46 protein-coding genes and 2 pseudogenes are annotated in these 56,987 nt (G+C 38.6%); 30 read left to right on the forward strand and 18 right to left on the reverse strand.

The window, feature by feature from the left end; translation table 11 throughout:
• Positions 1-407: 407 nt before the first annotated feature.
• Positions 408-2,282: a hypothetical protein gene (locus tag FXW07_RS17870; RefSeq protein ID WP_229396910.1), complete on the forward strand. Its 1,875-nt coding sequence runs from the start codon at positions 408-410 to the stop codon at positions 2,280-2,282.
• A gap of 668 nt (positions 2,283-2,950) precedes the next feature.
• On the opposite strand, the gene FXW07_RS17875 is transcribed toward FXW07_RS17870, so the two are convergent.
• Complete coding sequence (locus tag FXW07_RS17875; RefSeq protein WP_229396912.1) at positions 2,951-3,658, reverse strand: hypothetical protein; 708 nt, start codon at positions 3,656-3,658, stop codon at positions 2,951-2,953.
• A 641-nt stretch (positions 3,659-4,299) separates the two neighbouring features.
• Between FXW07_RS17875 and FXW07_RS17880 the strand changes: the two genes are divergently transcribed.
• Complete coding sequence (locus FXW07_RS17880) at positions 4,300-4,596, forward strand: nucleotidyltransferase family protein (protein WP_229396913.1); 297 nt, start codon at positions 4,300-4,302, stop codon at positions 4,594-4,596.
• 134 nt (positions 4,597-4,730) lie between these two features.
• Here the strand turns inward: FXW07_RS17880 and FXW07_RS17885 are convergent, their stop codons facing one another.
• Genes FXW07_RS17885 through FXW07_RS17895 form a run of 3 tightly spaced genes read right to left on the reverse strand, consistent with a single transcriptional unit; the run spans position 4,731 to position 5,391 of the window.
• On the reverse strand, positions 4,731-4,958 hold the full coding sequence (locus FXW07_RS17885) for a DUF86 domain-containing protein (protein WP_229396915.1): 228 nt from the start codon (positions 4,956-4,958) through the stop codon (positions 4,731-4,733).
• A complete protein-coding gene (locus FXW07_RS17890; protein WP_229396992.1) occupies positions 4,901-5,086 on the reverse strand; it encodes a hypothetical protein in 186 nt (61 codons plus the stop codon). The genes FXW07_RS17885 and FXW07_RS17890 overlap by 58 nt, the downstream gene beginning before the upstream one ends.
• Positions 5,083-5,391 carry a nucleotidyltransferase gene (locus FXW07_RS17895; protein ID WP_048122730.1) on the reverse strand — a complete coding sequence of 103 codons (309 nt, stop codon included), beginning with the start codon at positions 5,389-5,391 and terminating at the stop codon, positions 5,083-5,085. Before FXW07_RS17895 ends, FXW07_RS17890 begins: the two co-directional genes overlap by 4 nt.
• A gap of 483 nt (positions 5,392-5,874) precedes the next feature.
• Here FXW07_RS17895 and FXW07_RS19425 point away from each other — a divergent pair, with 483 nt between their 5' ends.
• Complete coding sequence (locus FXW07_RS19425; protein ID WP_255679150.1) at positions 5,875-5,997, forward strand: hypothetical protein; 123 nt, start codon at positions 5,875-5,877, stop codon at positions 5,995-5,997.
• A 1,292-nt stretch (positions 5,998-7,289) separates the two neighbouring features.
• Here FXW07_RS19425 and FXW07_RS17900 read toward each other — a convergent pair.
• Both FXW07_RS17900 and FXW07_RS17905 read right to left on the reverse strand, forming a co-directional pair.
• Entirely contained in the window at positions 7,290-9,044 is a 1,755-nt protein-coding gene (locus FXW07_RS17900; RefSeq protein WP_229396918.1) for a PKD domain-containing protein, read from the reverse strand.
• 874 nt (positions 9,045-9,918) lie between these two features.
• Positions 9,919-13,110, reverse strand: coding sequence for a PKD domain-containing protein (locus tag FXW07_RS17905; RefSeq protein WP_229396920.1), 3,192 nt, complete (start codon positions 13,108-13,110; stop codon positions 9,919-9,921).
• 569 nt (positions 13,111-13,679) lie between these two features.
• Between FXW07_RS17905 and FXW07_RS17910 the strand changes: the two genes are divergently transcribed.
• The 5 genes from FXW07_RS17910 to FXW07_RS17930 all read left to right on the forward strand — a co-directional run bounded on the left by FXW07_RS17910 (position 13,680) and on the right by FXW07_RS17930 (position 17,942).
• The gene (locus tag FXW07_RS17910; RefSeq protein ID WP_229396990.1) at positions 13,680-14,147 is read left to right on the forward strand and encodes a spore germination protein GerW family protein; all 468 of its coding nucleotides are present in this window, start codon (positions 13,680-13,682) and stop codon (positions 14,145-14,147) included.
• Between the two features lie 149 nt (positions 14,148-14,296).
• Complete coding sequence (locus FXW07_RS17915) at positions 14,297-15,232, forward strand: DUF2953 domain-containing protein (protein ID WP_229396922.1); 936 nt, start codon at positions 14,297-14,299, stop codon at positions 15,230-15,232.
• 56 nt (positions 15,233-15,288) lie between these two features.
• A complete protein-coding gene (locus tag FXW07_RS17920; RefSeq protein WP_229396924.1) occupies positions 15,289-16,254 on the forward strand; it encodes a beta-ribofuranosylaminobenzene 5'-phosphate synthase in 966 nt (321 codons plus the stop codon).
• On the forward strand, positions 16,251-17,261 hold the full coding sequence (locus tag FXW07_RS17925; protein WP_229396926.1) for an NOP5/NOP56 family protein: 1,011 nt from the start codon (positions 16,251-16,253) through the stop codon (positions 17,259-17,261). The genes FXW07_RS17920 and FXW07_RS17925 overlap by 4 nt, the downstream gene beginning before the upstream one ends.
• Complete coding sequence (locus FXW07_RS17930; protein ID WP_229396928.1) at positions 17,262-17,942, forward strand: fibrillarin-like rRNA/tRNA 2'-O-methyltransferase; 681 nt, start codon at positions 17,262-17,264, stop codon at positions 17,940-17,942.
• A 160-nt stretch (positions 17,943-18,102) separates the two neighbouring features.
• Here the strand turns inward: FXW07_RS17930 and FXW07_RS17935 are convergent, their stop codons facing one another.
• Positions 18,103-18,648: a helix-turn-helix domain-containing protein gene (locus FXW07_RS17935; RefSeq protein ID WP_048122718.1), complete on the reverse strand. Its 546-nt coding sequence runs from the start codon at positions 18,646-18,648 to the stop codon at positions 18,103-18,105.
• A 601-nt stretch (positions 18,649-19,249) separates the two neighbouring features.
• Between FXW07_RS17935 and FXW07_RS17940 the strand changes: the two genes are divergently transcribed.
• From FXW07_RS17940 to FXW07_RS17965, 6 genes and pseudogenes are all read left to right on the forward strand, one after another.
• The gene (locus tag FXW07_RS17940; RefSeq protein ID WP_229396929.1) at positions 19,250-19,942 is read left to right on the forward strand and encodes a DUF2162 family putative transporter; all 693 of its coding nucleotides are present in this window, start codon (positions 19,250-19,252) and stop codon (positions 19,940-19,942) included.
• The gene (locus FXW07_RS17945; RefSeq protein ID WP_229396932.1) at positions 19,939-20,562 is read left to right on the forward strand and encodes a MotA/TolQ/ExbB proton channel family protein; all 624 of its coding nucleotides are present in this window, start codon (positions 19,939-19,941) and stop codon (positions 20,560-20,562) included. Before FXW07_RS17940 ends, FXW07_RS17945 begins: the two co-directional genes overlap by 4 nt.
• A gap of 33 nt (positions 20,563-20,595) precedes the next feature.
• Positions 20,596-20,940: pseudogene (locus FXW07_RS17950) on the forward strand (DUF2149 domain-containing protein); the annotation flags it as partial.
• Between the two features lie 725 nt (positions 20,941-21,665).
• Positions 21,666-22,460 (forward strand): DUF1638 domain-containing protein, encoded by a 795-nt coding sequence (locus tag FXW07_RS17955; RefSeq protein ID WP_229396934.1) that lies wholly within the window; start codon positions 21,666-21,668, stop codon positions 22,458-22,460.
• Between the two features lie 422 nt (positions 22,461-22,882).
• Positions 22,883-23,092, forward strand: coding sequence for a hypothetical protein (locus FXW07_RS17960; RefSeq protein WP_229396936.1), 210 nt, complete (start codon positions 22,883-22,885; stop codon positions 23,090-23,092).
• Positions 23,093-23,879: 787 nt separating this feature from the next.
• Positions 23,880-28,232 (forward strand): cobaltochelatase subunit CobN, encoded by a 4,353-nt coding sequence (locus FXW07_RS17965; RefSeq protein ID WP_229396938.1) that lies wholly within the window; start codon positions 23,880-23,882, stop codon positions 28,230-28,232.
• A 180-nt stretch (positions 28,233-28,412) separates the two neighbouring features.
• On the opposite strand, the gene tsaA is transcribed toward FXW07_RS17965, so the two are convergent.
• Together tsaA and FXW07_RS17975 are read right to left on the reverse strand one after the other, a co-directional pair.
• On the reverse strand, positions 28,413-28,847 hold the full coding sequence (gene tsaA, locus FXW07_RS17970) for a tRNA (N6-threonylcarbamoyladenosine(37)-N6)-methyltransferase TrmO (RefSeq protein ID WP_229396940.1): 435 nt from the start codon (positions 28,845-28,847) through the stop codon (positions 28,413-28,415).
• The gene (locus tag FXW07_RS17975) at positions 28,840-29,424 is read right to left on the reverse strand and encodes an FmdE family protein (protein WP_229396942.1); all 585 of its coding nucleotides are present in this window, start codon (positions 29,422-29,424) and stop codon (positions 28,840-28,842) included. Before FXW07_RS17975 ends, tsaA begins: the two co-directional genes overlap by 8 nt.
• Before the next feature lie 1,268 nt (positions 29,425-30,692).
• On the opposite strand from FXW07_RS17975, the gene FXW07_RS17980 reads away from it, so the two are divergent.
• From FXW07_RS17980 to dinB, 6 genes are all read left to right on the forward strand, one after another.
• Complete coding sequence (locus FXW07_RS17980; RefSeq protein ID WP_229396944.1) at positions 30,693-31,484, forward strand: winged helix-turn-helix domain-containing protein; 792 nt, start codon at positions 30,693-30,695, stop codon at positions 31,482-31,484.
• 78 nt (positions 31,485-31,562) lie between these two features.
• Complete coding sequence (locus FXW07_RS17985; protein ID WP_229396946.1) at positions 31,563-32,486, forward strand: ribose 1,5-bisphosphate isomerase; 924 nt, start codon at positions 31,563-31,565, stop codon at positions 32,484-32,486.
• Between the two features lie 833 nt (positions 32,487-33,319).
• Entirely contained in the window at positions 33,320-34,552 is a 1,233-nt protein-coding gene (locus FXW07_RS17990; protein WP_229396948.1) for an ABC transporter substrate-binding protein, read from the forward strand.
• Positions 34,549-35,244, forward strand: coding sequence for a GTP-binding protein (locus tag FXW07_RS17995; protein WP_048122698.1), 696 nt, complete (start codon positions 34,549-34,551; stop codon positions 35,242-35,244). Before FXW07_RS17990 ends, FXW07_RS17995 begins: the two co-directional genes overlap by 4 nt.
• Before the next feature lie 162 nt (positions 35,245-35,406).
• Positions 35,407-36,420, forward strand: coding sequence for an ABC transporter ATP-binding protein (locus FXW07_RS18000; protein ID WP_229396950.1), 1,014 nt, complete (start codon positions 35,407-35,409; stop codon positions 36,418-36,420).
• A gap of 904 nt (positions 36,421-37,324) precedes the next feature.
• Positions 37,325-38,422 (forward strand): DNA polymerase IV, encoded by a 1,098-nt coding sequence (gene dinB, locus FXW07_RS18005; RefSeq protein ID WP_229396952.1) that lies wholly within the window; start codon positions 37,325-37,327, stop codon positions 38,420-38,422.
• A gap of 131 nt (positions 38,423-38,553) precedes the next feature.
• Here dinB and FXW07_RS18010 read toward each other — a convergent pair whose 3' ends face one another.
• On the reverse strand, positions 38,554-40,458 hold the full coding sequence (locus FXW07_RS18010; protein WP_229396955.1) for a phosphoadenosine phosphosulfate reductase family protein: 1,905 nt from the start codon (positions 40,456-40,458) through the stop codon (positions 38,554-38,556).
• Between the two features lie 3 nt (positions 40,459-40,461).
• Between FXW07_RS18010 and FXW07_RS18015 the strand changes: the two genes are divergently transcribed.
• Positions 40,462-40,710 carry a hypothetical protein gene (locus FXW07_RS18015; RefSeq protein WP_229396957.1) on the forward strand — a complete coding sequence of 83 codons (249 nt, stop codon included), beginning with the start codon at positions 40,462-40,464 and terminating at the stop codon, positions 40,708-40,710.
• A gap of 127 nt (positions 40,711-40,837) precedes the next feature.
• On the opposite strand, the gene FXW07_RS18020 is transcribed toward FXW07_RS18015, so the two are convergent.
• The gene (locus tag FXW07_RS18020; protein ID WP_229396959.1) at positions 40,838-41,530 is read right to left on the reverse strand and encodes an HAD family hydrolase; all 693 of its coding nucleotides are present in this window, start codon (positions 41,528-41,530) and stop codon (positions 40,838-40,840) included.
• A 387-nt stretch (positions 41,531-41,917) separates the two neighbouring features.
• Positions 41,918-42,355 (reverse strand): GNAT family N-acetyltransferase, encoded by a 438-nt coding sequence (locus tag FXW07_RS18025; protein WP_229396961.1) that lies wholly within the window; start codon positions 42,353-42,355, stop codon positions 41,918-41,920.
• A gap of 493 nt (positions 42,356-42,848) precedes the next feature.
• Between FXW07_RS18025 and FXW07_RS18030 the strand changes: the two genes are divergently transcribed.
• Positions 42,849-43,136: a hypothetical protein gene (locus FXW07_RS18030; RefSeq protein WP_229396963.1), complete on the forward strand. Its 288-nt coding sequence runs from the start codon at positions 42,849-42,851 to the stop codon at positions 43,134-43,136.
• Positions 43,137-43,282: 146 nt separating this feature from the next.
• Here the strand turns inward: FXW07_RS18030 and FXW07_RS18035 are convergent, their stop codons facing one another.
• The 3 genes from FXW07_RS18035 to FXW07_RS18045 form a co-directional block, all read right to left on the reverse strand.
• Positions 43,283-44,620: a YncE family protein gene (locus FXW07_RS18035; protein ID WP_229396964.1), complete on the reverse strand. Its 1,338-nt coding sequence runs from the start codon at positions 44,618-44,620 to the stop codon at positions 43,283-43,285.
• A 200-nt stretch (positions 44,621-44,820) separates the two neighbouring features.
• Positions 44,821-46,029, reverse strand: coding sequence for a C39 family peptidase (locus FXW07_RS18040; protein ID WP_229396966.1), 1,209 nt, complete (start codon positions 46,027-46,029; stop codon positions 44,821-44,823).
• 697 nt (positions 46,030-46,726) lie between these two features.
• A complete protein-coding gene (locus tag FXW07_RS18045; protein ID WP_229396969.1) occupies positions 46,727-47,545 on the reverse strand; it encodes a Dna2/Cas4 domain-containing protein in 819 nt (272 codons plus the stop codon).
• Positions 47,546-47,684: 139 nt separating this feature from the next.
• Between FXW07_RS18045 and FXW07_RS18050 the strand changes: the two genes are divergently transcribed.
• The 7 genes from FXW07_RS18050 (at position 47,685) to FXW07_RS18080 (ending at position 53,529) form a co-directional block, all read left to right on the forward strand.
• Positions 47,685-48,425: a helix-turn-helix domain-containing protein gene (locus FXW07_RS18050; RefSeq protein WP_229396971.1), complete on the forward strand. Its 741-nt coding sequence runs from the start codon at positions 47,685-47,687 to the stop codon at positions 48,423-48,425.
• 46 nt (positions 48,426-48,471) lie between these two features.
• Entirely contained in the window at positions 48,472-49,521 is a 1,050-nt protein-coding gene (locus FXW07_RS18055; RefSeq protein ID WP_229396973.1) for a hydroxymethylglutaryl-CoA synthase, read from the forward strand.
• 16 nt (positions 49,522-49,537) lie between these two features.
• Positions 49,538-50,710 (forward strand): thiolase domain-containing protein, encoded by a 1,173-nt coding sequence (locus FXW07_RS18060; RefSeq protein ID WP_229396975.1) that lies wholly within the window; start codon positions 49,538-49,540, stop codon positions 50,708-50,710.
• Between the two features lie 6 nt (positions 50,711-50,716).
• A complete protein-coding gene (locus FXW07_RS18065) occupies positions 50,717-51,115 on the forward strand; it encodes a Zn-ribbon domain-containing OB-fold protein (protein ID WP_229396977.1) in 399 nt (132 codons plus the stop codon).
• Between the two features lie 282 nt (positions 51,116-51,397).
• Positions 51,398-51,967: a hypothetical protein gene (locus FXW07_RS18070; protein ID WP_229396979.1), complete on the forward strand. Its 570-nt coding sequence runs from the start codon at positions 51,398-51,400 to the stop codon at positions 51,965-51,967.
• Positions 51,968-52,197: 230 nt separating this feature from the next.
• Positions 52,198-52,731: a class IV adenylate cyclase gene (gene cyaB / locus FXW07_RS18075; RefSeq protein ID WP_229396981.1), complete on the forward strand. Its 534-nt coding sequence runs from the start codon at positions 52,198-52,200 to the stop codon at positions 52,729-52,731.
• Positions 52,732-52,917: 186 nt separating this feature from the next.
• Positions 52,918-53,529, forward strand: a complete 612-nt coding sequence (locus tag FXW07_RS18080) for an orotate phosphoribosyltransferase-like protein (protein WP_229396983.1) — start codon at positions 52,918-52,920, stop codon at positions 53,527-53,529.
• A gap of 112 nt (positions 53,530-53,641) precedes the next feature.
• Here the strand turns inward: FXW07_RS18080 and FXW07_RS18085 are convergent, their stop codons facing one another.
• The 3 genes from FXW07_RS18085 to FXW07_RS18095 are packed head-to-tail and all read right to left on the reverse strand — an operon-like array spanning position 53,642 to position 55,834.
• Positions 53,642-54,325 (reverse strand): hypothetical protein, encoded by a 684-nt coding sequence (locus tag FXW07_RS18085; RefSeq protein ID WP_229396985.1) that lies wholly within the window; start codon positions 54,323-54,325, stop codon positions 53,642-53,644.
• A 54-nt stretch (positions 54,326-54,379) separates the two neighbouring features.
• Positions 54,380-55,099: a hypothetical protein gene (locus tag FXW07_RS18090; RefSeq protein WP_229396986.1), complete on the reverse strand. Its 720-nt coding sequence runs from the start codon at positions 55,097-55,099 to the stop codon at positions 54,380-54,382.
• 54 nt (positions 55,100-55,153) lie between these two features.
• The gene (locus FXW07_RS18095; protein WP_229396988.1) at positions 55,154-55,834 is read right to left on the reverse strand and encodes a hypothetical protein; all 681 of its coding nucleotides are present in this window, start codon (positions 55,832-55,834) and stop codon (positions 55,154-55,156) included.
• Positions 55,835-56,226: 392 nt separating this feature from the next.
• Between FXW07_RS18095 and FXW07_RS18100 the strand changes: the two are divergent.
• Positions 56,227-56,987: pseudogene (locus tag FXW07_RS18100) on the forward strand (ISNCY family transposase); the annotation flags it as partial.

Consider the following 56,987-nt stretch of genomic DNA (forward strand, 5'->3'; position numbering starts at 1 on the left):
GATTAAATTTGCTCAAGAAACCACAAAAGTCATTTCTGGAATTGTTCAGATTATTTACTCCATTTAAGCTTTAGTAAAAGATATTTTTGAGAGCTGAGTTAAGGATTAAGTAGCGGAGCGTATCGATTTTAGTCAAAAAATTCAGTGAAACAATTAACGGAGTAAAATAATTCTTTGGCATTCCTGCCAAAGAAATCATTTCTCAAGGATTATTACAGTTTATTTGAGCAGTTAGCAGAGAAAAGTGAAGTTTTAAGGACGGAAAAAATGAGAAATCACTAAATTATGAAACTGAGTCGTCCATTACTTAACTTTTAGTAAAGGTGTGTGTTATGGTGCTTTCAATTCAAGATCGTAATAATGTTAAAAGTACCTTTGAGTCAATACTTAGATCTGATTATATTTCATTGGAAAATATTGAACAGTTAGAAAACTTAGAAAAATATTATGTAGATTTTTATAATAATCTCGGAAGCTTATTGCAGAAACAAGATAATTTTATATTAGGTAGAAGAGGTACTGGAAAAACTACTTTATTATATAGAGGATACTACGAATGTTTAAAAACGATTTCTCCAAAAATAAACGCCGATAGTGATTTTTTTAGCAATAAGAAAGTTTTACCTATTTTTATTGATTTAACTACTTGTAATGATCTATTTGTTTCTGATAAAGATGTTAATTTAATGAATATGCATTTCATTAGACATATTATACATTCCCTCAAAAAACAATTTGAAATAATGTTTGACGAAAGGGTCTTAGGTGTTTTCAGAAAAGAAAATCCTACTCTAGACGATTTAGATTATATTGAAAAGGTACTTGTTGAGGGGATTTCTTCAATTCGGGACAGAAGGATTGACGTTGAAAGAAAAGTAGAGTCAAAACAGGGCGCATCGATGTCAACTAAATTAAATTCTATTAATGCGTCATTGAAATCAAAAATTTCTGCAAATTATGGATCCGAAGAACTTTATAAATATAGTGAAATAAAAATTATAAATGTACAAGATTTCTTAGATAAACTTAATGACATTAGAAAAAAGGCTGGAATTGATAGTATTTATATTTTTTTGGATGAATTTTCGGATCTAAATGATGAATCTCAAATAAGTTTATCAAATCTTCTGAAGAATTTTCTCGGTTCTAAAATTGATTTATATTTCAAAATTGGTGCCATAACTGATCGATATAATTTTGGGGACAAAATAATTATCGGTAGAGATATATTTATGATTTCACTGGATTTAAATGAACATGTTGAAATATTTGGTGGAATTGTCCCAGCAACAAAACAATTAGAAAAGTTTCTTGACGTATTACTTACGAAAAGATTAGATACTTTTTGTTCAAATCTGAATTATAATCATATATTCAAAATAAAAAAAGAAGACTTATTGTATCGAGTAACTAGAGAATCATTAGGAGTTCCAAGAACAATTGGTTTAATATTACAAAAAGCTTGGATTCAATGTTCAGCTTCTGGTCATATTGATAATAAAATTGGATTGAATGAAGTTAATTATGGTATTAGAAATGCAAGGAAAAATTACTTTAAGCAGTTTCAAGGCAGCGTAAAAAGTGGTTTAATTCCTGGATATCATATGGACATGTGGAATACTATTTTGGAGAGAGCAATAAAAGAGAAGTCTCGCCGTAAAGATAGACCTGCCAGTCACTTTATGATAGATCCTATAAGAAGCGAATACTTAAAGAAATTATGTGAAAATTTTTTAATTCATTTTCTTGAAGATAGCAGAACATCTAAGTACGGAGGAAAATACTCTCTTTATAGTATCGATTATGATGTTTGTTTAGAGAACAAGATAAAATACGCTGAAAGTAAAGATCAGTTTACGTCAGCTAGATTCATTTATGACGACGTACTTATTAATTATGATCCTTATTTTATAAAGGAAAGAATTAAAAGTTATCAGTGTCCACAATGCGGTACGATTTACGAGGAAAAAGAAGTCGCAAAAGCAAAAGTTAAAAGATGCTTTGAAGATGATTGCATATTAGTTGAGATAATTCATAAAGAAGCTCCTACAACCCAAGGAAATTATACGGAAGTAGAATCAAAAATATTAGGTATGATAACCTCATTAGAAAGTGAGGATGAAGCGATGAGTGCACAAGAAATCGCAGATGCGGTCGGATGCAGTAGGCAAAAAGTTTCATCTTGGAGCTCAAGAGTCTTAGCTAAAAAAGGGATAATAAATATTGTAAAAGTAGATAACAAGAATTATTACTATTCTAATGATTGCCTTATTGATTTATAAGTATGACTTACGCAGTTGAACTGAAAAATCAATAGCATTGGACTGCTAACTGTCTTAAAGTTGATCTTAATCCACAGTCTTTGCCGTAATTGATTTTATTCCTCAACTGCGTAAGTTCTAATTTACATTTCGACCCCCTCCATAAAAACACAACTTAATTTTTTTATTCACATAGTTTATTACTAATTTTGCTCTTACTTCTGTATTAATCACGTATTGTTCACTATGTATCTTTATATATGCCTAAATTTTTAATTTGCTTTCTAAATTTAAACTGGATTTTTTTGAACATTGTGGGATTCAAGTTAAAATCATTGATTTTGTTGAGCATGTGCCCACATCTAATTCAATAAGTTTGTTCAGTTGTTGCAAAAATCACCTTATTTTTGAGGGGGTCGAAATGTAAAATTAAAGATGTTTCTGCCTATATATGTGAAAACCGCGGAGAAGCGTATTTATACTCAAGAAGTTTCAAGGAATATATATATAATTATAAAAAAATTTTATGAGTTCAAACTGCTCTTGCATCCAGTAGCTGCCGGAGAACTAAGTTTTGGTGAAATTTTAGCGTGATTTTGTACGTTTACACAAACTAAATCCTTGTATCCTTTCTTCTTGCCACCTATCGGAGCGCGATCGTAGCTGATGAATTAAAAATTAGTTAGTGTCTATTTTAAAGTCAAAACCCTATCTCGTATAAAATTCAAATATTCTTTTATCTCGTTTTCGGAATATTTCTCAAATTTATCATTATGTGCCGCAGCAGTTCCAATTCCATAATTAGCTCTAAGACTGTTTTCAAAAGGTTGTAGAATAATCCCGCTCTTTTTTAAATTAATAATAAGCTGATCAAATTTTAAACTATAATCAGAATCAGGTAGTTTTACTTTCGTATATTCTCTAACAGCTGTTTCCAAAACAATTCTCCCATAAACAGCAGCAGCATATTTTAAATGAATATCTAAGAACGTATAAGCTTGTTTTAACATATCACTAAAGACGACTAACTCTCTCTCATAAAACAAATCATCTGTCAATCCATTTTCTAGGGCATTCAGTATAGATTCTAGAATTCCAATTTGTGAATGAATCATATATTGCTTATTATGATAGGTATCTGTAATATTGTCTAGCTTTGTAAAATTAGAAGCTTTCATAAAATATTTATAATAAAGGGATTCAGTTCCAAATCTGTTGATCAATAGATTTTCGGCTGAAAGCTGGAAATTTTTTAAATCTTTGTTAAAGAGAGCGTAATTGTTATAAGTATCTCCAGGACTATAGTGTTCGATAGTTAAGCCGCTTATTCGTGAGCCTTGTTTTATTAATCTTAACAGTTCAGCTTTCACTTTATAATCAATATTATTAGAAGACATGAAACACACCATTCAAATATCTTCTTAATACACTTTTACTTTTCTGTTTTTATCGAAACGCTATTCAACGTCGGCTTAATTAACACCACATCAATAGCATGAGGTAGTGTACAGATTTTTTTGTGAATTTGCTTTCAAGTTTATCCATAAGTATCGTGGTAAAACCTTTTTACGTAAAGAGTAAACATTTTAGACTAAATGTTTTTAGCTAAAAAATCCAAAATATAGGTCATCACTATTAGTTAGTTGATGTTATTTTTAAAAGACGTTTAGTGGCGCATCATACCTTTTTACAATTCAGTAAGGTTAATCGCATGCTTGATGCACGAAACATAATACATTTCTAGCACTGGAAAATTAATCACGAAAACATCAACCGCATAATGATGAACGACCAAAATATATCATATTTAATTAAATTCATTTTGCTCCTTATTGCATTTGTTCTTAGTGACTGTCACAAAATAAATTACACAGACTATATATAAAATTCGTCTTTCAATTAATGATATAAATTTCGAAAAATCAAAAAATTTAATCGAGGTCTGTGTATACTTTGTTCTTTGACGACTCCTAAGACAAAAAAGTGGCTCTCTTTCATCAAGATATGTTTAAATTGTAACAAACGAAATTATGCTGATATGGAGAGTGCTTCCCAAAATAAAGAGTTATTCGAAAAAATATCTTCGTTCCTCAAGAAAGAAGGAGCAACAAAAGTAGCTATTTTTGGCTCTTATGCAAGAGGAGAAGAAAGACCGGAAAGTGATATCGATGTTCTTGTAGAGTTTTCCGAAACGAAAGGTCTGCTCACTATGGTTAGAATTGAGAGAGAACTATCGGAGTTTCTTGGAATAAAAGTCGATTTACTAACCGAAGGGTCGATAAGCCCATACCTTATTGAAGGAATTAAAAAAGAAGCAAAAGTAATCTCTGCATGAGGAAAAATGACTCGATTTATCTTCGCCATATCCTCGATTTTTATTTCTGAAATAAGATGAGTAAAACATAAACAGCTTTTACAAACGTAAATTCTAAAAAAGAGTCCTATTGTACCCCATATTAAGAAATTAACTTAATCCTTTTCCGTTTCGTCTAGAATTTTTGTTATTAAAGGCTTTAAAGAAGGAGTGTCTTCAATTGCCGTATCCCAAACAACCTCAAGATCAACACCAAAATAACCATGTACTACTTTGTCTCGAAATCCGGCCACATATCTCCAAGGAACTTCAGGATACTTAATTTTTAGTGAATCCGGCAAATTTTTTGTTGCTTCCCCAATGATCTCAAGAGCTCGTACCACTGCATATATTGTTTTTCATCCTTAGAAAAATCTTCAAAATCAAATCCTTCAATAAAATTTTCTATATTTTCAATTGACTCAAGTATGTCCACTAAAAAATCTATAGGATCTCTTTTCTCTGCTTTCATAGAGTTTTTACCTCATTTAGGATTCGCTTTCCAATATTAGGTTTAAGTGCACTTTTCATTACTAAATCAACTTTTATCCCTAAGAGATCACTTAGATAGTTTTCTAGTTCAATATATTTTAAAAGTCCCGGTTTCTTATCAAATTGTACTAGCACATCAAGGTCGCTATCTTTGGTCTGCTCTCCACGAATATAAGATCCAAAGATCCCAAGATAACTCACACTATATTTTTCTTTTAATTCAGGCAGATGTTGCCTTAATACCTTGATAAAGTACTCTGAATCTCTTAGCTCTTGAGAAAGCATTGTCTATTGAGTCCTCCAAATATTTTACACACAAATAATTGCAAAGCAGTGAATTTGCAATTAAAGAGGATATGCATAGTATATATTTGTCATTTTCTCTAATCGATAGTATACCTACCTTCTTTAAAATAATTTTATTAATATTGTAATAAAAATGTTACTAAGAACTATCGATCAAGATCAGGGAAAGAACATGGTAGTTTTTAGGAAAATCACTTCATTTTCTTGCCTGCTCTCTGTTAGTTCTTGATTTAGTTTTCTACAAGATTGTTCTGCGTACAGAAGTAGTAGTTTGTCAAGCTGATCTGACCTGCCTTAGTAAATTTCCCTCTACCAGGGCCTATGCCACACAGACCAGATGCTCGCCTGCCTTCTTTTGTGATTGGGAAAAACGAAAGAATTATCCTAGTATATCGATTCTCAAATATATACATAACATGAAAATAAATACAGTTTATAACGCAAATATTATTTTAAAGTCACATGGAATTTTGTAACACGGAAAACGCAGTCGGTCACATAGTGATTCGATCTGGATATTACAACCACGGAAAGCACGGAAGAAACACGCCTTTACTACTGATTTCCGTGTCTTCCGTGCTTTAACTACAGACATTATACTAATGTCAAAGCCGGTGAACAATTCCCCATTTTAGCCGGATTAAAATTCTCCAATTTCCAATCCTCAAGAAAGCTTGAGGATTATAAATAATGCTGAAAATGGAGAGTAGTGCCGGTTCAAGAAAAATGCAGTCGTTTTCCCGGAAAACCACTGAAGTTTAGCATATTTCGTCGCCTTCTGTTGTATCATTCACTGGACTTTCGAATGGTTTTGAATCTGCGAAGTCGTTTTGAGATAAACAAAGGGATTTAAACAGCGAAATAATTTTGGGAGAAAACAATGTCAGATTAGAAGCATAGATGTAATAAAGAAAATGAAAAAATTGAAAGAATTAAAGGTGGACATAACCAACTATAAAAACTAAAAGCGGTGTTTATTTCTTCCTTATACTTTATTATACTTTATTAGTTTCATAAATTTGTTAACTTTATTATAGTTTGAGTATCTCCAGGCAAAAAGCTTACAGCTGAAGAACAAAGTTGCTACACAGATAGACATAAACAACAATGCACATACTGAGGTTTGTATTTCAATTGGTGACGTCTTAGTTGCTCCTATTTGCCTTCATATGATATTAAAAACACGTTTATGTAACATCCTTTTTAACATTTTCGGTACGTTTCGATCTTTAAGAATTTTGGACCTATTTTAGTACCTGTACCACCGTTTTAGGCAGTTCGGAAAAAAATGATTCCAAATTCCAATGAGAATGGCTTCCGCTCTCGAATATTCTAATTTTCCTGATTATTTCGGCTCTTAGTTATTTTCTATGGATAAGATGATTTTCAATCCAAGACCGTATTGTTTTTAATGAGTACATTACAAGAATATCCACACAAAACAACGAAGAGCCATTCTTTCTTTCTCTCTGGAAGGGTTGAAGTTTCTGCAGATAATCATTTGCTAGGGGATTTCAACCTCGATTTTCTCCTCTTTTGTTAGCGGGCTATGATGAATGTAATGCCTTTATCTGTAGTAAACCGCAGCGCTGGCTAATCGGGCGCGAGTTCAAAAAATCCCTATTCCTTCTACTCAAGTTTCTCCATGATCTACTCTTCTCCGAATCCTTCACATGTCAAGGCGGGTGAATGATTTCTCATTTTCAATGCAATAGGAATTTCTGTATTTTTGTCATTAAATTATACCGTTAATAGCGATTTTCCAGAGGTTAGAGTTGCAGAGAATTCAGCAACTGGTTTTGTTACAACTATTATACACTTTTCATATACTTTTTATGTAATTTTTATATACTTTTTATATACTTTTTATATACTTTTTATGTAATTTTTATATATCCTGTTTTTGTTACCGTGCTACGTCCTGCAGCATTCTTTACTGTTAAGCTAACAGTATAGGCCCCTGCCTTTGAATACTTATGAGTAGGATTCTGTACGTATGACTTTGATCCATCTCCAAAGTTCCATATCCATCCAGCAGGTATTCCTGTGCTTTTGTCAGTAAATTTAACGTTTAATGGTGCTTTTCCGGATGTAGGAGACCCCGAGAATGAAGCAACTGGTTTTGATATCACTTTTATATATCCTGTTTTTGTTACCGAGCCACGTCCTACAGAATTCTTTACTATTAAGCTAACAGTATAGGTCCCTGCCTTCGAATACTTATGAACCGGATTCTGTATGTATGACTTTGATCCATCTCCAAAGTTCCAGTACCAGAAAGCAGGTATTCCTGTGCTTTTGTCAGTAAATTTAACGTTTAATGGCGCTTTTCCGGAGGTAGGAGATGCAGAGAATGCAGCAACTGGTTTTGATATCACTTTTATATATCCTGTTTTTGTTACCGTGCTACGTCCTGCAGCATTCTTTACTATTAAGCTAACAGTATAGGCTCCTGCTTTCGAATACTTATGAGTCGGATTCTGTATGTATGACTTTGATCCATCTCCAAAGTTCCAGTACCAGTAAGTAGGTGTTCCTGTGCTTTTGTCAGTAAATTTAACGTTTAATGGTGCTTTTCCTGATGTTGGATTAGCAGAAAAGTTTGCCTTAGGGGCTGTCTCCGGTGGTAAGACCTTTTCCATTCCAGGCTTCATATTGCCATCTTTGTCCCATACCCCCCAGTGAGCACCCTGGGGGCCTTCATGAACGCTTTTCCACGTTTCGTCAAATGCTTCAAAGTAAAAATACTGAATGTTATTCTTACGTGCCCATGAGACAGAATCATTAAAGTATCTGGCAGAATTTTCAGGTGATGGCACAGCATTTCCAATCGTGTTTCCTGCGCTGGGCCATCCGGTTTCTGAGACTATTACTGGTTTATTCTTTGCATTCTTAACTAAATTCTTATAGCGACTATCCTGAACTTCCATTGCTTTATCAACGCTGATACCATCCCAGTAGGGGTAACTATTATACATGATAACATCGCACTCATCCATTACCTTAGGGTGATTCAGAAGTTCGCTATATGTATCAGCTGTTGTAACATTAATACCGGCGGGCACTGACTGTTTAACACGCTGGATATATTTAATAAGCTGATCTTCTGAAAGATCATTTCTTAACAGCGTTTCACTACCCACTATAGCTAGATCAACATTACCGGCCTTAGCTTCATCGATCAGGTTACTTATCTGTCTCTCATTGGCCTCAGTATCTCCACTAAGCCATGCGCCAATTGCAGTCTTGAGCCCCATCTCATGAGCCACTGGGCCAGAATACTCCAGACCGTTTTCCGTCCCATAAGTTCGTATCCACTTAGTATATGGTGCTATTATTTTCATACGATTCGTGATTTGATTTTTATCTATCTGAGACCCATAATCTGGACTTTGTCCATCCATATAGGGGCTAAAATTTATTCCATATACCTTATTGATATTCTGTGCTGATCCCAAAAATTGAGTTGAAGATTCAGACTGAGTGTCGTTGCTTTGTTCCTCTGTAAAAGTAAATTGTTCTTCTTCTAATTTCTCGGCAGCTGCCGATACCGTAGAAGAAAAGAGAATTAATACTAAAATTAGAATTGCTGAGACTAAGGCTACTGAGTTCAGTTTTTTGTTAGCTTTCATTTATCCTGTATCTCCATCTTTCATTTATTTTTCATATGAATTATGTTACTAATCTGAACTCTTTGTCAATTTTTAAAATTTTCTCTTTCAATTATTACTTTGTAATAATTTTTAAGTAACACGACTTGATCTAAGAAAGAGTCTGAATGAAGCAAATCAGCGTAGAAACACAGGTATTTCAACACAAAAACGTCAAGCTAAGACAGTGGAAATATCGCATTAGCTAAAATGAGTTAAGAAATAGTGTATCTATTCCAAAGTATGTCAGAAATGAATTTTCTGGAAAACCGTGAAAAATATGTATTTGAGAATCGATGCACTAGTACTGCGATGCCGAGATAGGTTCATAAAATTTGACTTTTGCATAGAGATGAATATTAGAGATGAATATTAGAGATGAATATTAGAGATGAATATTAGAGATGAATATTAGAGATGAATATTAGAGATGAATATTAGAGATGAATATTAGAGATGAAGATTAGAGATGAAGATCATGGATTTTCCAGGAAATAAGGATAGGACTTACGCATTTGAGAAATAGAATCAATTACGTCAAAGACTATGGATTAAAGTCCCGTTTTAAACAGTTAACGGCTTGCTGCGGTTGATTTTTCAGTTCAACCGCGTAAGTCCTAAAGGATTCGATTTTGAAATCGAATCCTAGGATATTCCAGACGAGTATATCCTCTCGCAAGGTTCGATAAATAAGCCCCCACTCCTCTTTACCTTCAGGCATTTTTATCTACTTTTAGATTTCAAGCTCATTTTTAGATACTTGACATCCATACATGACTTTTGTGCTACTGCTTTTTGCATCTTTACCTGAGACTGAAGAGCCACAGGAGATTTACAATCGTTTTCAAAGTTGTGGTCACTTTGCTACTTTTATATAATTTGATTTAGTTTTTGTATCACTTCCTGCTGCATTTGTTGCCGTAAGTTTAACCATGTAAGTTCCTGCAGCTGAATATGTGTGTGTTGGATTCTGTTCTGTTGAAGATGTCCCATCTCCAAAATCCCATTCCCAGGAAGTTGGAGATCCTGTGCTTGTATCCGTAAACGTTGCATCTAGTGGTGCTGCTCCTGAGAGTGGAGATGCCCAGAAATCTGCAACAGGCATTTGTGAAGTTTCGGTCAACGTCTGTGAAGTTTCGGTTAGCGTTTGCGAAGTTTCGGTCAGCGTTTGTGAAGCTCCTGTTACTGTAATGTAATTTGATTTGGTTTTTGTACTATTTCCTGCTTCATTTGTTGCTGTAAGTTTAACCGTGTAAGTTCCWGCAKCTGAATATGTRTGTGTTGGACTCTGTTCTGTTGAATATGTCCCATCTCCAAAATCCCATTCCCATGAMGTTGGAGAYCCTGTGCTTGTATCCGTAAACGTTGCATCTAGTGGTGCWTTTCCTGARAGTTGAGATGCCCAGAAATCTGCAACGGGCATTTGTGAAGTTTCGGTCAACGTCTGTGAAGTTTCGGTCAGCGTTTGTGAAGTTCCTGTTACTGTAATGTAATTTGATTTGGTTTTTGTACTATTTCCTGCTTCATTTGTTGCTGTAAGTTTAACCGTGTAAGTTCCAGCATCTGAATATGTGTGTGTTGGACTCTGTTCTGTTGAATATGTCCCATCTCCAAAATCCCATTCCCATGACGTTGGAGACCCTGTGCTTGTATCCGTAAACGTTGCATCTAGTGGTGCTTTTCCTGAGAGTTGAGATGCCCAGAAATCTGCAACAGGCGTTTGCGAAGTTTCGGTCAGCGTTTGCGAAGTTTCTGGTAGTGTTTGTGAAGTTCCTGTTACTGTAATGTAATTTGATTTGGTTTTCGTACTATTTCCTGCTTCATTTGTTGCTGTAAGTTTAACCGTGTAAGTTCCCGCAGCTGAATATGTGTGTGTTGGACTCTGTTCTGTTGAAGATATACCATCTCCAAAATCCCATTTCCAGGAAGTTGGTGAGCCTGTGCTTGTATCTGTAAACGTTGTATCTAGTGGTGTATTTCCTGAAAGTTGAGATGCCCAGAAATCTGCAATGGGCGTTTGTGACGTTGCTGTTAGTGCTTGTGAAGTTTCTGTCAGCGTTTGTGAAGCTCCTGTTACTGTAATGTAATTTGATTTGGTTTTTGTATTATTTCCTGCTGCATTTGTTGCCGTAAGTTTAACCGTATAAGTTCCTGCAGCTGAATATGTGTGTGTCGGACTCTGTTCTGTTGAATATGTCCCATCTCCAAAATCCCATTCCCATGAAGTTGGAGATCCTGTGCTTGTATCCGTAAATGTTACATTTAGTGGTGCTTTTCCTGAGAGTTGAGATGCCCAGAAATCTGCAACAGGTGTTTGCGAAGTTTCTGTCAGCGTTTGTGACGTTGCTGTTACTGTAATATAATCTGGTTTTGTTACAGTGTTACTTCCTGCTGTATTTGTTGCTGTAAGTTTAACCGTGTAAGTTCCTGCAGCTGAATATGTATGTGTCGGACTCTGTTCTGTTGAATATGTCCCATCTCCAAAATCCCATTTCCAGGAAGTTGGTGAGCCTGTACTATTATCAGTAAAGTCAACGGTTAGTGGGGTCTTTCCTGAAGTTGGAGATGCAGAAAGTGCAGCAGTAGGAGTTGAAGATGCAAAAAGTGCAGCCGTCGAAGTTTGCGAAGTTCCTGTCACTTTTATATATCCTGTTTTTGTTACCGTGCTACGTCCTGCAGCATTCTTTGCTATTAAGCTAACAGTATAGGTCCCTGCCTTCGAATACTTATGAACCGGATTCTGGAGGTATGACTTTGATCCATCTCCAAAGTTCCAGTACCATGAAGCAGGTATTCCTGTGCTTTTGTCCGTAAATTTAACGTTTAATGGCGCTTTTCCGGAGGTAGGAGATCCAGAGAATGCAGCAACTGGTTTTGATATCACTTTTATATATCCTGTTTTTGTTACCGTGCTACGTCCTGCCGCATTCTTTACTATTAAGCTAACATTATAGGCCCCTGCCTTCGAATATTTATGAGTCGGATTCTGGAGGTATGATTTTGATCCATCTCCAAAGTTCCAGTACCAGAAAGTTGGGGAGCCAGTGCTTTTGTCAGTAAATTTAACGTTTAATGGTGCTTTTTCGGATGTAGGAGATGCAGAAAATGCAGCAACCGGCTTTGTCGACTTGGGCTTATAGACAACTAGAGGAAGATTGTCAGAATATATGCTGCCTGCTATGTTTTTATATGCAGAATCGGAAATTCCATCTCTATCGTTATCTACTGCAGTATTGGAAAATCCTGTACCATTGGGTTTTCCCCAGAAGTTGCCTCCTATGTAAGGGCCGCCCACAATATTAGTACCTGCGGTTTTTTTAGTGTTATAGGAATTTCCGATTCCGTTTTTAATAGTCATATTGGTGTCATTGAAATAATTGTTGTAGATCTTGTTTGTGTCACTTTTGCCACAGATATAAAACCCATAAATATTGTTGTTTTGAACGGTGTTGCCTGAGAGTGTGTTACCGTCAGAGTTGCCAATATGAATGCCACGACCATTATTAAGGGCCGTATTTCCTGAAATGGTATTGTCTGTAGCAGTCCCAAGTACAATTCCATATTGTAGATTATTTGTAGCCGTGTTCTTTGACAGCTTGTCCCCTTTAGAACGCAGGAGATAGATTCCATAACAATTGCTCAAAAGTTTGTTATTCTCGATTACGCAGTTACTGCATGAAGATAGACAGATTCCTGAATAGCCGGATCGGGTTGCTCCTACAGCCTTAAGTCCAGATATCTTTATGTTGTCTCCCTGCAGGAGGAACACATTAGCCCCTGAACTTTTGGCTTTAATCATTGTGTTATCAGGATTTCCTGATTTTGACCGGATTGTAAGATCATTTTTAGTTACTATGATATTTTCAATATAAGTTCCGGGATTTATAGTAATTATATCGCCCGAAGACGAACTATTTACAGCAGTTTGAATAGAATCCCCTGGCTGCACTATAATCTCAGTCGCAGCTCCAAGACTTGATATTAATGCTAATATGAAAATAGCTACTAACAAAGTGTTTAATTTTTTTATTTTAATTCCTCCGTCCATTAAAAGAAGCTTAGGGTGAAACTTTCATTGTAAATAAGTGGAGTTTACACTGAATACCTACATAAATGCGCGAATGAAAAAGTGTTTTCTTATTCAAAGAATTTGTTCATCTTTTATAAGACTCCTTATGTAAATTCCATTAATTGAGCTGGAATTCAAATAATAGAATATAAATATACTGTATTTATGTTAAATTGAATAAATCAAAAATTTAAAAATATTGCCTATGTAATTTATATGTATTGGGATAATCCATGTCACTTAACTTAATAGAATATCTTATTTTATATTGACTTATTTTCATTAATCAAAAAATAAAGATCAAGTATTCATTACATTCAAAAAAGGGATGATTAAACTTAAGTTGCCCACGTAAAAGAACAATAGCCTTTGAAAACGATAAAAATAAGTTGGTCCCTGAAATTAAAACGGGGTTTTAATTCTCAGGTGCAGAATTACTCAAATATGATTAAGCCCAAATTTAATGTATCTAAAATTAGATTAAATATAAAAAATGAAAAACTTTATCATCGCAATATATGAAACGATATACAAAAGGGGATGAAAAATTGGGTGTAGAAGCCACTATTAAAGAAATTGCAGGTGAACTTGAAAGAATTGCGACTACAAAAACCGTAGTGGGAGACCCGATTACTGCTGCTGGGAAAACAATTATTCCAATTTCAAGGATTGTAATGGGTTTTGGAGCAGGTGGAGGAGAAGGCAAGAAAGACACTGAGTCGGGATATGGCGGAGGTGGAGGGGCAGGCGCAAAGATAGAGCCTGTGGCATTTATTATGCTTTCTGAAGAAGAAGCTAGAATCTTCCGGCTCTCTGAGCGAAGCGATGCAGGGTCAATCCTTAGCTCAATTCCTGATCTTGTGCCTGAGATTATGGACAAGCTCAAAGGCATGAGAGGCAAGAACAAAAAAGAAGAAAAATTACAGGAACAGGAAGTTAAAGGAACAGAAACTCCGGAAAAGGAAACTGTAGAAAGAACCGAAGTCAAGATTGAAGAAGAGGGATGTTCCCACTAAAGTTTCCATCGAATTTCTGGAACTAAAACCTATATCAGGGACCTTCCAGGGAATGGAATAAGTATGGTTTTTCAGGATAGTCAGGACTATCCTCTTCTCCATAACCTATCAATATGCTGGTAATCACTGTTCTTCTGCTGGTTTTTCTGTTGATTTTATTTGTACTTTTTACAGCAATAGGTCTCACTTTCAAGCTTAAGGTCCTGAGTCTCGAAGAAAAGAAAGAACTTAGAGGCGTATTCACTGTAAAATGGCTGCTATTTTCCCATACCTTCTCCATAGAGGAACCTGGAGAAAGTGAAAGTTTTCCTGAAGAACCGAAGAAATCGGATGAAGACAAAACAGTAAAAGGGAAACAAAGTGAGATCGATCTGAGTAACACAGAAAAAGTACGAGTCACTATAGAACCACAGGATAAGGCTGAAGTGAAGAAAAAAAGGGAGGTTGAAGAAAAAGAGGTCGAAGAGAAGAGAATAGAAATAGATGAGGGTGAAGAAAAAAGAATAGAAGATAGTGAGGGAAGAGAAAAACTCTCAGAAGTAGGGAAGAGAAAGGAAAAACTCTCAGAAGTAGGGGAGAGAAAAGAAAAACTAACAGAAGGGAGCGAGAAGAAAGAAAAATGGGGTATAATTTCAAAGATAAGAGGGAAGAAGAAGCCCGAGATTGAAGAAGCTCCAGAAGAAATGACCCCCAGAGAAATGCTTCACTGGGGCCTGGAAGCATTCAGATCTCTCAGAAAACCTCTATTTCGTCTATTTTCCGATTTGCTTAATGGGATAAAAATTAAACGTCTGGAATCTAATGTGACATTTGGCCTTTCCGATCCAGCAGACACTGGCATGCTCTGTGGGCTTTTACATTCTGTTGCGGGACTGGCCTACAGCCGATGCAGGCACTGCAGTTTTTCCATTAACCCTGTGTTCATGAATCCGATGATGGATTTCAGGGGGGATGTTGAAATCCGTGTAAGGGTATATTCCCTGATTTTTCCAATGCTTAAATTCATGTTTAACAGGAAAACTTTATCTTTTACTTATTCGATTATTAAGGAAAAACTTTGGGGGAAACGAAAGTTTAGCTCCTGAGCTAACGGAAGTTTAATTCCTAAGCTTTATGAATAGGTAACGAGGTACATATAGACATGATTAAAGTAGTGACTCCATCCCGACTTCATCTTACCCTGATAGACCTCAATGCAGAGATAGGCAGGGTCGATGGGGGAGCGGGAATCACCCTGGAATATCCCGGCCTGGAAATTTCTGCAAGTGAAGCTGAGAATATAGAGATCATCGGCAATCCTCTTCTAGCAAGTAAAATGCAAAAAGCTGTACAGGCCCTTCTTCCAACAGGAGAAGGAATAAAGCTACATATTAAAGATAGTCTTCCTGATCATGTGGGGCTTGGTTCCGGGACACAGGCCGCCCTGTCGGCAGCAGTAGCCGTAAACAAAATTTATGGATTGGGAAAAAGCGTTAGGGAACTTGCAGTCGTGGTCGGCAGGGGGGGCACATCCGGGATAGGAGTTGCTGCTTTTGAAAATGGTGGCTTTATTCTGGATGGAGGACATAAGTTCAAGGATAAAGGTGCATTTTCTCCTTCTTCAGCCAGCCATGTACCTCCTGGTCCTGTCCTTTTCAGAAGAGACTTTCCTGACTGGTCCATAGTCCTTGCAATTCCTGAAGGTAAAGGGGCTCACGATGCCGAAGAAGTGGATATTTTCAAGAAGTATTGTCCAGTTCCCCTTGCCGAAGTTCAGGAAATTTCCCACGTAATCCTCATGCAGATGCTTCCTGCACTTGTCGAGGAAGACCTGGAAAGTTTTGGCAAGGCAATTAACCACATCCAGACTGTAGGTTTTAAGAAAAGGGAAGTCGGACTTCAGTCACAGCCTGTTCTGGATATCATGAATTACATGCGTGACAACGGCGCAAGTGGATCAGGTATCAGTTCTTTCGGGCCGGTAGTTTACGGCATTGTCGGAAGCGTCGAGGAAGGCAAAAGACTCCAGCAAGAAACCCAGCGCATGCTTGACGAGTCCCTTGGTGGAAGAGTTTTACTCACAAAGGGAAGAAACAGGGGCGCGGACATCTCAGAGGGTCCGGATTGAAAATCAATACCTGGTTTGGAACTATTGAAACCGACAGAGATGGAGAAATTCTGGGGTCTAGACTTCTTTCAAAAGACATCCGGGAGCTTGCCCTCCATTCTCTAGATCTAAGAAACAGCAGGTCAGATCTTCCTCCTGAAGGCTTTGACCTCAAAGCTGCAGCTATCAGGTCCGGGTTTGCAGAATCCACTGCCGAATATTACTCCCTTTTACATGAAGTTACTCTGGAGGCGGCAAAACTTCAGGTCTCAGGTGCTCTTACTCCTGACCAGCGGATTATTCAGGCTGTAGAGGCTCTGGACGATATAAATGAAACCACAAATGCCCTGTCTGAAAGGCTTTCTGAATGGTACGGAGGTTATTTCCCGGAAAGCGGGTTAGGTGGAGAAGACCTTGCACTTTTTATTGTAAAATATGGTTCCCGTAAAAATGTCGGCTCTGAAGACCCGCTTTATTCGAAAGCCATAAACTCAATGGGTGCAAAACTTGAACCTGCGGATGAAGCACTCCTTAGAGGTTTTGCAGAAAACGTGTGCAGTCTCTATGAACAGCGGAGACAGATCGAGGTTTACATTGAGAACAGCATGGAACTGGTTGCACCCAACCTGAAGCTTATTGCAGGCCCAATGCTTGGAGCAAGGTTAATAAGTCTTGCAGGAAACCTCGAAAAACTTGCTGAGTTTCCCTCCAGCACCATTCAGGTTATAGGAGCCAGCAAGGCGCTTTTCAAACATCTTAGGGCTCGGGCTCCGTCTCCAAAGCATGGGATCATCTACAGTCACCCTCTGATAAATACTGCGCCCTGGTGGGTAAGGGGAAAGGTAGCAAGAGCTGTTGCATCAAAGCTTTCCCTTGCTGTGCGCATTGATTTTTATTCAGGAGAAAAAGATCCCTCTCTTATGGAAAAACTTGAAGCGAAAGTCCTACAGATCAGGACTTTGAACCCCAGGCCTCCGCAAAAAAAGCAGGAAAGCGGAGCAAAGCCAAAGAGAAGGAGGAGGAAGTAAATGCCTGAAGTCAAAAGGCTATCGGATGGGATCTTTGAAGTTATAAAAGACAAAAGACAGCTTGCTACAAAGAACCTTGACCCTGGAAAAACCGTTTATGGAGAAAAACTGATTACGGTTGAAGGAGTTGAATACCGGACCTGGGACCCTCGGAGGAGCAAGCTTGGAGCCATGGTCCTGAAAAAATTCGATATTCCACTAAAGGAAGATTCGAAGGTTCTCTACTTAGGTGCAGCTTCAGGTACAACGGTCAGCCATGTTTCGGATATTGTTTCGGAAGGTGCAGTTTACGCCGTTGAATTTGCCCCACGGAGCATGCGAGATCTTATAGGGCTTGCATCAAGGAGGATAAATATCCACCCGATTATGGCTGATGCGGGAAAGCCTGACAGTTACTCCCATCTCGTTGAGCCTGTGGACCTTATTTTTCAGGATGTTGCACAGCCCAACCAGGCCGAAATTGCTGCAAGGAATGCAGTATGTTTTTTAAAAAAGGATGGATATCTCCTTCTTTCCATTAAAGCGCGTAGTATAGACACCGCAGCAAAACCAAAAGAGATATTTAAGGCAGAGGTAAAGAAACTTGAACAGGCTTTTGAGCCCAGGTTTGAGGTTCTTAATGCAAAGGACCTGATGCCCTATCACGAAGACCATCTTGGAGTTCTGGCGAAGTTGAGGTGAAACGCCCGTTTTTCAAGAGTTTTTGGGTTTTTTCAGGAGAAATATAAGAAAAGTATCATATTTCAGTGGACTTTTCAAATCCTAAAGATTTCATGAGTAGAGATTTTGCAAGCTCAGTGAACAGATATAAGCGTCTAAGGAGGTAAGCGGTGTGGGCTGTTTACCTTCTGATACTTACCAGTAATCTTTTTTTCGTTACGGGCACTAGCTTTTTCCACTCGACTACAGCATCGTCGTAAAACTCATATTCGTCTACAGTCTTATCCGAAAATTTGCCATCCACCTCATATATATAAAATCCTTCTTCCCCATCCGTAGAGATGACCTTGACTCTGTTCCCCATTTTCTTAACTTCCACGGCAGCCACGCTTTTCAGGGCATCAAGCAGAGTCGTTCCCTGTTCAACCTCCAGTCTCCTGTTTTCTGCAAAGTGGTCCAGGAAAGAATAGATGTTGTTCAGTTTGATGCCTATCATATGAGTATTTCCGAACTTTTTTCGTTCTATAAGATCAGCTTTTTCTAATATTTTGACATGTTTGGCAGCCACAGGCACAGAAATACCTATTTCTCTTGCCAGACCGGATATATGCATATCTCCTTCACTCAGGTGTTCGAGAATTGAGAGGCGTGTATCGCTAGAAATAGCTTTGAAAAGGTTTTCTCTACCGCCGTTCATTCCAGAACTCCTCATAACATTTACTACCATGATGAACTCTATTTTATCTCAAATACTTATAATTATTGCTTTTATTAGAACAAGTAAAGTAAACTATTAGATCTTTTCATTGCCTTTTTTATATTTAATTTTAACAAATTTACTTTAATTACGGATTTTTCTTTTCTTTTTTCTATATTGCTGCCTGGTAAGTAAAGTAAATTTCAACATAATATTTGTTAAGTTTTAATTCTAATGTATGACTAACGTTAATTGATACCGTTTTAAAAAAAAGAAACTATTTTACTATTTTATTGTAGTATTCTGTAATTATGTTACGATTCAGGTGCCATAACTAAGTCAAATAATCTCGATTTTGGTTACAGGGACCTGTCTAATAAGGGATTCATAGTAACTTTACTATTTAATTATTTTACTCTTTTATTCTCTTACTATCTTACTATCTTAACTTCTCCACATGTTCCGATTTTAACTTGTGTAATTATTTCGATCTCTCCGGCAGAAAAAAGGGTGTAGACAAACTTTTAGTATAAAATATACACTCAATGAGCCCTTGTTATCCAAAAAGATAACGAATATTACCCAAAAACCAGTTTTTATTTAATTTTACTATAGATGCTCAGAAGGTATTATGGACTCTACGGCATTAACTGTGATTGGGATTTTGATAGGTATCCTTGTCTTTGGAATTAAATCTGGAATAGGATGCGGATTTTCAAACATAAGTACAAAAGAAATTTTTGCAATTGGAGGCAGTTATTTACTTCTGGCCCTTTTATTCGGAGGCGTTGCCGACCACATAAGCCTGGAATCTTTTGAGAAGTTTTTTTCAATGGGCATGGGAATCCATGTACTTGTTTCCTTTCTCCTTATAGTGATAGGAATTTACACCCAGAAAAAGTGGAATTCAGGAAAAGATGTTTCAAGACACACTTTCCTCGCTATATCCATACCCTGCCCGGTCTGCCTGGCAGCTCTTGCAGTCTCCTGCATACTGCTTTCAGAAAGTCTTAACCTTTCCGGGATAAAAGTAGGACTTCTTGTTGGAGTTGCTTTTTTTATAGCAGTGGTGGCTTCTTCTTTTCTTTTCAGGCTTGGAAAGGTCCGGTTTGGAAAAACCCCTGAAACTATGGGCAGCGCAATGATGCTGATAGGGATTTATTATCTGTTAGGGGCTCTGCTTATCCCTGCTTATATACAAACAAAAAAGATGAACCTTGTTTCAACCGGAGGAGGAGAAACAGGAATTATGCCTCTTATGGCTTTTGGAGTCATTGTCCTTGCAGGTTTTTTCCTGGAACGTATAAGGAGGCATGATCTTTGAGCCTTATGAATTTATTATCCAATATGATGAACGTCTTCTCAACGGCTTTGCTAATTCCTGTAATGTTTCTTCTCACTATTCTGGTATTTGTTTCCTTGATTCAATTAGGAGAATTCCTTTCCGAATATACAAAAAGGCGTAGGGACTGGAATAATCTAGAGACTAACTGCAAAAAAATTGAGTGCGAGCTTCAGAATTCGAATTTTTCGGAAGCATCCATAGCTCTTGAAAACATCAAACAAAATTACATGGTCACTTCTTTTGCACGAGATGCTGCAAAATACCTGAAAGAGCGACATTTTCCTGCAATTGAGAGGCTTTCGCAGGAATATGAAATCAAGATGGCAAAGCGCCTTGAACATACAAAGATAACTTCAACTATCGGTCCCATGCTTGGCCTTATGGGAACACTTATTCCATTAGGCCCTGCTCTGATAGGGCTTTCGAAAGGAGACCTTGAGACCCTTGCGCAAAACCTGATGATTGCTTTTGCGACAACGGTTGTGGGGCTTTTTGCGGCCGGGATAGGCTATGTACTTACACAGGTCAGACGGCGATGGTACTGGGAAGATATGTCGGATATCGATTATATCCTGGATACGATTGAGGAAAAGAACTGAAGCTAAGTGTCTCTTAATAATGAGGAAGAACTCATGCGAAAATCCAGAAGATACAGGCGGACAGGACTTTTAAAAGATGAAGATGAACAAAGCCCTATGACCAGCGTTGCCAATGTTTTTGATGTTGCAATGGTCTTTTCCGTAGCTCTGTTGGTTGCACTTGTTATGTCATATCACCTCCCTGAACTTCTAAGTTCCAATGAGGATTTCACTATTGTCAAAAATCCAGGATCTCAGGATATGAAGATTGTCATCAAAGAAGAAGGCAAACCCATTGAAGTCATGAACATGACCGATAACATAGGAGGGGGGACTGGAGAGGCTCTTGGAACGGCTTACAGGCTCGCCGACGGCAGGGTAATTTACGTACCTGACAATGGTAATGGTACATCTTCTTCGTCAGGTGCATCCACTTCGTCAGGTACATCTTCTTCATCAGGTACAGCAACTTCACCAGGTACAGCAACTTCAACTAAAATAATTCCAGTCAAATCTACTTCAGATTGATTAGCCTGAAAGTGCTGTTAACCTCAGACATTTATTAGTTTTATAAGTTTCTGGTTTTAAAATAAATAGCCAGAATCTGGAACGTTCAGTTTTATTTTTAAAGCTTAATGGCTGTTTCCCTGTAGGTTTCTGAAAAGTTCCTAAGTTAGAACTTTTAGACTGAAATAGTCTGGTGAGCTAGATATCCTGAGTATTCTTTCACCTGGGATGTTTCGTGGCTCATTATCGATTGGCAGGGGATGAAAATGCAAGAAAAATTTATAATGATAGCGGTTTTAGTTCTATTGGTATTGACATCATTATCAACTATTCTGTATTGGTGGAACCTACCACTGGTACAGAAAAAAATGTTTTAAATTTATAGTGGAAACTCGGAGTAAAATAATTATTTACATGTTTTTTTCGGCCAACAAGTAGAAAATGGCTTATTTTAGATTTTTTGAATTCTCATTGAATTTGAGGGAGAGTTTTATGGTATTCCCGGACAAGGAAACACTGCAAATAACGGTACAGATAAATATATTTGCTTTCTGCTAAGAGTTATTAGCTCTTCCGATAAGGATATTCTTTAATAGTAAGGGATCAAACTTTTAGCCATGACAGTTCTGGGCATAGTTGGCTGCAGAATATTTGAGGATGAAATTACCAATGTGCTTGCAAACGACCCTGATATAGACAGGATCTACATCATAGAAAACGACGAAAACAAAGGTCTTCTGCACAAGCTTGAATCTGAAGGATGTAAACCAGTGGTCCTGCCCTTTTACAAAATCAGAGCAGATCTGAGATGTAGTAATAAATTCAGCGTTATTGTCCAGCTTCAGGGGATGGGACTCCATATAGATTCTGCCCGGCTTAAAAATGAAACGTATACAAACGTTGACCTAATGTCCAGGATAGTGGACGGAATTCTACTTTTTTACGGCTCCTGCGGGCAGGCATTTTCCAGGATACAAAGAGATTTTGCTCATACAATATGCCCTATAAAGCCACTGCAGGACAGGGGCACAGGTGAATCATTTAAACCTGTTGAAGACTGCATTGCAGCAGCTCTCGGAGGCAATTTTCATTATAGGGAAATCCTGAAAAGCCACAGTGATACCTTTTTCTTAACTCCTATGTGGGCTGTCAACTGGAAAACTGCATTCAGAGTTGGTGATGAATCACTTATGGGTTTTGAATTTTCTCCAGAATATCTTAGAGAACTCGGTTACCGAAAAGTTGCCAGAGTTAACACAAAACTGCCTTATGAATCGGATTTTGAGAAAAAAGTTGAAGAATTTGCACATGAATTCGGTTTCGAGGTCATAGAACTGGAAGGAAGCACTGAACTAGTACAAAAATCGTATAAACAGATGCAGAACCTGCTTCTCAGGCCGCTTAAGGTCTGAGTATATGTTTTTCTTGAAGACATTCTCAAGTTATTGAAATTCTCCCTTTATTGTGTCATTTTAAGATTACCAGTTTTAATTCTGAGACTGAATGTAATTCTTCATATTCTCCAACGGTGAGAATTTTTTTTCTTCTTCATTTACAGGACTATTTTTTATGAAGAAAATCATGGGTACAAAATATTAAAAAGTAGCCACTTTTTGGTTTACATATTTTTGAGCTTACATAATAGTTATCCATTGATCATCGGTTAAGGAATTTTCTTGCCTGAAAGCCTATCGATTTTGCATTAGAAGCCGGCCTTAAATTTTGGCCTATTTGCATGAAATCGACATCTAGTTACAGTTCATAATTTAGTAACATATTTGACAAATGTTGAGGAAATTGATGCAATTTATCACGAGTCCTCACTTAACCGAAGATGCATGGAGGCAAATTACTCCCGGAAGACTGCAGTTTTAAGGAGATAAAATGGCAAATTACTCCTGGAAAACTGCAGTTTAGAGAGACTAAAAATAGCAAATTATTCCCGGAAGACTGCAGCTTTAAGGAGGTAAAATGGCAAATTGCTCCTGGAAAACTACAGATTTACGGAGGTTTAAAATGGCGCCTCATAAGACAAATCAAGTAAATCTGATTTGTCTATAACTAAACTTACATCTATGTATATAAATATTTCGTATGCGTAAGGCACAGTTTGTATAAAATTTAAAGAACAACACAATTTAAACTGAAAACGTATATTGTATAAAAATAATATAATATATGACACTATATTATAATGACATATTATAATAAAAACAATGATTTGAAAATAAATAAGCAATTTCATTTATTGCAAAATTATCAATATATCATATCATAATGATTTTAAAAGAATTTCGTTGGTTTATGGACGAAAGAGTGTTGGATCTTCGCGATTTTGAGTGGGTAATTTACAGTTATATTCTAAATTTGACCTGCACATATAATATACGAAACGATTCTCATGGGAATCACATTTAATGTAGAGGATTATCTGTTTTGTGCAGTTACTACTTAACTGGAGAAGCATCTTCAACTCCTACAAAATAGAGAGGAATCATAATATATTACGTAAAACCTCCATCTAACCCGTTTTTACCCAAATAGCTAACAATTATGAGCCAAAAACTGTGTTTTATGTATCTTATTCCCTAATGCTCCGAATGTTGAATCTATCATACAGAGTGGCCACTCATTGGATTTAGGAAGTTTTTGATTGGACTGCATATTAGAATCAAGAGCTTCCGAGTTCATTTTTGATGTTTAATAGCTGTTTCTGTATTATTTCTAAGATTCATAATAATTCATAATAAAATTATTCTGTGGGCCAAGCATCCTGATTCTTTTTCTAACCGGGTGCTTCAGGGTTCATGATATATTGTTCTGGGGATAAGATGCGTACGGCACAAAGTAGATTATTGGTTTTATGTGCGGTAGTTCTTTTATTACTAGCACAGAACGTATCGGCTGATGAAAATCACGTAAATATTACTTTTATCTGTTACGATGGGAGCGCCCTTTCTGCAGCAGCGCAGTCCAATCCGTATAATGCAAGTATGAATGTAACGTATATTTCAGGATATTCCGATTTTAGCAATGTCACTTTTGAAAACCAGGATGTAATATTCACTTATATGCTCTGGTCGCAGTTCAAAGATATCGGTGACGATCTTGAAAGCGCTCACGAAAACGGGACTGCACTCATAGATATTACTTCCGTAATAGATACAGCATACATCAACACCTCAAGTTATGATCAGATTTTTTCCGGGACTACCCCGTATAATTCTACCGAAGAAAAATTCTTCTACAATATGGGTTCCAGAGGAGTCCTGAAGGAAAATACTGAGAACTTCCTTATATATCTCGCAAAAACTTATGGAGATAAACCCGAGCTTACGAAAGACTGGGTTTATGAAGATCCCATAGAATTCCCTGAAGCAGCGATTTACCACCCGGATGCTCGTTCTTCAACTAATGAATCTCAGCCAGACTGGTTTGAAAATACTACTGATTACCTTGAATGGTACTCTACCTCAACTAACTCAAATTCAACTAACTCAAATTCAACTAACTCAAATTCAACTAACTCAAATGAATCACGACATATTTACGACAAGAGCAAACCCACTATAGGGATATGGTTCCATGCTTCCGACTATACAGGTGACAACCTTAAAGTCATAGATGCTCTTATCCGTGATCTGGAAGGAAAAGGCTGCAACGTGATTGCAGGTTTTGATACTTTCAATGATATTCATAATTTTTACTTTGACGAAAATGGAGAACCTCTTGTCCAGTGCGTAATTTCTCTTAAGAGCTTCCGTTTGAATTATGATGACCCTGATAAAGGTGTGCAGGAGCTTGAAGACCTTGATGTGCCTGTCCTCACGGGATTGGTTGTTACAAACCCTGCTAATTCTACCGACATAGCTGATAGTAATAGAGGTATCCCCAGTGAAGAGGTTGTATACAAGACTCTGCTCCCGAGCATTGACGGGATTTTCGAGTACATTGTAATAGGAATTGATAATTATGATTCCGCAACAGGTGAAAGCAACTATGAACCACTGCCTTCTCAGATTGACTGGATGGCAAACAGGTCAATTAACTGGGCAAACCTGAAGTTAGAGGAAAACGAAGACAAGAAAGTAGCTGTCATCTATTACAACTATCCTTCAGGAAAGGATAACATCGTAGCAAATTATCTCAATTCCACCCAGAGCATGTTTGAACTCCTGAATGCAATGAATAAAAGCGGTTATGAGGTCTCCGGAATCCCGGAAAACAGTAGTAAGCTCATGGAGATGCTTCAGGCCCAGGGCATCAATGTTGGTTCCTGGGCTCCCGGAGTTCTGGATGGGATGGTGGAAAACAGGACTGAGTGGGGACTTCAACTCATACCTATGGATACCTATAAAGAGTGGTTTGAGTCTGAAATTCCGGAAAATCTGAGAGCCAATGTAACAGCCGAATGGGGTGAACCCTGGTCTGAAGATCTGCCTCAAAATAAGAGTGTTATGATCTATGAGAATGAAACCGGAAAATACATTGTGATTCCAACGGTGCGTTTCGGAAATGTCTGGCTCATGCCTCAGCCTGCCAGAGGAACAGGACAAAATAATGACACTCTTTACCACAGCAATGTTGTACCTCCCACACATCAGTACATAGCTTTCTATCTCTGGCTAAACCATGAATTCCAGCCTGATGCTCTTATTCATATGGGCACTCACGGTACGCATGAATGGCTCCCGGGCTCTACTTACGGCATGAACCGGACTTCAGACTGGTCTCCTCTTCTGCTGCAAGACATTCCTAATATCTATCCCTATATCGTTGCCAACGTGGGGGAAGGAATAACTGCGGAGTACAGAGGTAATGCTCTAATTATTGACCATTTGACTCCAACACTTGAACGCAGTGGGCTTTATGGAGATTTGCTAAACCTTTCAACTGATGTGGAGGGGTATTACGACCCCGGGATTTCTTCTCAAACAAGGGCAGGATACCAGAAGGCCATAGTAAATGAGATAATCGCACTCAACCTCAGTGTTGATCTGGGAATAGATAACGTAACTGTTCTTCAAGATTACAACGAAACGGAGTTTGAAGATTTCGTTAAAAATGTCCTTCACGAATACCTGGAAGATGTAGGAAATGAAAATATTCCATACGGTATGCATATTCTCAGCCATGTTCCTTCGACGAATATGACAGATCCTGAAAGTGATGAACTTACAGGAATGGTAAGGGCTATGCTTGGAGGAAGTTTTGAGGATAATATCACTGCTGCCTTCTACCCTGAATCTTCATATCCTCTCGGAATTCCATTGAATGATACAAAAGTTACCAAACTTGTCTGGGAAGTCGTAACCAATAATACGAGTGTTTCTAAGGCGCAGACTGCAGTTTATGGGAAAACTAACAGCACAGTTACACTTGATCTTGAACAGGGGCTGGATTATAAAGACAGGCTTCTTAACTGCGATGTGGAGATTGACAGAATTCTTTCGGCCCTGAACGGAGGCTTTATCCCACCAGGTTCAGGGCTGGATCCTATAATGAATCCGGATGCAGTACCTACAGGACGCAATTATTACAGCATAAATTCAAAGCTCTATCCTTCAGAAGCAACCTGGGAAGTTGGAAAAACTCTTGCAATCCAGTTGCTTGAAGACTACTATAGCGAACATGGAGAATATCCCAAAAAAGTTTCATTCTCAAGGTTCGGAGTGGAGTTTATTGCGGACCACGGAACTCTGGAAGCCGAAGTGCTTTACCTGCTTGGGGTAAAACCTGTCTGGGATGAGTACGGGTATGTAACCGGAGTTGAAGCTATCCCTGAAGAAGAACTATTGCCAAATTATGATACTTCAAAGCCTGGAAGGCCGCGTATTGATATTGTTTATACTACCGCAGGTATGAGGGATGCGTTCCCTGATAAGATCAAAATGATAGACAGTGCTGTGAAGCTTGCAAGCTCTCTTCCTGGCGTAAACTATCCAAACTACGTAAATCAGAGCTCCCTTACGCTCTATGATTCCCTGATATCTGAAGGGTATGACAATGAGACTGCAACAAAGCTCTCTACAATGCGCTGCTTTGCAGTAATGGACGGTACTTATGATATAGGGGTCTCAGATGCTATCAGTGCAAGCGGGTCATGGGATAATGAAGAAGATATTGCAAACGTATACCTGAACAAAATGGGATACGCTTATGGAGAAGATTACTGGGGAATACAGTGCAGAGAGCTCCTTGAAGGCAACCTGAAAAGCGTTGAGGCGTCGGTACATTCGTCCTCTTCAAACCTGTACGACTCCCTTGATAATGATGACCTTTTCCAGTACTTCGGCGGCATGAACCTGGCAACGAGGTATCTTAGCGGCAATACTCCGGAGATGTATATTTCGGACACAAGTAGCTCGGACGGAGCTCAGATGGTGGGAATGCAGGAGTACCTCAGCAAGGACTTGCGGGCTAGATATTTCAACGACAAATGGATCGAAGGAATGAAGACCTCCGGATACTCAGGCGGCAGTATGATGTCCGAATTTGTGGACAACCTATTTGGATGGGAGGTAAGTGACCCTGACCTTGTGGATGATACTGTCTGGCAAGATGTGTATGAAACCTATGTAAATGATCCTTCTATGAAAGAATGGTTCAAGCAGAACAACCCCAGTGCTTATCAGTCTATGACAGCTAGAATGCTTGAAGCAGTCAGGCATGATTACTGGACACCTTCAGAGGATGTTATCGAAAGCCTTGCAAAGGATTATGAAGAATCTGTGGCCGAGAACGGTGCTTCGTGTTGTCATCACACCTGTGGAAATCCTCTTCTTCATGAGTTTGTAAGTGGAAAAGTATCTGTTCCGGGCTACTCCGAGCAAATAGAAGCTGCAACCAAAGCTGAAACTCTGGATACAACAGAAAAGACCCAGAACAGTAGCAGTGGTAGTCATCACAGTCATAATACTGGAAATGCTACCGTAAAAGCCAGTTCATCCAGCAACCAGACGTCTCAGGATTCGAACGGAGGATATGGTACAGATACTTCCGAACCTGACCCTGGAGTTCAGAAATCCTCAGATACTGATTATGTTGAAGGGTACGAGATGCAGAAAGATTCTACCGAAGAACCTGATAATAGTGGGCTCTCGTTTTCGGGCTCGGATATTATCGGAATTCTCTTTGTAGTGGTAGCTGCCGGTGGAATTTACCTGGGCATGAGGAAGAGATAAACACAGAAAAATGGAATTAAATGGAATTAAATGAAATTAAATAAATGGAAAAAAGGAATAAAATTCAAAAAGGGTTAATTCCCTTTTCTTTTTTCTTAAAAAAAGACTTTTTATGTTTTGATTTTTGATATTATTGATTTTCATCACTAGGTTTGTTTTTTCAGCACTAATTTTGTTTTTTCAGTCCGTTGCGTCCTCGTCTTTTTCTTCAGTCTCTTTTATGTAGGGCTTAATATCCAGCACAGGTGTCCCATTAATTGCATCAAGCCCTTTTACATGGAGCACATTACCCTCCACTTTCAAAAGCTCTACAATGGTAAGCCCTATCCCGTTAGGGCGATAAGGGCTCCGGCTGGCAAAGACTCCTGAGATTTCCCCGTCATAATGGCGGCGGTGGATGAGCTTATATCCTTTCGATTTGCTGAAATAAAACAGAATGTACAGTTTTTCAAAGTCTTCTATTCTGTAAAGACCCTCTGTAAACTCTTTCTTGAGGGCTATCTTTGAGACTTTATTGTATACCTCTTCATTGTATACCGGTTCAAGGTAGTCGTTTTCAACGTAGCCTACAGGGACCATTTCAATTCTTTCGGAAGCCTCAGGAATTTCATTCATCTTTTGCCTCAAAACATGGAATGCAAACTATTTTTCCATTTTTAACCCTTCCCATAGGCTCCATGAAACCTTCTCCACATTTACTGCAGACCAGGGTGGGGTAAATTATGGCTTTTTCCGGCGGCTCGGTTTCAACTTCTCTAACCCAGAAAAGCTCTTCTTCAGGCATTTCCAGTATTCTCTGGCTTTTTGCATCATGAGAGGCCCGAAACTCTTTTGCCTCTTCTGGGCTTGCAGTGCCTGCCCTTAATTTTGCGAAGAGTTCGGTGTGCTTTTCGTCCGTGGGGAGAGCATCGGGTTTCAGGGAAATCCTCAGAGCTTTATTATCGCCTCTTTTGAAGTATGTGTAAACATGTTTCCCATGATCCTTGAAAATTAGATTCCCTTTCCCACAGGTGCACCCGTTTATTGCCTGAATGGCATCCACGGCGCAGGACCGGTTTTCTACAATTGCGACCAGTTCTTCATCTTTGCTGCGGTCTTTGAAGTGGTTGGCGGCAAGTGTTGCTACTCTGTAGCCAATGGAAAGTCCGGGGCAGACATGTCCATGAAACTGTACTGCAGTATTGAAATCCAAGTTTTTGACTCCTGATGTTTTTAGCTCTTAGTTTTACTGATTTCCACGTTAGATTGTCACGTTAGAAATGATTAACTTTAATGAACTAGTTCCATATTATTTAGGTATTATTTATATGTTTTTTGTTTAATTAATATTACAAAAAAAATTTCTCGTAATAAGAGAAGGCCTGCTTTCGAGATTTCAAAAATAAGAATATTCACTCTGCACTATTTCTGAAGTTTTACTCATGGAATAACAGAAAGGCCGAACTCTGGTTTAAGAGTTTTATTTATTAAAATCTTGAAGGAAAATAGAGATCTGGTCTGGGATCACTAATTTATATTTATACACAGGACTCCGCTCACTTTATATAGTATAAATCTAGAGTAATCAACCTTATCTCGAGAATATTATGAAAAATGTCTGATAACATCCTTTTTTATATAAAAACCCCATGAATAATTATTAAAATTGGGAGCCTTGTTTGCCACCTCTGATAGGCTCCCAATTATGTGATTCAACCCCTACGATTAAGAGAAAAACCCCTTAACTCTTAATCGTTGACTTTCTCTTTATGTTATAGAGGTATATAACCTATACGACTTTAAAATTTGCGTTGCATTAAATTATTTAGTCTCCTTGAAATCACAATCGTTAGACTTAATGGAATTTTCAATCATTAAATATATTTTATATATGTTAAAGTTTTACAAAAAGTGACGAAATTGCTTTAAAACCAAAAAAAAGGCGAGATAGAATTAATTAACTAAAAAATTATATATACTGTCTATAAAATTCAATTTTCAGGTGAAAATAGATACAAAGTCTGGTTATAGAAACTAATTCATAATATATATATTTTAGAAATTAACATTCAATATAATTTTTTTCTACATATTAAACACTATTATAAATAAAAATTATGTGTTGAAAACTATATAGTGGCTTTCTACTAAATTACACGAGCAAAAGCGGGTTTAACTGAATTTAGTGAATTAATATTACATTATATGATTTTTTATATTTGCTTAAAAAAGTGATTTTACAAAACATGCGTTACTATTGAATAATATTGGAAAATAAAAGTTTTAGTAAAGATCGCAGAAACTCTCTTTTGTAATTTTAATTTGCTCAAAAAACTTACAATATCAGGATGAATAAACATTTATTTTAATATCAGGTTCCTGTTAACAATTGAGGCTTTCAGTAGAAGTACAGTTGAAAAATAGAGGACAGTTAAAAAATGAGGAAGATATTTATTAAATATCTGTATATATAATAAAATCATGAACAGCCCGCTTCTAGAATTGATTTTCCTTTCCGAAAAAAGGAAAGATCTTCTTTTATTTTTGAAGGATGGGCCCAAAACGATTTCCGAGATCAAAGAAAACCTGAATGTAGGTCTGGTGGCAATTCTCCCTCAATTAAAAAAACTGAGGGAAAACTCCTTGATTTCAAAGACAGGTGATATCTACAGCTTAGCTCCTCTCGGGATAGCAGTAGTTGGCAAAATGAAGCCAATGACGGATGTCTTAACTGTCTTCGGAAGCAAATATGAATATTGGGCAAACCATGCAGTTGAGTCCATACCCGACCCTCTGCGGGAAAGAATAGGAGAGCTGGCTAACTGCACGTTTTCCGAACCTCCCGATAGGACGCGCCTCTTTGAGCCTCACAAAGAATTTGTGGAAAACCTTATGAAATCAAAAAAAATAAGCGGTATTGCCTCGGTTTTTCACCCTTTTTATCCATCTCTATTCCTTACTTTCGCAAAAAAGGGAGTTAACATTTCTATTCTCGTAACTTGCCCGATTTATGAGAGAATAAAAGAAGAATATGGTCCTGAATTAAGTGAATTCCTTAAATTCGAAAATGCAAGTTTCTACGTTTGCAGCAAAAAAATCGACCTTGCCTATGCAGTTACCGACAGGTTCCTTTCTCTCACCTTACCTTTTTCAGACGGCACTTATGACCATATAGAAGATGTCCTGTGTTTTGAACCTCAGGCTATACAGTGGGGAGAAGATCTTTTTGCTTATTACAGGAAGATCTCGGATAAACTTACTGAAATTCACTGAAATCTGAATTACTTTCAGGTCAGTTCCCGGAACAGCCGGAAGATAGTTATAAATTGGACCCTTGCCATCCCTTATACCATGCAAAAAGTTCAGGAAACCGCAGAAAAAATCCGGACAATGGAGATCCGGGGTGCAGGCAGGATTGCAAAAGCCGCTGCTGAAGCTATCAGAAATTATGCCACAGAGCTGGACGCAGCTTCAATGGAAGAATTCAGTGCCAGAATAAAGGAAGTCTCTAATCTTCTCATCAGTACCCGCCCAACAGCTGTTTCCCTCCCGAATGCCGTGAAACTCTCATCAAAGTATTCTTCAGCAAATGTGGAGGAAGCAAGGCAGGAAATTATTAAAAATTCAAACCTCTTTATTGAGATAGCTGACAAAGCCCTTGAAAAAATCGGAAAAATTGGGTCGAGAAGAATTCGGAACGGGGATGTTATAATGACCCACTGCAATTCCCATGCTGCCCTTTCGATCATCACAACAGCGTTTGAAGACGGAAAGGATATTTCGGTAATTGCTACTGAAAGCCGTCCCAGGCGCCAGGGCTTATTGACAATTCGCCACCTTAATGATTTTGGAATTCCCACAACCCTGATTGTAGATTCTGCGGTGCGTTACTACATGAAAGACGTGGATAAGGTTGTTGTCGGGGCTGATGCTATTGCAGCTAATGGCGCACTGGTAAACAAAATTGGGACATCACAGCTTGCGCTTGCAGCTCATGAGGCCAGAAAAAGTTTTATGGTCGCTGCCGAGACCTTCAAGTTTAGCCCGAGCACGATTGTAGGAAACCCCATAGAAATCGAAGAAAGGTCTGTAGACGAGGTAGTCGATCCTATAGTCCTGAAAGAGCTTTCTCATGTGCAGGTAAGAAATCCTGCTTTTGACTTCACGCCTGCCGAATACATTGATATGATCGTAACTGATATTGGAATTATCCCGCCTGAAATGGCATATACCGTTATAAAAGAACATCTTGGCTGGGAGCTTGGGGATTTATAATTCGGGTGATGGTATACTGATCAAATTTGACCCCGTTGATTAGCGTCCAAATATCAGTGTTTTTCATATGTTTTGAAATCAAATAATGAAGAATTTATTCATGGAATCCTTTGCGTTATGCGAACGAAAGTGTTTATTTCTTAAGGGTTGACAGCGGATATTAATATGCAAGAGGAACAATTCAGCAATGCATATGTTAGGGTAGTTGCGACACTTTTTAATTTATTATGGGACAACCAAAATTTATATTAATTTTCATTGGTCATCGGTTAGCATAAAATCCCATCTCTTGCATACGTTTTTAGAATACTATTATAGACAGCAATGCTGACACTGGTCATTAGCAGAAGAATCTATTCTCGTGTAAGAAACTAAATCGCTTCTCCTTCAACCGCTTCTCCTGAAAAGATGGCGAAATATACACAAATGTATTGGAGTATTGGATTGTTGAAGTCTTAAGATATCGAATATTGATTTTACTGAATGCCGGATTCTTCTTGTTAAGTCAGATTTTCAATCAAGATATGTAAAAATCACTGGATTTTGGCACAGAGTCAAAAATCGGAATGTGAAATGGAACAGGCGATGAGCTAATTTGTGAATCTTATCGGAATATTACTTCCGAGATAGTAATATTTATATGTTTGTATCTTTATTGAAATAATTGATATTCCACAAAACAGAACAAAAAATAAAGACTGGTATAAATGTGGAATTGATAATATTTGATAACGTAAGTTTTTCCTTAAGAGAAACATCATCATTAAAAATTTTAATTTTAATGTCATGAAGGGAGATAAGATATTACTCAAAAACATATCCGGTGGAATGATATGAAAGCAATTGATGAAACAATGAGTATATACCAGATCTTAAGTGAATATCCTTTTTTGCTAAAAATATTTAAACAGCATGGGATGGAGAAATTTGAAAATAAGGAAGTTCTCGAAAAACTTGGCCCTTTACTAAAATTGAAAACAGCTCTATCAATGGTATCAGTGAATAAAGACTCTTTTATTGAGCTCCTGAATCAGGCTGTTGTGGCCAATGAAACAAAAGGAGATTTTACCCTTGCAGATTCTCCGGAACGACAAAAAGAGCTGACCCTTCTTGCCCTTTTGCCATGCGGCATGAAGATGCCCTTTAACCGTGCATTTGATGACTTTTCAGCCGAATACAGCAGGCAAATAAATAATGTGCTCCATTCTCTTGTAGAAGGTAATGTCAATCATGAGATCTCATATTATGCATATATTGATCTGGTTACATCGATTGACGAACTGCCGGACATAATAGTCAGTTCTGATATTAACAGCTTTTACCATAGATCCTTCCAGGAGAATTTTCTCAATAAGGAATATTTTGTAACTCTCAATTCATCCCCAATGAACTGTGATTTTGAATCCATCGGTTTTGCGGATCCTCGCGGCCAGTTTACCATGATCTCTGCAAACCTTCTTGTTCTGGTTACAATAGATGAACTCATGAAGGATAACCCCAAACCGGAATCCTGGGAAAATATCTTAAAAGGTGGGTACCGGAACAGGGTTGTTATGCGGGGACAGGACGGCTTTTTCTGTAATGGAGTACTGCTCCCGTTCTACCGGCTATACGGTATGGAGGGAATTAAAAAACTTGCTTCGTCAGTATATACGGGAATCCATCCATCCGAGATGGTCAAAATGATAGACAGCAAAAAAGATGATGTACCTCCAATGTATATCATGCCTCTCTTCTTTGCTAAGAAAATTCAGGACAAATCCCGGATAACGATCAATATACCTTCAGAAGGAGCTATTGTAAGCCCTGTGCAGATGCTGGTGAAAAAAAGTGCAGTAGAACGGGTTAAGGAGATAACGGATTTTCTCTGTGGAAAAGAGTTTGGTAAAATCTCTGTCCGAGCCTTTTTCCCAACAACAAACCCCGACGTTGAGAATAATCTTAAAGGAATCAAACTCTATTGGCTGGGTTGGGACTTCCTGATGAATACTGACATAGGAGCACTTAAAAAAGAGGTTGAAGTGGTTTTCAATAAACATTTTTATGAGACCGGAGGCATGGTGTGAGGCTTGTTACGGTGGCAGGTCCTCCCTCATCAGGAAAAACCAGTATCATTATCAAGACCATCGAAGAGCTTAGACAAAAGGGTTTTACAATAGGTGTGGTAAAATTCGACTGTCTCTCGGCTCAGGATGAGGAACTTTATTCCGCTCACAATATTCCGGTCAAGACCGGCCTCTCCAGAGGGCTCTGTCCTGACCACTTTTTTGTAAGCAATATTGAAGAAGCTCTCAGGTGGGCCAAAGAGAAGAAGTTTGATTTTCTGATTACTGAAAGTGCCGGTCTTTGCAACCGTTGTTCTCCCCATATTAAGGATGTTCTGGCAATCTGTGTCATTGATAACCTGAGCGGTGTCAACACACCTAAAAAAATCGGCCCCATGTTAAAACTTGCAGACATCGTTGTTATTACTAAAGGGGATATCGTCTCCCAGGCAGAGCGTGAGGTCTTTGCATACAGGGTTAGACAGGTTAACCCCAGGGGAATGATAGTACAGATTAATGGCGTTACAGGACAGGGTAGTTTCTATCTTGCAAAGCTTGTGGAAAAAACCTCTACAATTGAAACCCTTCAGGGAGCTACACTTCGATTTACCATGCCCGCAGCTCTATGTTCATACTGTCTTGGAGAGCGAAAAATCGGGGATGACAGGCAGATTGGCGTTTCAAAGCTGGTAAATTTTAGAGGAGATGAATAAATTTCAGATGGGAAAAATAAATTTCAGATGGGATGAATAACTTTCAGATGAGAAGAATAACTTTCAGATGGGAAGAATAACTTTCAGATGGGATGAATAACTTTCAGATGGGAAGAATAAATTTCAGATGGAATGAATAAATTTCAGAGGAGAAGGAAGAGCTTGCGGACAGATTTGCTCCAAATGACGATTAATGAACTCAGGAAGATGATGCCCTGGATAGAGGACTATTTCTCTGCATTTGCAATTGATCCTGCACAGTTCGGGAGCAGGAAACTGGAAGAGCTGGGTTCGATACTTGGTGAAGATTATTTTATCGAGATGGAAAGCAGCTCTCTCGCCTTTATTGATGGTTTCTTTCTATTTATTGAGCAGGCAAGGGCTCTTCAACAGGGAAGCGGGTCCACAGTTGAATCCCTGACAGTGCTCTCTGGACGTAATAAGAATGGTGAAAAAGAAGCCTTTTCGGTAAATCTAAAAAAGGGTGAGGTTACAGCAATAGTCGGCCCGACAGGATCAGGCAAGTCACGTCTTCTGGCTGATATTGAATCTCTGGCTCAGGAGGACACTCCAACCGGCCGGAAAATACTGGTTAATGGCCGGGCTCCAGGTGACGAGGAGCGTTTCTCAACCGAGGGGCGTTTTATTGCGCAGCTTTCACAGAACATGAACTTTGTTATGGACCTAAGTGTCGAGGAGTTTCTGACCATGCATGCGGAGAGCCGTATGGTTGACGAGGTTTCTCGTATTGTTCAGAAAATATATGATACTGCAAACATCCTGGCAGGAGAGCCTTTCAGCAGGGAAACTCCTGTTACGGAGCTCTCAGGAGGACAATCCCGCGCTCTGATGATTGCAGATACAGCACTTCTCAGTCCGGCATCTGTTGTTTTGATCGATGAGATTGAGAATGCAGGCGTTGACAAGGTTAGATCTCTGGAGCTTCTGGTAAGTAATAATAAGATTGTTTTAATCAGTACTCATGACCCTCTTCTGGCTCTATCGGCAGATCAGCGGCTGGTCGTTCAAAATGGCGGGATTTCAAAACTTATAAAAACCACGCCGGATGAGAAAAAGTACCTGAAGAGCCTCGAAAAAATAGACCGAAAACTTACTCTTCTCCGAAATCAGTTGAGAATGGGTGAAGAGATCGATTTCGGCGATTTTCTGGTGTAACTTAATTTTGTCGGGATAAAAATTGCACAAGATTTCGTTATTCCTGTCATCCAATAACATTTTTAATAAGGTATGGAGAAAATCGTTTTGAGAAAGAATTGAGAAAGCGTATATATTGCGACTTAAAAATTAAAAATAAATCTGTATTAATGCCCTTTTGTTAGATTTCGGCTCCACAATACCTCAGATACTTTGACTGTACTGTTTTTACAATAATTTGTAAAAAACAAGATCGTTAGCTATGAGAAAATTGACTGCTGCCCAGAGAAATATTAAGAAGATTAAAAAGGAGCGAATGTGAATCACCTGGATATAAAAAAATAAAAAAGTTTAAAAATCCGTTTTTAACTATAGTTGTTTTATCCCAAAATAATTTCGCTTTTTGAATATTTTTTATTTTAATCATACATAATATACAGTTGACCCACTATTTTACTCCAATTTCGAACTTGTTTCATTTTACATGATTAGTCCACAATACCAAAATGGAATTTTACTTACTCCACGTTTAACTCTTTGCGTCGCCTGCTGTTGTATTGGGTATTAAACGTTTAAAGGATTTTGAATCTGCGAAATTATTTCAGGATACAACACCCTTTATTCTATATAAATAGTTTAACTCTCCCTATGTGCCTATATAGACACCTAAATTTTCATTTGTTTTTATAAATTTAAACTTGATTTTTTTGAACGTTGTGGGATTCGAGCCAAAATCATTGATTTTGTTGAGCACATGCCCACATATGATTCAAGAAGTTTTTCAATTATTGCAAAAATCACCTTATTTTTGAAAGAGATGGCGGAATGTGAGATTTAATGTAAAAACATCAAAATATAAGAGGACATCTTCATGATAGAGAGCTTGAGAGATAACTATACAAATCTTCCCAACCTATTTTTTTCGATGCAGCGTATCGTTCTCCATGTAGACATGGACTATTTTTTTGCAGCCATTGAAGAGCGGGAAAAACCTGACCTTCAGGGAAAAGCCATCGTAGTCTGCATGCTTTCCGGAAGAGGTGAGCTCAGTGGAGCTGTAAGTACCTGTAATTATACTGCACGAGAGTCAGGGATCAGGGCAGGAATGCCCTGTTCGAAGGCAAAAAAACTGAACCCTGAAGCTGTTTTCCTGCCTGCCCGAAAGGATTTTTATACTTCAGTCTCGGATCGGGTTATGGAAATTCTCAGGAGTTATGCGGATGTCAGGGAGACAGGGGAAGCGTTTGAACAGATAAGCATAGACGAAGCCTTCCTGGAAATTACCGAAAAAACAGGTGGAGATTTTAACCTTGCCTTTGAGATTGGAACCCAGATTAAGAATGAAGTAAAAGATAAAGAGAAACTGACCTGTTCGGTTGGGGTAGGCCCTAATAAACTTATTGCCAAGATGTCATCCTCTGTCCAGAAGCCAGATGGAATTACTGTTATAAGTCCGGATAAACTCGAAAACTTTCTCTGGCCTCTCAAGGTGTCCAAACTCTGGGGGATAGGAAATGTAACCGCAGGAAAACTGCAGGAAATGGGCATAGTCACAATAAAAGATCTTGCTGAACACGATGTTATTGACCTTATTTCAACTTTCGGGAAAACACGGGGGATCTGGCTTAAACAGGCTGCATCAGGCATCGATGATTCTCCCCTGAAAGAAAGGGACGGCTCCGAACAGATCGGGAGGATTGCAACCCTGCATGAAGATACTCTCGACGTTAATCTTATCTCTCAGCTACTTGACAGGCTGGCAGGGGATGTAATTTCAAAACTCGATTCAAGGGAACTTTCCTTCAGGACTGTAACGATTACGGTCATAAATTCAAAGTTCAGGATGTACACTAAAAGCCGTACACTAAACCACCCGGCTTATTCAAAGGAAACTCTGCTCGAGGTGACTCGCGAAATCCTTAATGAGTTCCTTTCGGAAAGCCGGACTGAGTTCAGGCGTGTAGGTGTAAGGGTAGGAGAACTTCAAAAAAGGATGGGCCAGAAAAGCCTTTTTGATTATTAGTTTCACCCTTTTTGAGATTATCAAATTTGCCTTTTTGAAGTTTTACATTTACCTCTATCTGAATTCTCACTTTTTCTTTTTGCAAAGTACTCCGTTTTAATTCATGTAAATGTAAGAGTTTATGGAAGAGTTCAAATAAATTTAACAAGCGGGCAGACTTCAATACATGCTCCGCAGTGAATGCAGTTTTCTTTAATCCTTACTTTCTTTTCTTTCATTTCAATTGCATTATGCTCACAGTGGCCCACGCAAACTCCGCACCCCTGGCAGAGCAAAGCCCTTCTTACCGAGAGCTCAACAATTCTCATAAGCTTTTTTAGCTCTTTTTCGTCCTCGCTTCTCCCATTAACATTCCCTGAGGCAAAAACCTGTGCCCTGGATTCTTTGAAAACGACGGACGCGGCTCCTTCTATGAAAGAAGCTTTTCCGATGGGTGAAAGCATCCCGCTTTCTTTAAGGGTTTCTATGTCAATTGCCTGCCCAAAGCTTCCGTCCGCAGATATTCCTCCTGCTTTGCAGGGCCTGTACCCTGTTGCTACTTCAAAATGAAGTTCTGTTGGGGCTTCCTGGGATGGGAGAAGAGAAATTCCTTTTTTCTCAGCAAGGTTCTGGAGAACACGAGGATACCGCTTATAGCGCCATAAACCGTACTTTACCCATTCAGGAGAAAGCCCCATTTTCTCGGCATAGGCAAGGAGATAGAAGTTCAGCTTTTTTGCAAGTTCGGGATGGCTTTCCTCAAGCTGGAAGAAATCTGCAAGAGAGGAAGACGGGCAGAGCCAGCACCCCATCCTGTCATATCCTTTTTCATAAGCCGGATTATAGGGAGCTTTTGTCCTGAAAAGGTAAAGCCAGACATGAAGAGCTGTCCATTCCTGTATAGGGGATGCTCCTACCTGATTTCCCACCCAGGGATTTTTCCAGACTTTCTTGCTGATTGAACGGGCATGGGATTCATACTGGCGCTGTCCTATGAAACTGAGGCACCCGCCTTCATAGTTCTCGTCAATTAACCTGGTGATCGGCCCGAGTTTGCAGATCTTGCAGCACCAGCGGGTATCCATGGTAGGAGGGCCAAAAACACTTATTGAGTTCCAGAAAGCGTCTCCTGCACTTGAGCTCCGTAGTTTTTTCCCATAGTGCTCTACAACCTGTTTGACGTTTTCAACGGTTTCCGGAAACTCAAGCCCGGTATCTGCAAATATAATCTCGTAATCGTCAAGACTTTCACTAACTAGCTGGAGCACAGCAAGGCTATCCTTTCCCCCGGAATAAGATACGCTTACTTTCATGTCCATGCTTCCTACGACATTTTTTATGAAAGCATGGGACCTTTCTATCATGCCGTCCAGAATTTTTTCGTTGGCTTTTACGGCATCTTCCCAGGTCTGCCCTCCAAAATTTTCTTTTTGAGGCTCTGGGTTTCCGCTCCAGCGAGGTTTTACTGCATGCCCGTGGTTTTCTTCACACATTTCCTTTCCTGTCATTCGGGCCCGCCCACAGCAGATTACTTCTCCTGCAGGGTTCAGTACAACTACCTCGTCTTCTTTTTGGATTTCAGGATCGGCATCAAGAACCCCGGGTGCCAGGACACTTGCTCCCTTTTCCAGGATAAAAGGTACAACTGCCTGATCGATAACAACCCATTTTTTCAGGGCTTTTCTATCCCTGCCCTGGAAAAGCCTTCTTGCCCCTTCGAGCCTGGGAAGCAGGACCCATTCGCAGCTCTCTATTTCAAATCTGAGAGACGCAAGCACTTCCCCGTCAACTATAATCTCATCCATACGGTCTTCATACGGAGCTTTATTTAGCACTACAAGGTGTCCTTCAGGTATAAGGGGCGCATTGAACTGTTTTTCCGAAACCGAGTTTATGCGTTTTATATCATAATCAAAAGCAGGGCGGATATCCCCTGGAGGGGTTACCTCAACCTTTTTTGTACTTTTACCGCATCCGCACTTTTTTCCTAGCACAGGCACATTACAGGCCTCACACCAGTGCAGAAGCATTTTTCCAAGATATGCTGGTCTGGACATGTCATGCAGATTGAGAGAGGTTCACCTTTAAAAGGCTTTGGCTCAAGCTTTTTAAAAAAAAGCTTGAGCAAAAATTCATTTAAAAAGTCCTGGATTTTTGTAAGCTCTTTAGAAAAAAGCTTGAGCAAAAATTCATTTAAAAAGTCCTGGATTTTTGTAAGCTCTTTAGAAAAAAGCTTGAGCAAAAATTCATTTAAAAAGTGTTGTATTTTCGTAAGCTCTTTAAAAAAGTGTAATCAAAAAGTTATTTAAAAAGTCTTGTATTTTCTTAAGCTCTTTAAAAAAAGTTTAATCAAAATTATATATTGGAATGCACTGTTTTTTCAAATGCTCTAACCTTTAAGCAGGGCTCAATAATCCAGGCTCAATAATCCAATGATTATGACACATTCTCGCATAATACATTGGCAAGTTCTTTCAATGAGATAATACTTTTAACATTTTTACTTATTAATATTTTGTTATTTCTATTAATCCATATACCTTTCATTCCAATTTTTTCACATGGTATTATATCATTTTCGATGGTGTCTCCAACATAAAAGCATTTTTCTGGTTCTTCACCATTTCTTTTACATGCAATTTCAAATATTTCCGTATGGGGTTTTGAAACATTAAATTCTCCTGCTACTACGATATCAACAAAGTAATGAGAAATTTTCATTTTATCTAGCTTTAGTTTTTGTTGCCCTGGATCGCCATTACTGATGATACCCATTTTTAGCTTTGAAAGTTTTCTCAAGCATGGTATTACATCATTAAAAGGTTTCCAGCTTAATTCATAATTGCGTAAATAGTAATCAAATACTTCAAGTGCTTCTTCACTTGACAGGTTGATATTTCGTTTTAAATAAAGTTCTTTAATTCGCTCTATTCGCTGCTCTTCAAAAGAGCATTTTTTGGCTAAATATTTTTCAAAGTGTTTGTCTGATAGTTTACACCAAATAGAATAAAATTCATCAAAACTCATATCAAAAAAATTTTTGTGGTTTTTGTAAAATAATTTGACCCCTGTAAATTCTGCACTTTTATGATCCAACAGAGTGCCATCTATGTCAAAGAAAACCATCATGCTTTTTCCTCAAACTCAATAATATGATAGTACGAAAATTTAGCAGGAATATCTTTGTATCAGTGTATCAGTAATACAATAGGAAAGATCTGTTTTCTTCAAGTCATAACTTCTGTTTAATAATTAGTTAAAATTTCCTGATAATTAGTCATTTGTCGTCGGTCAAGGAATGCCTGAAATATATCTATTTTGTACCCGAAACCTACTTTAAGTTTTGGACTATTTACATGAAATTGATTCTCTGTTCCAGCCTATAATAAAATTAAATATTTAACAACTGTTGAGGAACTGAAAGCAATTTCTCTTGATTTCTTAATTAACCGAAAACGCATATATGGGACTCTTTTAACAATAACGTCTTGACAAAATCTGTCTGAATGTTTCAGTTTAGTGTCTAGATTCTCTGAATTCAATATCCGGATAATCCGGAATATGCAAATCGGGTTTTTTACTAAGAAGAAAATGAGTTTCTGTATTTCCAATTTTTTCAAAACCAAGTTTGTTGTAAAAATTTTGAGCTATATAATTAACTTTTAACACTCTGAGATTTATTTCTGTTTTTGCCTTTTGAGCATCGGCAATAATATCTGAAATAATTAAAGTTCCTATTCCTTTATTCTTATATTCAGGCAATATTTGTATTTCATCAATAACAATGGATTTTTCACTTCGACTGAAAGCAACAATGCCAACATTTTTATCATTTACAACAATAATCTGGAATTCTATAGTTTGGAAATACCTGCTGAAAAACTCTCTTTGAAAATCTTCGTTCCAATTGCCCCATGTTTTTATTACATAATCTTCTATGTTAGCCTTATTCAAGTTATAAATGAAATTATAGTCCTCTTGTGTTGCTATCTTTAAAATATATATTTACTCACCCTTCCAATAAAATTTATTGATAATATCAAGCAATTGTTTCAGTCCATTACATCAGGAAAAGTGTTAATTTTTGTTCTTCTTCATTACAAAATAATCTTACTTGATAATATACTCTTCCACATCAACTTATATTTTCCATCTTAGATCTAAACGAATAAGTTATGCTTCTTTGAATATATTGCTGTGGCCGGTCTGCTGTGTGAGTATGTAAACGCAAGCAAAGCCATGTTTCAGACTATGCCATGAAAACATCAATCAGGTATTAGTGGACGACCATAATAGTAGACTGCTAATAATATTAGACTGCTAATAATATTAGACTGCTAATAATATTAGACTGCTATTAATTAGACTGGTTTCAGAATCGGCTCATGATATAGATATATACAAATGCAGAAATAATGGATATTGGAATGGATATTGGGGGAATATCATGGTAGTCATAAAAAAAATTAATTCAGCCGGATTCGGGAAAATTCTTACAATCTTTTATGGAACAATGGGTTTAGTTTTTGGGTTTTTTACAACAATAGCTGCTTTAATGGGAATTTCCATGACAAAAAAATTCGGGATTTTTTCCTTGATTTTCGGGAAATGGGCTGTACTCAGTCTACCTATATTTTATGGAGTGTCTGGATACTTCATAGGGCGTATTGCAGCTAGTTTATATAATACTATAGTGGGCTCGAAAAAAGGGTTCAAGGTGGAGGTTTTGCGTTAAAAATTGGTATTCATAGAGGAAAATATCAAAAAATTATTAAGAAGTGTTGTTTGTATAATTTTATTTTTCCTCTTTTTCCCAAGCATTCCTTGTCTTCAATGCAAGTTCAGTCCAATAAGTAACGAGATTAAACCCCATTTTGGCACTTACCTCTTACCGAACTTCCATCCTCCAAAAAGGCAGGCCAAGCCGCCCAATAATCCGAAACCTGGAGTAGAGTTATTTTTGCTCGATTCATTTTCACTTGAGCTATTACCATTATCATACTCTGAATTATTGTTCTTTGAATTATTGAGTTCAACAGCTTTTTTTTCTTCAAATGATAGGTTAGCTTCTTCGGCTTCTGTATCTTCACGTGAATTGGAAGCTACTCTTGTGCTTTGACCAGTAATATTAGAATCTATAAAAGGCCCAATGGCAACTCCAGCAGGATAGTTTATAGTATATTTCCCTGAATTCACAGTCGCTGTAACTTTGTTTGTATCTGTATCAATTACGGAGACATTGTCGCTTTCGGCGTTTGTCACATATACCTTTTTTCCGTTCGGCGTGACTGCAATTCCCATAGGTTGTATTCCTACAGGCACGGTGGCTATAACAGTGTTTGTTGCTGTATCAATTACGGATACGTTGTTGCTCTGCCAATCTGCCACGTATACCTTTGTTCCGTCCGGTGTGACTGCAATTCCCATAGGTTGTATTCCTACAGGCACTGTGGCTGTAACGGTGTTTGTTTCTGTATTGATTACTGATATGTCGTTGCTGCCTGTATTGGTTACATACACCTGATTCCCGTCAGGACTGACTGCAATATCAGAAGGATGGTCTCCTACAGGCACCGTGACCGTAATTTTGTTTGTGTCCGCATCGATTACAGAAGTAGTGTTGTTGCGGCTGTTCACAGCATAGATTTTTTTTCCATATGGAGCGATTGCAACGTTAACAGTACTTATTCCGATATTAATCATGGCCGTTACGCTATTCGTTGCCGTGTCAATTACTGAGATATTGTTGCTGTCATTATCCGCCGCACTGTAACGATTTGTCACATAAACCCTTGTTCCTGCAGGGTTGACTGCAACTCCCCAGGGATAACTTCCTCCTGTATTCACTGTGGCACTAACCGTATTTGTGGCTGTGTCAATTACTGAGACGGTGGGGTCAAATCCGGTTGCTACGTATACTTTTGTTCCTGCAGGGTTGACTGAAACACCTGCCGGCCAGCCGCCCACAGGCACCACGGCTGTAACATTGTCAGTTGCTGTGTCAATTACAAAAACAGTTCCAGTGTCGACCCCCAAACTCGTAACATATGCAAATGGAGCTGCACCTGCTACGCTCACCAGTATTGAAATCGTAAGTAACGTTATTCCAAAAGCTATTAGGAAAGTATCTTTTCTGCGTGCTTTATTAGACATTACCACAGATGAGGGTGGAACCGGAAAAGTAGCAATCGACGTTGTTGATATAGTTTTACCTTTCATATTTTATCCTCAAAAGCTGTTTGTCTTTCGCCATAGCGCTGTTTAGCGATGTTACAAAAAATTTGGAGATTTCAATAAATATATATAAAATAGTGAGAATTTTGATAAACCTCACTTTTTGGCTGGCTATAGATAGCTATATACAAAGTGTACATATGCAACCGTTGAAACCAGGAGTACATCCAACTCTTTAAAGGATTTTAACGTATATAGATGCGTTTTCTTTCTGTACCGTTTCCGATCTTTTCAATCTTTGGTGTACCACGTGACCCAACAGGCAATGGATCATTAATATACATATAATAATACCCATTCTGAATCAGGTATCCCTGGCAAACCCGATAATGATTTGAAGTCATACTGAAAAAAGGTCTTCTTTTGTTAATCTCTGTAACAGCGCCAGAACTAGTACAACTACTAGTTAAAGTTCCTGTTTTTCCCCATTTAATATTAGCCCATTTTATAATTTCAGAAGGATTGAGCCCAGCCGGATCATCGTTAGAATCGAAGAAATAGTTATAGATTGATGTTTGTTTAGGAGTTGGTCTTCCATAGTATAAAGAAATCATTTGAATAGATGCTTCACCACAATAAATATCGCATTCTTGTCCACGACAAAGAACACCAAGTTTTATACTTGTTGAAGTCGTGGTTGCTGCATCGGCACTGAGTTTCTTCATATTTTCTTCAGTGACTGCCGCATTAATATTAACTCCCTTATTAGCTGCTGCTTGTTCTATAGATTTTGTGAGTTGATCACTTTCCTGCCACTCTTTTAAATTTTCTTCAACTCCATTCTCCAATTTCATTTCATACATTGACCAAACCCCAGGCTCGGTTTCAGTTACAGGTTTATCTTCTATCTTTTCAAGAGTATATGCGTCTACAAATATCCGATGTTCAAATCCAGTGGTCTTGTCTTTTACAACGGTCATCGCCCCTATATTCGGATAGTTGTATACAACCAAACTGGTTGATTTGATTTCTCCAGTGGGATAATTTTTCTTGGCGATATCTTTTGACTTTTTTATAGCTTCAGCCGTTTTATAGGGTTCAGGCTCAAATGCAATGTCATTGAATGAATTTCCTAGCTTTTTATTGGCATAAATATCAATTGTACCTATCAATTTTTTTTCTTTATAGACTGAAAATTGATAAAATAATTTCTGACCATTTATGTCATAAAGCTCAATTGGTTTGGGATCAATAGATGCCCCTGTCCAACCTTCAAAGTTTGGTGCTTTGGCTGCTATAAAACTTATCATATTCGCATTAGCATGCTTAAAGGCGTCTTCAGCGGTTACAGAGTAATTATCCTCATTCTGTGCACTTACGGCTGGTATCAATGTAATACCAACCAGCAATATTACTAAAATTAGCGCTACTATTCCAAATTGTTTCTTAATCATTCATTTAACTCCTGGTTACTTTTTCCTAGGAAGCAGAATCAGGCAAACTTGATATATACGCAAAGCTAACATGACCATTGCCTCTTAGGACATGTTTTATGGAGTCAGGGTTATCTGGGAAGTACTTTAGAACTCTATAAAATTCTATTTATTATTCCTTTATATATTTTAGTATCAAGTTATCAAACAATCTGATACGGTGTAATATTTAGGATTATTTTTTTCAGAATTAGTACTTAATAGGTCGAATTATTTGATGGTTGGACTAAAAAATTTATATGCTTATACTGAATCCAAGCGTAGTTTTAAACTTAAAAAGTGAGAAATGGTGTTTTTAAGAAAAGTATGAACTGTCCTGGCATATTCAAAAAAATCATCACAACTAATTATACTAATTATAGGACAGCATGTTTCGTATTTCATCTCTTTATAGTCCCTTTGAGGACCACCTTCTATTACCCTGGTAGTTTACTTTATTCTGACTTTTGCCTTTCGTGTTTTTTCATTGTGTTGTAATCTTTTCCCATATTTTTTAGTGTGTTGTAATCTTTTTCCATCATTTTCATTGTGCTATAATCTTTTTCATTGTGACATACTCTTTTTCAGTATGGTGTACTCTTTTCCATCATTTTCATTATGTTGTGATCTTTTTCCATGTTTTGCATTGTGGTATAATCGTTTTCCATTCACTTCTAATTCAGAAAAATTTCGACATAAGGGAAGACTCTGAAATGCAGTGTTCTGAGAAACTGCATTCCTTACAGAATTTCTCTTCCTTTCTCTCAGGCATAATTCCGGCTTTAATTTTTTCCACTTCCCGGCAGATTTTAAGAACTTCCCGCCTATCCGTGCTTCGAACAGCCACCCTTCGGAGAAGGCCGAAACTTACATATTCCACAAAGGCAAAAGGGACCTCTTTTCCATTTTCGGCTTCAAGAAGCATGACAAAAGCTGCGGCATGTATCCGATCAGAAGCCCATACTCCCTGTTGAGGGCAGCTTCCTGGCTTTAAGATTGACGGAACCTGCACACCTTCAAAGCAAACGAGTTTTGATGGAACACCTTTGAGGTTGAGTCTTTCTGAGGACAGAAATGGCTCGGTTTTAACAGGCGTGAGTGCCGCAAGCATAGGCTCTTTCCCAAATTCTTCAAATGCTGCCCGCAGGTTGGCTGCAATTTCGGGAAGTTTAGCTCTTGCCCGCGCTTCTCCCTCCTCAAAAATCTCTTTTGTAACACCTGAGAGTTCTCGCGGAAACAGGAGTGGAAGATCTGTACATACCTTTGCCAGAGAAAGTTCAAGCTCCTCATAAAGGTTATCGGCGTTTAACGAACACTCTTTCATAATTTCGGGATAATTTAGGGAGAGTTCTTTCAGGATTATTCTCTCGAGCCTGGAGGCAGTAACTTCCGAAAACAATTCAAAACCTCGATTGACAAAGTATACCCTCCTCGGGCAGTTGATATATAGAAGAAGGTCTGAGACGTTTATCTCCTGATTGGACGAATCGACTGGCATCATATACTAATTCGTTTACAAACATTATAAATTTTCTCAAGAACGCGTGCCGCACATTGATTTAGAAGTTCTGCGACAATTGCCGAATTCATATTCGTTAGATATATAAGGTAATGTTTCCTCTTAGAGTACGTAAGTCATGACATCCAATGAATCCTCAGAAAATCTGCGCAACCGTCTGGCGGAAAAAATGGCTGGAGATATCACTCTTTCGGAAAAACCGGGAGAGTCACTCAAAAAATGGAGATCAAATTTTGAGATATCCCAGACCGACATTGCAAGTTATCTTAAGGTTTCCCCCTCCGTTATCAGTGATTATGAAAGTGGTAGACGAAAGTCCCCAGGAACACTAATTGTAAAAAAAATTGTTGAGTGCCTCCTTGAAATTGACATGGACAGGGGTAGCAAAAAAATTCACGCTTACGAGTCAATACTTAATGCCGAAAGCGGTACGAAATCCATTTACTCAACATATGAGTATACGATCCCGATACAGCTTGCTAAACTGGTCAACCTTATTGAAGGAGATATTATCTACAAAGGAGTTGAAAGGCCTCTTTACGGTTTCTCTGTCATTGACAGCCAGAGAGCAATCCTGGAACTTTCTTCCCATGAGTTTCAGAAGCTCTATGGCTGGAGTACCGACAGGGCCATGATCTTTACGAAGGTCAGCACCGGAAAATCCCCAATGGTAGCAATCAGGGTTACCAACCTTAAGCCCGGTGCCGTGGTACTTCACGGCCTTCGAAAAGAAGAGGTCGAACCTGTTGTAATCAAAATGGCAGAAGTCGACCGCATCCCCCTGGTCGCAACTACTATGGATCTTGACCAGATTGTCCAGTTACTGAGAAAATACAGTCAATACTATGCCAGGGAATAAACCCTGAATTCTGATGCCCTGAAACACTCAAAAACAGGTGGAAATAATGACTATTGGAATCGTATCTTACGGTGCTTATGTTCCCCGATACCGTATCAAAGTAGAAGAAATCGCCCGGGTATGGGGTGATAATGCAGATGCTCTTAAAAGTGGCCTTATGGTATATGAAAAATCCGTGCCTGATATCGATGAAGACGCAGCAACTATAGCTGTGGAAGCGGCAAGATACGCGATGGCAAGAAGCGGGGTTGATCCAGAGAGGATTGGGGCGGTATATACAGGCTCGGAGAGTCATCCCTATGCTGTAAAGCCAACAAGCACAATTGTCGCCCAGGCTATAGGAGCAACCCCAAATATGACCGCAGCAGACTTTGAGTTTGCATGTAAAGCAGGGACAGCCGCAGTTCAGGCCTGTATGGGACTGGTAAGTTCAGGGATGATCGACCTGGGAATGGCTATAGGAGCCGATGTTTCTCAGGGTGCTCCTGGTGATGCTCTTGAGTATACTGCGGCTGCAGGGGGAGTTGCCTGCCTCATTGGAAGAAACGAATCAGAGATTGCCGCAATCATTGAAGACACTTATTCCTTTACAACTGACACCCCTGACTTCTGGAGAAGAGAAGGGATGCCCTACCCTGAGCACGGAGGCCGTTTTACAGGAGAGCCAGGCTACTTCAAGCATGTGACTAACGGCGCAAAAGGTCTTCTGGAAAAACTCGGGACAAAGCCTACAGATTATGATTATGCGGTTTTCCACCAGCCAAATGGAAAATTCCCTACCAAAGCTGCAAAAACCCTGGGTTTCACCAGGGACCAGATAGCTCCAGGGCTTGTAGTTCCAAAAATTGGGAACACGTATTCAGGTTCCTGTCTTATGGGAATTGCTGCGACTCTTGATCAGGCAAAACCAGGGGACAGGATTTTTGCGACTGCCTTTGGGTCAGGTGCAGGGTCTGATGCTTTTAGTATAACGGTTACAGACAGGATTGAGGAAATCCGAAACAAGGCTCCGATGGTTTCCGAACTGATTAAAAATCCTATATATATTGACTATGCAAGATACGCCAAACATAAGGGTAAAATCCGCCGGTCATGAAAACGGAGTGAAGAATATGAGAGACGTAGCAATTATCGGAGTAAAGAATACCAAGTTTGGAGAACTCTGGGGAAAGTCCCTTAGAGATATAGTGGTAGAAGCCGGGGCCGGAGCACTCGCAGATGCAGGCGTTGGCGGAAAAGAAATCAACGCTCTCTACGTAGGAAACATGAGCGGAGGGCGATTTATTGATCAGGAACATATAGGTGCTCTTATAGCGGACTATTCGGGACTTTCCAAAAACCTGCATGTCCCGGCTACGCGAGTTGAAGCTGCCTGTGCATCAGGCGGGCTTGCCCTGCGGCAGGCCATCATGGCTGTAGCTTCCGGTTATAATGATATTGTGATTGCAGCAGGAGCCGAAAAAATGACTGATGTAGGGTCTGAGGAAGCGTCTTCAGCTCTTGCAGCAGCGGCTGATCGGGAGTGGGAAGGGATGGCAGGAGCAACTTTTCCCGGGATCTATGCAATGATTGCAAGATTGCATATGCACAGGTATGGGACTACCAGCGAACAGCTTGCCGAGGTTGCCGTAAAGAACCATAAAAACGGCTCTTTAAATCCCATTGCTCAGTATAAAAACAAAATCACTGTGGACGACGTGTTGAAATCTATAATGGTAGCCGATCCTTTACACATTTTTGACTGTTCCCCAATAACGGACGGCGCTTCAGCTCTCGTGCTTGCCCCAGCGGATATTGCGCACAAGTACACGGATACTCCTATTTATATCAAGGCAACCGCTCAGGCAAGTGATACAATTGCGCTTCACGACCGGCGGGATATCACAACCCTCGACGCAACCGTGGTGGCTGCAAAGCGGGCCTATTCCATGGCAAAGCTGAGGCCTGAAGACATCGACCTTGTAGAAGTGCATGACTGCTTCACCATTGCTGAGATTTGCGCAATTGAAGACCTGGGGTTTGTGGAAAAAGGAAAAGGCGGAATTGCCACAGCAAACGGGGAAACTGCAATAGGAGGCAGGATTCCTGTCAATACGTCCGGTGGTCTCAAAGCCTGCGGGCATCCTGTGGGAGCAACCGGCATAAAGCAGGCTGTAGAAATCGTAACCCAGCTTCGCGGAGAAGCAGGCAAGCGTCAGGTCGAAGGCGCAGAGTATGGCATGACCCATAACGTAGGAGGGTCAGGAGCAACAGCTGTAGTACATATTTTCTCGAGGGAGAGGTGAGATCCGATGTCTTCCGTTCCAAGATTCTGGAGAAGTCTCGGCAGCAGGTATAACCTTGAAGGTACCCGCTGTAAAGAATGTGGGGAACATTTCTATCCCCCGCGTAATTTTTGCGTAAACTGCAGGCGTGTAGGCCATATTGAGCCTTACAGGTTCAAAGGCACTGGCGAAATAATATCATATACTGTAATCCATACAGCTGCAGAAGGTTTTGAAGACCAGGCTCCTTATACCCTTGCGATAATTCAGCTTGATGAAGGCCCCCGCCTGACCTCGCAGGTAATTGGCGATCCTGAAAAAATTCACATTGGAATGAGGGTAAGATCCGTATTCCGCAAGCTTGGAGAGGACGGTGAAGGTGGCATGATCTACTACGGCACCAAGTTCGTCCCCGAAGATGCATGAAAGATCCGGATTTTCCGGATTCCATTTTTTAACATTTATTTCCGGATTTTATTTTCAGCGTTTGTTTCCGGATTCCATTTTTAGCGTTTATTTCCGGATTCTATTTTTTAACATTTATTTCCGGATTCCATTTTTAGCGTTTATTTCCGGATTCTATTTTTTAACATTTATTTCCGGATTCCATTTTTAGCATTTGTTTCCTGATTCTATTTTTAGCGCTTATGTTGAAAAACGTAAGCACTATATTTTCTCATCTCATATTTACTCCTGCAGGGCGATTTGATGAGGATAAAGATTGCGATGGCATTGATGTCTGTTGTCTTTATGTTTGTAGTTGGAATTCTATCCAATGGATTTTACTTGCTGCCTGGTACCGATGAAGATGTCCTTTTAGAATTAATGAGCACTATCTCTCTTTTTGGTTCTGTACTTTTCTTATTAGAAGCAAGAAAAGTACTACCCAGATGGCATATGGCAGTCCCGTTTTGTGTTTCACTGTTTTTACTGGTTATCGTAAGTTTTTGGAAAGTTAGTGGTACAGAATTTCTTAGTGACTACAAGTACCTCGTAACACCCCTCGTAATAACACTTCTGGCGTTACTGTCCCCATTCTCATTACTGGTCTTCTTATCTTTGCATAGACATCCATACTCGATGAAAGCATATCTTGCAGTTTCATCCATAGCAAGTGTTATTTCTATATTTTCTCTTTTCTTTGCAGTCTGGGAACTTTCATCAAGGCATTCACACGAGGCATCTTTTAGTGATGGTCTCATAGCAATTTATTTACTTTATTGGTTAATTGTGATGCCGATTACAGGGTTGAGTTTTTTGCATCGTGCAATAAAGTAAAGGAATACCAGGGTTATGCCAAGTCGATCGGGATGGACAATTTCATGAGTTCTATTCTTCCGTGCTTTCAGTGGTTTTCAAAAAATTCATTTTGGACATAATTTGGAATCGATGCACTAGACTTGATAGAACCGCCTCAAACAAATACTATATATCGTTTTAGTGCAAGTGTTTTAGCCAGCAAATATTTACCAATTTTAACCGGATTTAACTGGAGATTCCTGAAAACTATGATTGAAATCGAGGTCAAGGTCAGAGCAGACCATTCAAAAGTTCGCTCCATCCTTAAGAACATAGGAGCAACAAAAATTGGGATTGAAAACCAGTCTGACGTTTATTTTGCAGCTCCTCACAGGGATTTTGCAAAAACCGATGAGGCACTAAGGATTCGTTCCCTGGATGGTCAGGCTGTGCTGACCTACAAAGGCCCCAAACTCGATGGCATTTCCAAAACCCGAGAAGAATTCGAAACTCCTGTAGACGAAGCCACCACAACACAAATACTGCATGCCCTTGGCTTCTCGGAAGCCGGAGTAGTCCGAAAAAAAAGGGAAGTTTTCAGCGCAGGAGAAATTACTGTCTGCCTCGATGCCGTCGAAGGGCTCGGGGAATTTCTTGAAGTCGAAATTGTGGCTGAAAGCGAAAAAGAACTCGAAACTTCAAGGGCAAAATTATTTGAATTGCTCAAACAGTTTGGCGCAGGGGAAAAAGATTCTATTCGGACTTCTTATCTTGAGATGGTACTGGAGAAAAATAACGGTTAATACACCTGGTAGATGTATGTACCAATCTTTCAAAGTTTTTCATACTACTCTTTTTACAGGTAGTTTCTTGTAAAAGAGTGAATCTTAAGCTGAAGAAATTGATATAACGCTTGATATTATAATATTATCTTAATTTGGAAACCCCGGAAATATAGCCGGATAAAAATTTCAGGTGGGCATGGAGGCATGAAGGATATAGAAGATTTAATACAGAAAGCTGTGGAACTGCAAAGTAACGGACTTGTAACCGGCCAGATCGCCGAGGAACTCAATGTTTCAAGGGAAACTGTTACCTGGCTTTTAACCCGTTCAAAAAAAGAGGAAATAACTCCCGCTCCAAAAGATATTTCTGTAGACTGGAACAGTATCGGGAAAAGTGCTAAACGTCTTTATAACATCTCGCTTGCACTCTGCGACATTGTGCTTGAGACCCTGGAAAAAATAAATGCTGAAGTAGATGTAGTTGTCGGCGTTGCAGCCAATGGTATTCCTCTGGCAAGCATGATGGCATATGAACTGGGTGCAGATTTGGCTATTTATCACCGCAAAGGGCAGGAAACCGTTAGCACAGGACACAAAGGGACCATAAGCAGGAATTTTGGATCAGTTGCCGGTAAAAACTGCGTTATCGTAGATGATGTTATTACCACCGGTTCAACCAGTATGGAAGTGATTGAGCAGCTCAGGGAAATGGATGCAAAACCAAAACTTGTAGTTGTACTGGTCGACAAAAAAGGTGTAGATACAATCTATAATGTCCCGATTAAGTCTCTTGTAAGAGTTGTACGTTTGGACTGAATTGGTAAAAACTCATACAGACTAAATAAGAGCGTGTTTTAAAATTAAGTCAGTGATTTTGGGACACGCTCTTTTTATGAAGTTTGCATAAACTCGCCTTACGCTATTTTTATTAGTTTCTTATTATATATATGACTGCCCCCAACATTACTGCAATCACACTGACAGAGCTCATGAAAGGAATAGTGTTTGATTTCTGAGTCTGATTGGAACTTTCTTCCTGCTCGCCTGTTGTTCCCGTATTCTCTGTCATTCCGGTTTCATTTGTATTATTTTCTGTTTGATTTTCTTCTTGCTCTACATATTCGGCATTTTCGATTTGTTTTATCTCATCTGTTTTGTTCTCGATTTGGTTTTCTTCCAACCACTTGCCCTGAGCTTTTAGCTCCTCGATTACTATATCTCTGTCTGTAGCCGGATGCTTTCCCAAAAAACCGAGAGACATATAAAAAACTCCTTTATCGGGCCTTTGGTCCTTTAACATAAGGAGCACGGATTCGTTTTTAGTAAACTCTGCCTCGTCTTCAGTAGAGGCATTGGCCCCGATATTAGTCCTTACTATTATGGTCTTTGTTGGTAGAGGATTATAGAGCCATTCTTTAACTGTAATTGTGTTATTCGTGTAATAGTCAGCTACATCAATCTGACTTACTGTGCCAATAACAATACGGTCAGAGTTGTTTATCTGGTACGGAATTTCGGAAGCTTCTGGAGTAAATAAGGCTGCTGCAAGGTTTGGAGCTAAAAGAAGCAGTATAAATGTAAAGAGTATCAGAAAAAAACTTAGGCGTTTCATCAAAATTCTCCTGCTTTTTATTTTCAGCCCATACAAAATAGCGAAGAACCGTTGTTAGTTCTTCCTTTTTAAGTATACAATTGCACCAAGCATTACGGCAATCGCACTGACAGAGCTCATGAAAGGAGTAGTATTTGGTTTCTGGGTCTGATTGGAACTTTTTTCCTGCTTGCCTATTGTTCCTGTATTCTCTGTAATTCCTGTTTCATTTGTCTTATTTTCATATGTCTTATTTTCATTTGTCTTATTTTCGGTTTGATTTTCTTCTTGCTTCTCTACTGTTCCAATATTCTCTATCACTTCGGTCTCGTTTGTTTTATTTCCTATTTGGTTTTCTTCCGGCCACTTTCCTTGAGCTTTCAGTTCCTCGATTACCGCATCTCTGTCTGTAGTCGGGCGTTTCCCTGGAAAACCAAAAGTCACTTTGAAAAGTTGTTTATCTATATCTACATCTTTTAGCATTATAAGTACGGATTCGTTCTTAGTAAACTCAGCTTCATCTTCAGTCCAATAACTGCTTCCAGTTTCAATTCTCACTTTTATAGTCTTTTCAGGAAGGGGATTATAGAGCCACTCATTAACTGCAATTGTGATAATAGTGTATCTGCCGTAATCAATGATCTTACTCACCGTGCCAATCACTATGCGGTCAGAGTTATTTATCTGATATGGAATTTCAGCAGTTTCAGCTGTCAGTGCGGCTGCTGCGAGATTTGGAACCAGAAGAAGCAGCATAAGCGTAAAGAGTATCAGAAACAAACTTGGGCGTTTCATCAAAATCCTCCTGTTCTTTATATTCAGCCTACGCAAAATAACAAGAAGCTGTTGTTAGTTTTTCCTTTTGACGTATATGATTGCACCAAGCATTACTGCAAACACGCAGACAGGACTCATGAAAAGAATAGCGTTTGGTTTCTGGGTCTGATTGGAACTTTCTTCCTGCTCGCTGGGTGTTCCTGCGTCCTCTGCTGTTTTGGTATCATTTACGTTGTCAACATTTTGATCTTCCTGTTCATCCTCTGTTTTTGTATTTTCTACCGCTTCGGTTTCGCTTGCCTTATTTTCTGTTTTATTTTCCTCTTGCCATTTACCCTGAGCTTCCAACTCCTCGATTACTGCGTCCCTGTCTGAAACAGGATATTTTAGTCCCAAAGGTACTCTAAAAAGTAGTTCATCGAGATTTCCGTCATTTAACATCAAAAGGGCAGATTCGTTCTGGGCAAACTCGACTTCATCTTCCACAGCTAGATTAGTCCCTATTTTGCTTTGTATTTTTATGGTATCTGTGGGAATAGGATTATAGAGCCATTCTTTAACTTTAACGGTATAAATTGTGTAGCTGCTATATGTGTCAATCTTGCTGACTGTACCAATAATTATTCGGTCAGAGTTGTTTACTTGATAAGGGATTTTTGCAGCTTCTGCATCAATCAGTGCTACTGCGATATTTGGAACCAGAAGAAGCAGTATAAGCGTAAAAACCATAGGGAACAAATTTAGGTGTTTCATTAAAATTCTCCTGTTCTTCATTTCAATTTTCTAAAGAGTAGGGCATCGAAATTTCGGGCTGGATTTTTCATGATTTATTGTAATAACTGTCTCTTTTCCAATTATTAAGGCAGACTCGTCTAACTCCCCTAAGAGTTAAAAATAAATAATGAAAGTAAGAGGATTTATCTAGATAACTTGCGTTATATCTATTAAATTGGGCTAACTATATAAAAATGTTTTTCATATCGGTAAAAAAATTTTTGTTAAGGATTACATGCTTGATGCTTGAGCAAAAAAATAATGGATTATCCGTAACGACTCAGTCCCAAAATCTAGTGATAAAAGTAAGTGTAACATCACTACACAAAATTATAATTCTATAATTATGTAATGATGTTACGGCAAAAACAATGGTAACTATAAACCTTACTCTTAATAACTTTTCGGAGCTCCCTGCTCTCTTAGACGTTTTTGGTTGTTTTGGAAACGATTATGAATATACCACACGAGGAATTTTTCGTAGAAAAATTCCTCCAGTCTGTTCAATTTGTAGTACTCCAATGGTTCATAATGGCTATAATCCTCATACTAAAGAAGGTCTTGGAGAAATCAACATTGGTCGATATAAATGCTCAAATTGTGGTAATACACACGAAGAAGATCATAGTTTTTGGGAAGATCTGAAGACTTTACTTTTTAATTCATTCAATGATTTCTTCCAGTTACTCAGATACCATAACGTTTCATACGATGGAATTTCTGATATAATGGACTTCATCTATCCRAGATCAAAAAGCACTATTTTAAGAGCATTCTACGAAGAAATGGAACAGAAAACTGTTCCATTTTCAGAAAATATACATATGGTGCACTATGACGAACAACATCCAAAAGAAGGAAGATGTCAGAAATACCGTTTAACTTTACTGGATGCAAAAACTCAAAGAACGATAGCAGATGAACTTTTTGAAGATAAGAGTTCAGAAACCATCAAGGGATTTTTACAGAAAAATCTGGATGCATCAGAGCCTGTGTTTATCGTTACGGACTTTGATAAGAGATACCCTGATATATTAAAGGAAATTTTTGGGGATAAGTTAGTCCATCAATATTGTTTAATGCACTTAAACAAGCTTATTGTTAGTGATTTCCCAAAAAATACAACAATTGA

The sequence above is a fragment of the Methanosarcina sp. DH1 genome (assembly GCF_020804205.1).
Lineage (GTDB): Archaea > Halobacteriota > Methanosarcinia > Methanosarcinales > Methanosarcinaceae > Methanosarcina > Methanosarcina vacuolata.

What these genes read in the sequence shown, in the direction of transcription:
- FXW07_RS17875 (WP_229396912.1), bottom strand. Translation starts at nt 3,658, where the DNA reads ATGTCTTCTAATAATATTGATTATAAAGTGAAAGCTGAACTGTTAAGA.
- FXW07_RS17880 (WP_229396913.1), top strand. Translation starts at nt 4,300, where the DNA reads ATGGAGAGTGCTTCCCAAAATAAAGAGTTATTCGAAAAAATATCTTCG.
- FXW07_RS17890 (WP_229396992.1), bottom strand. Translation starts at nt 5,086, where the DNA reads ATGAAAGCAGAGAAAAGAGATCCTATAGATTTTTTAGTGGACATACTT.
- FXW07_RS17895 (WP_048122730.1), bottom strand. Translation starts at nt 5,391, where the DNA reads ATGCTTTCTCAAGAGCTAAGAGATTCAGAGTACTTTATCAAGGTATTA.
- FXW07_RS19425 (WP_255679150.1), top strand. Translation starts at nt 5,875, where the DNA reads ATGGAATTTTGTAACACGGAAAACGCAGTCGGTCACATAGTGATTCGA.
- FXW07_RS17900 (WP_229396918.1), bottom strand. Translation starts at nt 9,044, where the DNA reads ATGAAAGCTAACAAAAAACTGAACTCAGTAGCCTTAGTCTCAGCAATT.
- FXW07_RS17920 (WP_229396924.1), top strand. Translation starts at nt 15,289, where the DNA reads ATGATTAAAGTAGTGACTCCATCCCGACTTCATCTTACCCTGATAGAC.
- FXW07_RS17930 (WP_229396928.1), top strand. Translation starts at nt 17,262, where the DNA reads ATGCCTGAAGTCAAAAGGCTATCGGATGGGATCTTTGAAGTTATAAAA.
- FXW07_RS17935 (WP_048122718.1), bottom strand. Translation starts at nt 18,648, where the DNA reads ATGGTAGTAAATGTTATGAGGAGTTCTGGAATGAACGGCGGTAGAGAA.
- FXW07_RS17940 (WP_229396929.1), top strand. Translation starts at nt 19,250, where the DNA reads ATGGACTCTACGGCATTAACTGTGATTGGGATTTTGATAGGTATCCTT.
- FXW07_RS17955 (WP_229396934.1), top strand. Translation starts at nt 21,666, where the DNA reads ATGACAGTTCTGGGCATAGTTGGCTGCAGAATATTTGAGGATGAAATT.
- FXW07_RS17960 (WP_229396936.1), top strand. Translation starts at nt 22,883, where the DNA reads ATGCATGGAGGCAAATTACTCCCGGAAGACTGCAGTTTTAAGGAGATA.
- FXW07_RS17965 (WP_229396938.1), top strand. Translation starts at nt 23,880, where the DNA reads ATGCGTACGGCACAAAGTAGATTATTGGTTTTATGTGCGGTAGTTCTT.
- tsaA (WP_229396940.1), bottom strand. Translation starts at nt 28,847, where the DNA reads ATGAATGAAATTCCTGAGGCTTCCGAAAGAATTGAAATGGTCCCTGTA.
- FXW07_RS17980 (WP_229396944.1), top strand. Translation starts at nt 30,693, where the DNA reads ATGAACAGCCCGCTTCTAGAATTGATTTTCCTTTCCGAAAAAAGGAAA.
- FXW07_RS17985 (WP_229396946.1), top strand. Translation starts at nt 31,563, where the DNA reads ATGCAAAAAGTTCAGGAAACCGCAGAAAAAATCCGGACAATGGAGATC.
- FXW07_RS17990 (WP_229396948.1), top strand. Translation starts at nt 33,320, where the DNA reads ATGAAAGCAATTGATGAAACAATGAGTATATACCAGATCTTAAGTGAA.
- dinB (WP_229396952.1), top strand. Translation starts at nt 37,325, where the DNA reads ATGCAGCGTATCGTTCTCCATGTAGACATGGACTATTTTTTTGCAGCC.
- FXW07_RS18010 (WP_229396955.1), bottom strand. Translation starts at nt 40,458, where the DNA reads ATGTCCAGACCAGCATATCTTGGAAAAATGCTTCTGCACTGGTGTGAG.
- FXW07_RS18015 (WP_229396957.1), top strand. Translation starts at nt 40,462, where the DNA reads ATGCAGATTGAGAGAGGTTCACCTTTAAAAGGCTTTGGCTCAAGCTTT.
- FXW07_RS18020 (WP_229396959.1), bottom strand. Translation starts at nt 41,530, where the DNA reads ATGATGGTTTTCTTTGACATAGATGGCACTCTGTTGGATCATAAAAGT.
- FXW07_RS18030 (WP_229396963.1), top strand. Translation starts at nt 42,849, where the DNA reads ATGGTAGTCATAAAAAAAATTAATTCAGCCGGATTCGGGAAAATTCTT.
- FXW07_RS18035 (WP_229396964.1), bottom strand. Translation starts at nt 44,620, where the DNA reads ATGAAAGGTAAAACTATATCAACAACGTCGATTGCTACTTTTCCGGTT.
- FXW07_RS18040 (WP_229396966.1), bottom strand. Translation starts at nt 46,029, where the DNA reads ATGATTAAGAAACAATTTGGAATAGTAGCGCTAATTTTAGTAATATTG.
- FXW07_RS18045 (WP_229396969.1), bottom strand. Translation starts at nt 47,545, where the DNA reads ATGCCAGTCGATTCGTCCAATCAGGAGATAAACGTCTCAGACCTTCTT.
- FXW07_RS18050 (WP_229396971.1), top strand. Translation starts at nt 47,685, where the DNA reads ATGACATCCAATGAATCCTCAGAAAATCTGCGCAACCGTCTGGCGGAA.
- FXW07_RS18055 (WP_229396973.1), top strand. Translation starts at nt 48,472, where the DNA reads ATGACTATTGGAATCGTATCTTACGGTGCTTATGTTCCCCGATACCGT.
- FXW07_RS18060 (WP_229396975.1), top strand. Translation starts at nt 49,538, where the DNA reads ATGAGAGACGTAGCAATTATCGGAGTAAAGAATACCAAGTTTGGAGAA.
- FXW07_RS18065 (WP_229396977.1), top strand. Translation starts at nt 50,717, where the DNA reads ATGTCTTCCGTTCCAAGATTCTGGAGAAGTCTCGGCAGCAGGTATAAC.
- FXW07_RS18070 (WP_229396979.1), top strand. Translation starts at nt 51,398, where the DNA reads ATGAGGATAAAGATTGCGATGGCATTGATGTCTGTTGTCTTTATGTTT.
- cyaB (WP_229396981.1), top strand. Translation starts at nt 52,198, where the DNA reads ATGATTGAAATCGAGGTCAAGGTCAGAGCAGACCATTCAAAAGTTCGC.
- FXW07_RS18080 (WP_229396983.1), top strand. Translation starts at nt 52,918, where the DNA reads ATGAAGGATATAGAAGATTTAATACAGAAAGCTGTGGAACTGCAAAGT.
- FXW07_RS18085 (WP_229396985.1), bottom strand. Translation starts at nt 54,325, where the DNA reads ATGAAACGCCTAAGTTTTTTTCTGATACTCTTTACATTTATACTGCTT.
- FXW07_RS18090 (WP_229396986.1), bottom strand. Translation starts at nt 55,099, where the DNA reads ATGAAACGCCCAAGTTTGTTTCTGATACTCTTTACGCTTATGCTGCTT.
- FXW07_RS18095 (WP_229396988.1), bottom strand. Translation starts at nt 55,834, where the DNA reads ATGAAACACCTAAATTTGTTCCCTATGGTTTTTACGCTTATACTGCTT.